General features: G+C 68.4%; 53 protein-coding genes (2 of these 53 running past the window's edge). 25 read left to right on the top strand and 28 right to left on the bottom strand.

Features of this window, described 5'->3' with window-relative positions; genetic code table 11:
• The 5 genes from ABD231_RS14800 to mraZ form a co-directional block, all read right to left on the bottom strand.
• Positions 1–1513, bottom strand: partial view of a UDP-N-acetylmuramoyl-L-alanyl-D-glutamate--2,6-diaminopimelate ligase gene (locus ABD231_RS14800; protein ID WP_486336021.1) — the 5' portion only. 11 nt of this gene lie to the left of the window's left edge; 1513 of the gene's 1524 nt are visible here — the first part of the coding sequence; it begins with the start codon at positions 1511–1513; its stop codon lies beyond the left edge, outside the window.
• A gap of 62 nt (positions 1514–1575) precedes the next feature.
• Positions 1576–3783, bottom strand: coding sequence for a peptidoglycan D,D-transpeptidase FtsI family protein (locus ABD231_RS14795; protein WP_344150825.1), 2208 nt, complete (start codon positions 3781–3783; stop codon positions 1576–1578).
• A 4-nt stretch (positions 3784–3787) separates the two neighbouring features.
• Positions 3788–4426, bottom strand: coding sequence for a cell division protein FtsL (gene ftsL, locus ABD231_RS14790; protein ID WP_344150822.1), 639 nt, complete (start codon positions 4424–4426; stop codon positions 3788–3790).
• Positions 4426–5391, bottom strand: a complete 966-nt coding sequence (rsmH, locus tag ABD231_RS14785; protein ID WP_344150819.1) for a 16S rRNA (cytosine(1402)-N(4))-methyltransferase RsmH — start codon at positions 5389–5391, stop codon at positions 4426–4428. Before rsmH ends, ftsL begins: the two co-directional genes overlap by 1 nt.
• A gap of 265 nt (positions 5392–5656) precedes the next feature.
• Positions 5657–6088, bottom strand: a complete 432-nt coding sequence (mraZ, locus tag ABD231_RS14780; RefSeq protein WP_132410748.1) for a division/cell wall cluster transcriptional repressor MraZ — start codon at positions 6086–6088, stop codon at positions 5657–5659.
• Between the two features lie 479 nt (positions 6089–6567).
• On the opposite strand from mraZ, the gene ABD231_RS14775 reads away from it, so the two are divergent.
• The 3 genes from ABD231_RS14775 to ABD231_RS14765 are packed head-to-tail and all read left to right on the top strand — an operon-like array spanning position 6568 to position 11153.
• On the top strand, positions 6568–7506 hold the full coding sequence (locus ABD231_RS14775; protein ID WP_380157345.1) for an AAA family ATPase: 939 nt from the start codon (positions 6568–6570) through the stop codon (positions 7504–7506).
• A 3-nt stretch (positions 7507–7509) separates the two neighbouring features.
• Positions 7510–8796 carry a DUF58 domain-containing protein gene (locus ABD231_RS14770; protein WP_344150815.1) on the top strand — a complete coding sequence of 429 codons (1287 nt, stop codon included), beginning with the start codon at positions 7510–7512 and terminating at the stop codon, positions 8794–8796.
• Entirely contained in the window at positions 8793–11153 is a 2361-nt protein-coding gene (locus ABD231_RS14765) for a transglutaminase TgpA family protein (RefSeq protein WP_344150812.1), read from the top strand. The genes ABD231_RS14770 and ABD231_RS14765 overlap by 4 nt, the downstream gene beginning before the upstream one ends.
• Before the next feature lie 81 nt (positions 11154–11234).
• Here ABD231_RS14765 and ABD231_RS14760 read toward each other — a convergent pair whose 3' ends face one another.
• The 4 genes from ABD231_RS14760 to ABD231_RS14745 form a co-directional block, all read right to left on the bottom strand.
• Positions 11235–11639 carry a DUF3040 domain-containing protein gene (locus ABD231_RS14760; protein WP_344150809.1) on the bottom strand — a complete coding sequence of 135 codons (405 nt, stop codon included), beginning with the start codon at positions 11637–11639 and terminating at the stop codon, positions 11235–11237.
• A gap of 261 nt (positions 11640–11900) precedes the next feature.
• Entirely contained in the window at positions 11901–12647 is a 747-nt protein-coding gene (locus ABD231_RS14755) for a methyltransferase domain-containing protein (RefSeq protein WP_344150806.1), read from the bottom strand.
• A gap of 697 nt (positions 12648–13344) precedes the next feature.
• Positions 13345–13818 carry an SAV_6107 family HEPN domain-containing protein gene (locus tag ABD231_RS14750; protein WP_344150803.1) on the bottom strand — a complete coding sequence of 158 codons (474 nt, stop codon included), beginning with the start codon at positions 13816–13818 and terminating at the stop codon, positions 13345–13347.
• Entirely contained in the window at positions 13815–14219 is a 405-nt protein-coding gene (locus tag ABD231_RS14745) for a DUF6504 family protein (RefSeq protein WP_344150800.1), read from the bottom strand. Before ABD231_RS14745 ends, ABD231_RS14750 begins: the two co-directional genes overlap by 4 nt.
• 346 nt (positions 14220–14565) lie before the next feature.
• On the opposite strand from ABD231_RS14745, the gene ABD231_RS14740 reads away from it, so the two are divergent.
• Together ABD231_RS14740 and ABD231_RS14735 are read left to right on the top strand one after the other, a co-directional pair.
• Positions 14566–15114, top strand: coding sequence for a DM13 domain-containing protein (locus ABD231_RS14740; protein ID WP_344150797.1), 549 nt, complete (start codon positions 14566–14568; stop codon positions 15112–15114).
• A 10-nt stretch (positions 15115–15124) separates the two neighbouring features.
• Complete coding sequence (locus ABD231_RS14735) at positions 15125–15595, top strand: YbaK/EbsC family protein (RefSeq protein ID WP_344150794.1); 471 nt, start codon at positions 15125–15127, stop codon at positions 15593–15595.
• A gap of 1 nt (position 15596) precedes the next feature.
• Here ABD231_RS14735 and ABD231_RS14730 read toward each other — a convergent pair whose 3' ends face one another.
• Complete coding sequence (locus ABD231_RS14730; RefSeq protein ID WP_344150791.1) at positions 15597–17519, bottom strand: N-acetylmuramoyl-L-alanine amidase; 1923 nt, start codon at positions 17517–17519, stop codon at positions 15597–15599.
• A gap of 158 nt (positions 17520–17677) precedes the next feature.
• Here ABD231_RS14730 and ABD231_RS14725 point away from each other — a divergent pair, with 158 nt between their 5' ends.
• The 4 genes from ABD231_RS14725 (at position 17678) to ABD231_RS14710 (ending at position 23368) form a co-directional block, all read left to right on the top strand.
• Complete coding sequence (locus ABD231_RS14725) at positions 17678–18274, top strand: DUF4126 domain-containing protein (protein WP_344150789.1); 597 nt, start codon at positions 17678–17680, stop codon at positions 18272–18274.
• On the top strand, positions 18274–19599 hold the full coding sequence (locus ABD231_RS14720) for a phytoene desaturase family protein (protein ID WP_344150786.1): 1326 nt from the start codon (positions 18274–18276) through the stop codon (positions 19597–19599). Before ABD231_RS14725 ends, ABD231_RS14720 begins: the two co-directional genes overlap by 1 nt.
• Positions 19600–19691: 92 nt before the next feature.
• On the top strand, positions 19692–21908 hold the full coding sequence (locus ABD231_RS14715; RefSeq protein ID WP_344150783.1) for a HelD family protein: 2217 nt from the start codon (positions 19692–19694) through the stop codon (positions 21906–21908).
• Between the two features lie 17 nt (positions 21909–21925).
• Entirely contained in the window at positions 21926–23368 is a 1443-nt protein-coding gene (locus tag ABD231_RS14710) for an alpha/beta hydrolase (RefSeq protein WP_344150781.1), read from the top strand.
• Here ABD231_RS14710 and ABD231_RS14705 read toward each other — a convergent pair.
• Positions 23365–23895 carry a SixA phosphatase family protein gene (locus tag ABD231_RS14705; RefSeq protein WP_344150778.1) on the bottom strand — a complete coding sequence of 177 codons (531 nt, stop codon included), beginning with the start codon at positions 23893–23895 and terminating at the stop codon, positions 23365–23367. The genes ABD231_RS14710 and ABD231_RS14705 overlap by 4 nt on opposite strands.
• Before the next feature lie 18 nt (positions 23896–23913).
• Complete coding sequence (gene metF / locus ABD231_RS14700) at positions 23914–24831, bottom strand: methylenetetrahydrofolate reductase [NAD(P)H] (protein WP_344150775.1); 918 nt, start codon at positions 24829–24831, stop codon at positions 23914–23916.
• A 57-nt stretch (positions 24832–24888) separates the two neighbouring features.
• Here metF and ABD231_RS14695 point away from each other — a divergent pair, with 57 nt between their 5' ends.
• Together ABD231_RS14695 and ABD231_RS14690 are read left to right on the top strand one after the other, a co-directional pair.
• Positions 24889–25959 (top strand): polyprenyl synthetase family protein, encoded by a 1071-nt coding sequence (locus tag ABD231_RS14695; protein WP_344150772.1) that lies wholly within the window; start codon positions 24889–24891, stop codon positions 25957–25959.
• Between the two features lie 23 nt (positions 25960–25982).
• Positions 25983–26807 carry an alpha/beta fold hydrolase gene (locus ABD231_RS14690; RefSeq protein ID WP_344150769.1) on the top strand — a complete coding sequence of 275 codons (825 nt, stop codon included), beginning with the start codon at positions 25983–25985 and terminating at the stop codon, positions 26805–26807.
• Here the strand turns inward: ABD231_RS14690 and ABD231_RS14685 are convergent.
• From ABD231_RS14685 to thiE, 3 genes are read right to left on the bottom strand one after another with little or no spacing between them, the layout of a single operon-like run.
• Positions 26793–27227, bottom strand: a complete 435-nt coding sequence (locus ABD231_RS14685; RefSeq protein WP_344150766.1) for a barstar family protein — start codon at positions 27225–27227, stop codon at positions 26793–26795. The genes ABD231_RS14690 and ABD231_RS14685 overlap by 15 nt on opposite strands.
• Complete coding sequence (locus ABD231_RS14680; RefSeq protein WP_344150763.1) at positions 27224–27640, bottom strand: guanyl-specific ribonuclease; 417 nt, start codon at positions 27638–27640, stop codon at positions 27224–27226. The genes ABD231_RS14685 and ABD231_RS14680 overlap by 4 nt, the downstream gene beginning before the upstream one ends.
• Complete coding sequence (gene thiE, locus ABD231_RS14675) at positions 27637–28284, bottom strand: thiamine phosphate synthase (protein ID WP_344150760.1); 648 nt, start codon at positions 28282–28284, stop codon at positions 27637–27639. Before thiE ends, ABD231_RS14680 begins: the two co-directional genes overlap by 4 nt.
• A gap of 42 nt (positions 28285–28326) precedes the next feature.
• On the opposite strand from thiE, the gene thiO reads away from it, so the two are divergent.
• The 5 genes from thiO to ABD231_RS14650 all read left to right on the top strand — a co-directional run bounded on the left by thiO (position 28327) and on the right by ABD231_RS14650 (position 34722).
• Positions 28327–29472, top strand: coding sequence for a glycine oxidase ThiO (thiO, locus tag ABD231_RS14670; RefSeq protein ID WP_344150757.1), 1146 nt, complete (start codon positions 28327–28329; stop codon positions 29470–29472).
• A gap of 97 nt (positions 29473–29569) precedes the next feature.
• Positions 29570–30547 (top strand): lytic transglycosylase, encoded by a 978-nt coding sequence (locus ABD231_RS14665; RefSeq protein WP_344150754.1) that lies wholly within the window; start codon positions 29570–29572, stop codon positions 30545–30547.
• A 101-nt stretch (positions 30548–30648) separates the two neighbouring features.
• Positions 30649–32601 (top strand): Stk1 family PASTA domain-containing Ser/Thr kinase, encoded by a 1953-nt coding sequence (gene pknB / locus ABD231_RS14660; protein WP_344150751.1) that lies wholly within the window; start codon positions 30649–30651, stop codon positions 32599–32601.
• Positions 32602–32647: 46 nt separating this feature from the next.
• Positions 32648–33529, top strand: a complete 882-nt coding sequence (locus tag ABD231_RS14655; protein ID WP_344150748.1) for a DMT family transporter — start codon at positions 32648–32650, stop codon at positions 33527–33529.
• Positions 33530–33537: 8 nt separating this feature from the next.
• Positions 33538–34722, top strand: a complete 1185-nt coding sequence (locus tag ABD231_RS14650; RefSeq protein WP_344150745.1) for a glycoside hydrolase family 15 protein — start codon at positions 33538–33540, stop codon at positions 34720–34722.
• On the opposite strand, the gene ABD231_RS14645 is transcribed toward ABD231_RS14650, so the two are convergent.
• Genes ABD231_RS14645 through ABD231_RS14635 form a run of 3 tightly spaced genes read right to left on the bottom strand, consistent with a single transcriptional unit; the run spans position 34719 to position 36995 of the window.
• On the bottom strand, positions 34719–35777 hold the full coding sequence (locus ABD231_RS14645) for a glycoside hydrolase family 172 protein (protein ID WP_344150742.1): 1059 nt from the start codon (positions 35775–35777) through the stop codon (positions 34719–34721). The two genes, ABD231_RS14650 and ABD231_RS14645, sit on opposite strands and share 4 nt — an antisense overlap.
• A gap of 51 nt (positions 35778–35828) precedes the next feature.
• On the bottom strand, positions 35829–36344 hold the full coding sequence (locus ABD231_RS14640) for a hypothetical protein (RefSeq protein ID WP_344150739.1): 516 nt from the start codon (positions 36342–36344) through the stop codon (positions 35829–35831).
• Between the two features lie 21 nt (positions 36345–36365).
• Positions 36366–36995, bottom strand: coding sequence for a TetR/AcrR family transcriptional regulator (locus ABD231_RS14635; RefSeq protein WP_344150736.1), 630 nt, complete (start codon positions 36993–36995; stop codon positions 36366–36368).
• A gap of 84 nt (positions 36996–37079) precedes the next feature.
• On the opposite strand from ABD231_RS14635, the gene ABD231_RS14630 reads away from it, so the two are divergent.
• The 3 genes from ABD231_RS14630 (at position 37080) to ABD231_RS14620 (ending at position 42669) form a co-directional block, all read left to right on the top strand.
• Complete coding sequence (locus ABD231_RS14630; protein WP_344150733.1) at positions 37080–38555, top strand: DHA2 family efflux MFS transporter permease subunit; 1476 nt, start codon at positions 37080–37082, stop codon at positions 38553–38555.
• A gap of 164 nt (positions 38556–38719) precedes the next feature.
• Complete coding sequence (locus ABD231_RS14625; RefSeq protein WP_344150730.1) at positions 38720–41839, top strand: amidohydrolase family protein; 3120 nt, start codon at positions 38720–38722, stop codon at positions 41837–41839.
• Positions 41840–41841: 2 nt separating this feature from the next.
• On the top strand, positions 41842–42669 hold the full coding sequence (locus ABD231_RS14620) for a GNAT family N-acetyltransferase (RefSeq protein ID WP_344150727.1): 828 nt from the start codon (positions 41842–41844) through the stop codon (positions 42667–42669).
• On the opposite strand, the gene ABD231_RS14615 is transcribed toward ABD231_RS14620, so the two are convergent.
• Complete coding sequence (locus ABD231_RS14615) at positions 42666–43643, bottom strand: ribose-phosphate diphosphokinase (protein ID WP_344150724.1); 978 nt, start codon at positions 43641–43643, stop codon at positions 42666–42668. The two genes, ABD231_RS14620 and ABD231_RS14615, sit on opposite strands and share 4 nt — an antisense overlap.
• Positions 43644–43683: 40 nt before the next feature.
• The gene (locus ABD231_RS14610; protein ID WP_344150721.1) at positions 43684–44247 is read right to left on the bottom strand and encodes an NADPH-dependent FMN reductase; all 564 of its coding nucleotides are present in this window, start codon (positions 44245–44247) and stop codon (positions 43684–43686) included.
• Between the two features lie 79 nt (positions 44248–44326).
• Here ABD231_RS14610 and ABD231_RS14605 point away from each other — a divergent pair, with 79 nt between their 5' ends.
• Positions 44327–44857 carry a hypothetical protein gene (locus tag ABD231_RS14605; protein WP_344150718.1) on the top strand — a complete coding sequence of 177 codons (531 nt, stop codon included), beginning with the start codon at positions 44327–44329 and terminating at the stop codon, positions 44855–44857.
• Positions 44858–44861: 4 nt separating this feature from the next.
• On the opposite strand, the gene ABD231_RS14600 is transcribed toward ABD231_RS14605, so the two are convergent.
• The 3 genes from ABD231_RS14600 to ABD231_RS14590 all read right to left on the bottom strand — a co-directional run bounded on the left by ABD231_RS14600 (position 44862) and on the right by ABD231_RS14590 (position 48091).
• Positions 44862–45887, bottom strand: a complete 1026-nt coding sequence (locus ABD231_RS14600) for a threonine aldolase family protein (RefSeq protein WP_344150715.1) — start codon at positions 45885–45887, stop codon at positions 44862–44864.
• Positions 45884–47257, bottom strand: coding sequence for a class II 3-deoxy-7-phosphoheptulonate synthase (locus ABD231_RS14595; RefSeq protein WP_344150712.1), 1374 nt, complete (start codon positions 47255–47257; stop codon positions 45884–45886). Before ABD231_RS14595 ends, ABD231_RS14600 begins: the two co-directional genes overlap by 4 nt.
• Positions 47258–47326: 69 nt before the next feature.
• Entirely contained in the window at positions 47327–48091 is a 765-nt protein-coding gene (locus ABD231_RS14590; RefSeq protein WP_344150709.1) for a lysophospholipid acyltransferase family protein, read from the bottom strand.
• Positions 48092–48345: 254 nt separating this feature from the next.
• Here ABD231_RS14590 and ABD231_RS14585 point away from each other — a divergent pair, with 254 nt between their 5' ends.
• From ABD231_RS14585 to ABD231_RS14565, 5 genes are read left to right on the top strand one after another with little or no spacing between them, the layout of a single operon-like run.
• Positions 48346–49116 (top strand): alpha/beta hydrolase, encoded by a 771-nt coding sequence (locus ABD231_RS14585; protein WP_344150706.1) that lies wholly within the window; start codon positions 48346–48348, stop codon positions 49114–49116.
• On the top strand, positions 49109–49765 hold the full coding sequence (locus ABD231_RS14580) for a hypothetical protein (RefSeq protein ID WP_344150702.1): 657 nt from the start codon (positions 49109–49111) through the stop codon (positions 49763–49765). Before ABD231_RS14585 ends, ABD231_RS14580 begins: the two co-directional genes overlap by 8 nt.
• A 56-nt stretch (positions 49766–49821) precedes the next feature.
• The gene (locus ABD231_RS14575; RefSeq protein ID WP_344150700.1) at positions 49822–51051 is read left to right on the top strand and encodes an ornithine cyclodeaminase, nickel-pincer nucleotide-dependent; all 1230 of its coding nucleotides are present in this window, start codon (positions 49822–49824) and stop codon (positions 51049–51051) included.
• A gap of 4 nt (positions 51052–51055) precedes the next feature.
• Complete coding sequence (locus ABD231_RS14570; protein ID WP_344150698.1) at positions 51056–51469, top strand: YybH family protein; 414 nt, start codon at positions 51056–51058, stop codon at positions 51467–51469.
• Positions 51470–51485: 16 nt separating this feature from the next.
• Complete coding sequence (locus ABD231_RS14565; protein WP_344150695.1) at positions 51486–52238, top strand: enoyl-CoA hydratase-related protein; 753 nt, start codon at positions 51486–51488, stop codon at positions 52236–52238.
• Here ABD231_RS14565 and ABD231_RS14560 read toward each other — a convergent pair.
• The 5 genes in view from ABD231_RS14560 to ABD231_RS14540 are tightly spaced (at most 55 nt apart) and all read right to left on the bottom strand, a layout consistent with a single transcriptional unit that may run on beyond the window.
• Positions 52235–53368 carry a hypothetical protein gene (locus tag ABD231_RS14560; protein WP_344150692.1) on the bottom strand — a complete coding sequence of 378 codons (1134 nt, stop codon included), beginning with the start codon at positions 53366–53368 and terminating at the stop codon, positions 52235–52237. The genes ABD231_RS14565 and ABD231_RS14560 overlap by 4 nt on opposite strands.
• Positions 53369–53376: 8 nt before the next feature.
• Positions 53377–55701, bottom strand: coding sequence for a glycoside hydrolase family 95 protein (locus tag ABD231_RS14555; RefSeq protein WP_344150689.1), 2325 nt, complete (start codon positions 55699–55701; stop codon positions 53377–53379).
• A 29-nt stretch (positions 55702–55730) separates the two neighbouring features.
• Positions 55731–56426: an endonuclease/exonuclease/phosphatase family protein gene (locus tag ABD231_RS14550; protein ID WP_344150686.1), complete on the bottom strand. Its 696-nt coding sequence runs from the start codon at positions 56424–56426 to the stop codon at positions 55731–55733.
• The gene (locus ABD231_RS14545) at positions 56423–57556 is read right to left on the bottom strand and encodes an ROK family glucokinase (protein ID WP_344150683.1); all 1134 of its coding nucleotides are present in this window, start codon (positions 57554–57556) and stop codon (positions 56423–56425) included. The genes ABD231_RS14550 and ABD231_RS14545 overlap by 4 nt, the downstream gene beginning before the upstream one ends.
• Before the next feature lie 55 nt (positions 57557–57611).
• Positions 57612–57671, bottom strand: partial view of an ROK family glucokinase gene (locus ABD231_RS14540; protein WP_344150680.1) — the final stretch only. The gene runs 900 nt beyond the window's last position; 60 of the gene's 960 nt are visible here — the last part of the coding sequence; its start codon lies off the right edge, out of view — the gene reads right to left on this strand; its stop codon occupies positions 57612–57614.

Raw genomic sequence — 57671 nt, 5'->3', positions numbered from 1 at the left:
CCTCCAACAGCTCACGCACGGTTTCGCGGTCGTCGAACGGGTGGATCACACCGCCGACATCCTGGCCTGTCTCATGGCCCTTGCCCAGTACGACGACTGTGTCGCCGGGACCGGCCAGCTCGATCGCAGTGGCGATCGCCTGCCGACGGTCGCCGATCTCGTGCAGGTCGACCGCCGGAACCGCCTCGCGGGCTCCGTCGATCGCAGCGGCCCGAATACTGGCCGGGTCCTCACTGCGCGGATTGTCGTCGGTGACGATCACGACATCCGCCGTACGGGCTGCTGCTGCGCCCATGGCGGGCCGCTTGCCGGGGTCACGGTCACCACCGCAGCCCACTACTGCGAACAGCCGGCCCTTGGTCGCACCGCGCGCCGCCTGCAGTGCCAGCGCGACCGCATCCGGGGTGTGCGCGTAGTCGACGATCACCTGCAGACCGTCGTCGCGAGTGAAGGTCTCCATCCGGCCTGGTACGGCGGCGTACCGCAGCCCGGCGGCGATCTCCTCAGCCGGGACACCCACCTGCCGCAGCATCACCGTGGCCAGCAGGGCGTTCGCCACGTTGAAGTCGCCCGGCAGGGTGATCTCCACGGTCAGCGTCTCGCCGGGACCCTGGATGTCGATGACAGTCGTGCCGTGCTCGGACAGGTGCGAGTCGGTGACCGTCCAGTCGGCCGGACGCGTCGTAGAGACAGTCACCAGCGGTACGACGGTCTGCGCGGCCAGGCGACGGCCGTACTCGTCGTCGATGTTCACCACGGCCAGATCACATCGCTCCGGGGTGAACAGCGATGCCTTGGCGGCGAAGTACTCCTCGAACGTCTTGTGGAAGTCGAGGTGGTCCTGGGTGAGGTTGGTGAAGCCGGCCACCGCGTACCGCGCGCCGTCCACCCGCCCCATCGCCAGGGCGTGACTGGAGACCTCCATCGAGCACCACTGCACGGACTGCTCACGCATCACCGCGAACAGCGCCTGCAGGTCGGTGGCCTCCGGAGTGGTCCGAGTGCTCTTCACCACCTCGTCGCCGATGCGCGTCTGGATCGTGCCGATCATCCCGGCCGGGCCGAGCCGCCGCAGTACCGCGTCGAGCAGGAAGCTGGTGGTGGTCTTGCCGTTGGTCCCGGTGATCCCGAGCAGCCGCATCTGGTTCGTCGGCTCCCCGTAGATGTGTGCGGCGAGCCCGCCGAGCACATCGCGAGGCTTGTCGACCACGAGCACCGGCAGGCCGGTCTCCCGGGCGCGCTCCGCACCAGCCGGATCAGTCAGTACGGCGGCTGCACCGGACTGCTGGGCTTTGGCGGCGAATGCGGCGCCGTGCGTGTTCGCACCGGGCAGCGCGGCGTACAGGTCGCCGGGGAGGACGGAACGGGAGTCGAGGGTGACTCCGGTGATCTCGGCCGGCCGATCAGGGGCCGCCGCTCCGACGAGGAACGCCAGGTCGGAGAGGGTCACCGGCACCACGTGCCGGGGTCTGATCGCTGCTACGGCACCGCCTGCGGCGGTAGGGGTGGACACGGGCCCAGAGGCTACCGCTCCGGACCCTGTCACACCTACCTGACCCTGCGTCACAACCTGGATCACCAGGTGATCGGGACGTTCTGCTGCTTCGCCCCCGTCGGCGGGACTGCATACTTCTGCAGCGCGAAACTCATCACGTCGCGGAACACCGGACCTCCCTGAAAGCCACCACCCCGAGCACCCGTCGGGTCGTGCAGTACGACGTACACAACGAACCGTGGGTTGTCGGCAGGAGCAAATCCGGCAAAAGAAGTCGCCCACTTGCGGTAGCAACCACACGCAGAGTCGACCTGCTGCGCCGTACCGGTCTTGCCGGCCACCAGGTAGCCGTCGATCGCCGCCTGCGGCGCAGTGCCCTTCTCCGCGGTCACCGCCTCCATCATGGTGGCCACCTCCTTGGCGGCCTTCTCACTGACCACGCGGCGCGGTGGGGCGCCTTCGTTCGGGGTCAGGGTGCCGTTGGGCTCGATCCAGTTGCGGACGAGCTTCGGCGGCACGTAGACCCCGCCGTTCGCGACCGCATTGACCGCCGAAGCCTCCTGGACCGCGTTCACCGACAGTCCCTGGCCGAACGCGACGTTCGAGCGGGTGATCTCCGGCCACTCGTCGCCCTGCATCAGCCGGCCCTTGCTCTCACCGGGGAAGTTCAGTCCGGTGGGCTCGCCGAAGCCGAAGTCGTGCAGGTACTTCACGAACTGCGGGATCCGCATCTGCTGCGCGGCCATGATCGTGCCGACGTTCGACGACTTCGCGATCACACCGGCGATGGTCAGGTTCAGGTCGCCGTGGTTCCAGTGGTCCTTGATCGTGCGGCGCTGAACATCGATCGTGCCCGGCACCTTGAGCTTCGTGTTCAGGTCGATCAGGCCGGCGTCGGCAAGTGCGGCCATCGTGACGACCTTCTGCACACTGCCCGGCTCGTAGGTGCGCTCCAGCGCCGGGTTGTTCAGGTCCTTCGACGTGTACTTCCCGTTCGGGTCGAAGGTCGGGTAGTTGGCCATCGCCAGGATCTCGCCCGACTTGACCTCCTGCACGATCACCGTGCCGCCGCTGGCCTTGTACTGCTTGACGGCCTCCTGGATCCGCTTCTCCGCGAACCACTGCAGGTCCCGGTCCAGGGTCAGCTGGACGCCGACGCCCGGGCGCGGCTCCTCGACGGTGTGGTTCGCGTTCGGGATCTTGTTGCCGTTCGCGTCGACCTCGTACATCGCCTTGCCGTCCTGACCGGACAGCTTGCTGTTCAGGCCGTACTCGAGCCCGGACTGACCCTTGCCGTCCTTACCGGTCACGCCGACCACGGTCGCGGCGATGCTGCCGTTCGGGTGGCTGCGGATCGGGTCCGCCTCGGTGTAGATGCCGACCAGGGCCGGCGCCTTCTGCTCCTTCGGCTTGCCCTTGTTCTGCTGGGCGATCACCTTGTTGGCGGCCTTCACCTCGGCCTGGATCTCGTTCCACGTCTGCGGGCTGACCTCCTCGGCCAGCTCGACGTACCGGCCCTTGCCGGTGAGCTTGGCCAGCAAGTCCGCCGGCGTCACCTTGCCGACGAGCTTCGGCGCCAGGATCGACACGAACTGCTGGGCGACCGGCTTGGTCTGGCTCGGGTCCGCCGTAATCGCGACGGTGTCCTCGGTGACCGAGAACTCCACGCCGTTGCGGTCGGTGATCGAGCCGCGCGGCGCGTGCAGGACGTACGTCTTGTTGTTCTCCTTGCTCGCCGCCAGCGCGTAGCTGTCCGGGTCCACGCCCTGCAGTAGGACGAGGCGACCGGCGAACAGCGACAGCACGAAGGCCATCACGCCGAACGTCAGCCGCAGCCGCAGCGTCGAGCGGCCGAGCTTCAGCGTCCGCGGCGGCTTCTTCACGCGTGGCTTCTTCGGCCGCGGCTGCGGGCGGTTCTGAGGCGGCCGCTTCCGCGCAGTGCTCTTCTTAGCCGGCGCCTTCTTGGCAGCCACCTTCCGCGGACCGCCTGCGCTGGCGGGGCGACGCGTCGGCGCACCCTGTTTGCGGGGGCCGGCTGCCTTTGGCGCAACGCGCTTGCGCGGCGCATCAGCAGCCGGACGCTTCTGGGCTCGGGCTGCGGCGCGGCGCTCGGCGTCGGCCTGTTCCTGGGCCTGGCGGAGGAGGCGCTCGCGGGTGGACTCGGGACGCTGCGGGGTGGCGCGAGTGCGGTCTGTAGCGGAGGACGGACGAGACGGGGTGGAACGCGGCGGAGTGCCGCGGCCGGATCCGCCCTTGCGTGGCGGCTCGTTTCCCCGTCGGTCCGTCATCCGATCATCCCCCGGTGGTCGTGTTGGCGGGTGGCTTCGTCGTACCGGGCTTGTTGGCGCCCGGTGTCACCGGCTTCTTGACCGGTGGCTTCTTGGACTGCGCGTTCGCCGGCGGCTTGGTGGTCGCCGGCTTGGTGGTCGCCGTTCGGGGCTTGGTGACCGGCGGCTTGGTCGTGGCTGGGGTGACCGGCGGCTTCACGCCCTCCGGTGTGCCCGGCCCGAACATCGCCTTGCCGGTGCCTGCCTTGCCTTCCTTCGGTACGCCGAGCACCTGGCCGTCGGACAGCCGCAGGAAGACCGGGTTCGGGTTCGGCACCATGCCCATCTTCAGTGCGCGGTCCGCCAGGTTCTGCGGCGACTCGAGCGTGCGGACCTGCTTCTCCAGCTGCTCCTGCTGATCGCGCAGCTGACCGGCCTGGTCGTTCAGCTTGGTGATGCCGAAGGTGCCGCGCTGCAACTCGGTGTTGAGCAGCAGCAGGCCGATCAGGCCGGCCGCGAGCAGCGACACCACGAAGATGACGAACGGCATCCGCGGCGGCCGGAACGGCGCGCCGTACACCACGCGGAGCTTCGGCTCCGGCCGCTTCGCGGGCGGCGTGGCCGGCTGGACCCGCGCCTTCTGCGGACTGAACACAGTGCTCATCAGGCCACCATTCCCTTCTCCCGGACCCGCTCGGCCGCCCGCACGCGAGCAGAGGCCGCCCGCGGGTTGACCGCGACCTCCTCTTCGGTCGGCCGCTCGGCGCCCCGGGTCAGGACCCGCAGATATGGCTCATGGCCTGCCGGAATCACCGGCAGGTCGTCCGGTACGTCGGTCTTGGTGCCGGCCGCCAGCGTCTGCTTGGTGATCCGGTCCTCGAGCGACTGGTAACTCATCACGACGATCCGCCCGTGCAGCGCCAGCGCCGCCAACGCCGCCGGCAGCGCCCGGCGCAGTACCTCGAGCTCGCCGTTCACCTCGATCCGCAGCGCCTGGAAGGTGCGCTTGGCCGGGTGACCGCCGGTACGCCGGGCTGCCTGCGGGATCGCGTTGCGCACCAGCTCGGACAGTCGCGCGCTGTTGGTGAAAGGCTCGGTCTCGCGCTCCCGCACGATCCGGTCCGCGATCCGGCGGGCGAACTTCTCCTCGCCGTACTGGAACAGGATGCGCGCCAGGTCGGCCGCGCTGTACGTGTTCAGGATGTCGGCCGCAGTGGTCGGACCGGTCGAGTCCATCCGCATGTCCAGCGGTGCGTCCTGCGAGTAGGCGAAGCCACGGTCCGCCTCGTCCAGCTGCATCGACGAGACACCGAGGTCGAACAGGATGCCGTCGATGGCCGGTACGCCGAGCTCCTCGAGCACCTGCGGCAGTTCGTCGTACACGGCGTGCACGAGCGAGATGCGGTCCTCGTACGGCGCCAGCCGCTCACCGGCCAACCGCAGCGCGGCCGGATCCCGGTCCAGGCCGATCAGCCGGATCTCGGGGAACTGCTGCAGGAACGCCTCGGAGTGACCACCGAGACCGAGAGTCGCGTCAACGAGAACAGCGCCGGGCTGCGCGAGTGCGGGAGCCAGCAGCGCGACCACGCGCTCCAGCATCACCGGCACATGCCGCTCCGACGCATCCATAGCCCTCGACCCTTCTCGTCGCTGCGGGAGCGACCCTGCCCCCGCAGGTTCGTTGCTTTGTACTGCTGTCCGAGTAGCGGTCCGGAGACGACTCCGTCCGGTCAGATCGCGGGTACGACGTCCGGGGAAGTACTTCGTCGTTTGCCGCCGGGGAAGTGGCGTCAACACTGAAGTCGGAGGTCGGACCCGTGATCTCACCGGACGGCCGGTGTGCTCGCGGTGCCGCTAGCCCACTGCTTCTTTTGCTCGAACAGATGCCGTTTGTTCAGAAGATGCCGGGAAGGACCTCTTCGGAGAGATCGGCGAACGCCTGCTCCTGCTCCTGCGAGTACCTGTTCCAGTTCTCCGTGTTCCAGATCTCCACCCGGTTCATCGCCCCGATGACGACACAGTCGCGATCCAGTCCCGCGTAATCGCGCAGCATCGGTGGGATGGTGACCCGGCCCTGCTTGTCCGGCACCTCGTTGGAAGCTCCGGCGAACAACATCCGCAGATAGTCCCGCGCACCCTTGTTGGTGATCGGCGCCTGCTTCAGCTGCTCGGTCAGCTGGACGAACTCGCGTTCGGGCCACACGGACAGCGACCGCTCCTGCCCACGGGTGATCACCAGGCCTTCGGCCAGTTCGTCCCGGAACTTCGCCGGCAGGAACAGCCGTCCTTTGTCGTCGAGCTTGGGGAAGTGAGTTCCGAGGAACACGCTCCACCTCCCCGTTGCGGACTCTCCGTCTCAGGCGAGCTGTTTCCACCACTTCGGTTCCACTGCGCTCCACCTTACTCCACTTTGCCCCACCGTCAACCAACTTCCGCCCCCCACACCCCACCCTGAGCGCAAATCGGCAGGGCGTGTCCCGCGTGTCGCTGAGCCTGCAGGGACCTGTTCGGGGGCTGTTCGGGGGCTTGGTGGAGCGAAGTGGAGGACTTGGTGGGGAGAAGTGGCGGAACGGGTAGAAGAAAGGTGCGAACCGAATGCCCCTTCCGGACGTCGAACGCCGCACCCGGGATTTCCCCCGCCCGTACGCTGGGAGGGGCACCGAAACGCCAGGTAACGAAACATCCGCTGCTCTAGGTCCGACCCTCACTCCGGGTGAGAATGTGTCGGCCGTCAATCAATGGGGAGGACTCAGGGTGAGCACCACCGCGACCAGCCCGCTGGCAGGAGGCGGGGACTTCGACGAACTGTCCGAAGTCGCCGGACGAGTCCGCCGCGCGATCGAGCAGGTGATCGAAGGCAAGCCCGACGTGGTCGAGGTCGCCATCACCGTCCTGCTGGCCGAAGGTCATCTACTGATCGAGGACGTACCGGGCGTCGGCAAGACGATGCTCGCCAAGGCGCTGGCGAAGTCGATCGACTGCAGCGTGCGCCGGATCCAGTTCACGCCGGACCTGCTGCCGTCCGACATCACCGGTGTCTCGGTCTTCAACCAGGAGATCCGCGACTTCGAGTTCAAGCCCGGCGCGGTGTTCGCGAACATCGTCGTCGGCGACGAGATCAACCGCGCCTCGCCGAAGACGCAGGCCGCGCTGCTGGAGTCGATGGAGGAGCGACAGGTCACCGTCGACACCACGACGTACCTGCTCGAGGCGCCGTTCATGGTGATCGCGACCCAGAACCCGATCGAGATGGAGGGCACGTACCCGCTGCCCGAGGCTCAGCGCGACCGGTTCATGGCTCGCGTCTCGATGGGGTACCCGGAGCCGGCCGCCGAGCTGCGGATGCTCGACGGGCACGCCGCCGACGACCCGCTGGCGAACATGCAGGCGGTCACCGACGGCCAGCAGATCCTCCGCCTGGTGAAGACCGTGCAGTCCGTGCACGTCTCGGAGTCGGTGAAGGAGTACGCCGTCGGCCTGGTCGGCGCGACCCGTCGTTCGCAGGAGCTGCGTCTCGGGGCATCGCCGCGGGCAACGTTGCACCTCATCCGGGCAGCCCGGGCCGCGGCAGCGCTGGACTCCCGTGAGTTCGTTCTGCCGGACGACATCCAGGAGCTGGCAGTGCCGGTGCTCTCGCACCGGGTCCTTCCCGCGGCTGAAGCGCATCTCGGTGGGCGCGGCGCAGCCGATATCGTCGCTGGGCTGGTCTCCTCGGTGCCGCTGCCCCGCACGCGTCGGGACTGAGCCATGCGGCAGGCACTCCGCGGGCTGACCACCAGAGGGCGGGCGTTCGTGGCGGCCGGGATCACCGCGTCGCTGTGTGCGCTGCTGCTCGGGCAGAAGGACCTGTTGCGCGTCGGCATCCTGCTCGTCGCGCTTCCGGTCGTCGCTGCCCTGGTCGTCGGCCGGACCCGGCTGCGGCTGCAGGTCCGCCGCAGCCTCACCCCGAACCAGATCCCGGTCGGGACGCAGGCCACTGTCGAGCTCGCACTGAGCAACGAAGGCCGGATGCCGGCCGGGCTGCTCTTGCTCGAGGACCGCATTCCTTATGTCCTCGGACACCGGCCCCGGTTCGTCGTCGACCGCGTCAGCCCGAACTGGCGACGTACCGTCTCGTATCCGGTGAAGTCCGACGTACGGGGCTTGTTCCAGGTCGGGCCGTTGATGCTGACGGTGGCCGACCCGTTCGGTCTGGTCGAGACGAGCCGGACGTTCACTCGCAGCCAGCACCTGCTGGTCACGCCGCGGGTCTACAAACTGCCTGAGATCCGGCTGGGTGCGGACCGGGCCGGCTCCGGCGAGAACCGGCCGCGCGCGATCGCCTCGGCCGGCGAGGAGGACGCAACCGTCCGCGAGTACCGCGATGGTGACGACCTGCGCCGGGTGCACTGGCGCTCGACCGCACGCCGCGGTGAGCTGATGGTGCGCCGCGAAGAGCAGCCCTGGCAGAGCCGGTGCGCACTCTTCATCGACGCCCGGACGATCTCGCACCACGGCCACGGCCCGTCGTCCAGCCTGGAGTGGGCGGTCAGCGCGGCCGCCTCGATCGGCGCCGACCGGATCCGCCGCGGGTACGCGACCACCATGCTCGGCGGTCCGACCACCCTCTCGGCGATCAACCATCGATCGTCGACCGCCGTCCACCAGCCGCTGACCTCGCAGCAGCTGCTCACCGAGTGCGCCACGGTCGAGGAGCATCGGTACGCCGAGATCGGCCCGCTGCTCACCGTCGATCGGCACGCCCAGGAGCCGAGTTTGGTGATCGCGATCCTCGGCGCCTGCGCCAGTGAAGACATCACCGCGCTCAATCGCTGGCGGACCAGCCAGGCCACCGGCGTCGCCCTCGTGCTCGACGCGGCCAGCTGGGCGGTCGGCGCCGAGGCGACCGAGAAGGCGGCCCGCCTGACCGCCGCCACGGACGCCACCGAGAACGAGTTGCGCCGCAACGGCTGGCGAGTCGCCAGAGTCCGTCGCGGCGACCAGCTACCCACCGTCTGGTCCGGGCTAGGACTGAGGACCGGGAGAATCGCATGACCGGACACGCAAGAATCTCGTTGGCTGCTTGGGGCGCCACGGTCCTCGGGTCGCTGGTGCTGACTCCGGTCTTCTCGGGGCCGTTCCTGTTCATCAGCGCGTTCCTGTGCGCCATCGTCACCGGCGTCGGCGTGCTGCTGCAGAACCTGCGCGCGCCACGGGTCGTCGTACCGGTGGTGCAGTTGATCGTGCTCGTCGAGCTGATCTCGCTCTTCTTCCTCAAGGAGACGATGAAGTTCGGGCTGGTGCCGACCGGCGCCACCGCGATCGAGTTCAACTCGCAGCTGGTCAGCGCGATGAGCTCGATCAACCAGTACAGCGCTCCCCTGCCTCCGGACGACAACCTGCTGCTGTTCGCCACCACGGTGATCTCGGCGACCGGCCTGCTGATCCACGTCATCGCCGTACAGATCCGGCAGGCGGCGTGGGCCGGGCTACTCCTGCTGATCATGTACACCGTGCCGGCCGCGACCGTGCACGGCGGACTGCCTGCCCTGCTGTTCATCCCGCCGGCCATCGGCTACATCGTGTTGCTGTCCGCCGAGGGGCGAAGCCGGCTCAGCCGGTGGGGCCGGCGGATCTCCGGTGTCTCCCATCTGGACGCCGCTGAGCCGGTGGAGGCGTCTGCCCTCGGCCAGGCCGGGCGGCGGATCGGCCTCAGTGTGGTCGCCCTGGCCGCGATCCTCCCCGCGCTCCTGCCGACTCTCCCCGAGGGTGTGATCGGCAATGGTCTGGGCGGTGGCGGTACCGGCGGCACCGGTCTCGGTGCGTCGATCTCCACGACCGACCCGATGCTCGACATGGGCAAGAACCTCAAGCGCCCCAAGAACGACGTCGCCCTGACCTACAAGGGCGGTCCGTCCGGTGGCACCTACCTGCGGCTGACTTCCCTCGACCAGTTCGACGGGAACACCTGGCGGATCTCCGACCGGAAGAACCGGGGCCGCAAGATCGAGGACGAGCTGGTCCCACCGCCCGGGTTCACCGGCGACCTCGCGCGGGTGCAGAAGGTCAAGATGGAGATCGACGTCAACAAGGTCTTCCGGTCCCAGTTCGCACCGATCCCCTACCCGGCCCAGTCGATCTCACTGCGCCGCAACTGGCAGTACGACGCCAGCTCGCTGGACGTCTCCTCGACCGACGGTGCGGTGGTCAGCGGCAAGAAGTACACCGTGACCGCCTACGACCTGCGGCCGACCGAAGAGCAGTTGCGCGACGCGATCTCGCGAGGCGCGCCCGACGAGATCAGCTCCCGGCTGCCGCGCAACGTGCCGCCGAGGATCACCGACCTGACCCGGCAGATCACGGCAGATGCCAACGGCAACAAGTATCTGATGGCCGTTGCCCTGCAGAAGTGGTTCCGCACCGAGGGCGGCTACACCTACAGCACGACGAACCAGCGCGGCAGCGGGATGAAGGCGATCGAGGACTTCCTGCTCGAGAACAAGACCGGGTACTGCGAGCAGTTCGCGACCGGGATGGCGCTGATGGCACGGATCGCCGGGATCCCGTCCCGGGTCGGCATCGGCTTCCTGCCCGGCCAGGCCGGGGCTAACGGTCAGTACACGGTTCGCATGCACGACATGCACGCCTGGCCGGAGCTGTACTTCGAGAGCGTCGGCTGGGTCCGGTTCGAGCCGACCCCGGCCTCCCGCGTCGCCAGTACGCCGGAGTGGACGATCCCGTCGTCGAACCCGACCAGCCCGACCACGGCGCCGACCACGGCGCCGACCACGCCGGGCCAGACCGAGGACCCGGGAATCGAGAAGCCGGAAAACGGCCGCAACCTGAACGACGACAACGGCGCCGCGGCCTTTGACAGCGGCAACTGGTTCACCAACGGTGGCGCTCGGACACTCGGGATCGCGGCAATCGTCGTACTGGTCCTGCTGATTCCGTGGATCCTGCGCAGCCTGAACCGCCGGCGTCGCTACAGCCGCGCACCGAGCCGGGTCGCGGCCGAAGGACTCTGGTCGGAGGTCCGCGACACCTCGCGGGACCTGGGCCTGGACTGGAATGACGTGTCGACGCCTCGGCAGACAGGCGAATGGCTCGTCACCAAGCTGCCCGATGAGGCACATCCGTCGGCCCTGCGGCTCGCCCGCAGCGTCGAAGCGATGCGGTACGCCGGTCAGGCAGATGTGGCCACGGATCTGCGGCCGGACGTGACGGTCATTCGGAAGGCACTGTGGAAGCAGGCACCGGCCCGTCGGCGCTGGCGCGCGCGGCTGCTGCCGGCGTCGTGGCGCTGGTACCTGAGCCGCGGGACCACCGAGGCGTCCGATCTCCTGGACGAGTTCGACCTGCTGCTCGCCCGGCTGCGGAGCACGATCCTCCGCCGCCGGCACGCCAACTGATCCCACTGGTCCTAGCAACGACAACACCCCGAGCCCACCAGGGACTCGGGGTGTTGTCGGTGAAACGACTGCTTGGGTGACTCAGAGATCTTCGTCGCGGCGGCGGCGCCAGCGATCTTCCATCCGCTCCATGAAGCTGCCGGAGGAGTCGTGTTTGGTCCGGTGCCGCTTCGACTGCGGCGGCGGAGGCGGGATGTCGTCGTCATCCCCGGCGTTGCTGATCCGCTTCATACTCAGCGCGGCCACATAGAGGCAGGCGACCATCATCACGAAGCCGATGACGCCGATGATCGTGTTGGGGATGATTGCACCGGTCATCAGCACCGCGATGCCCAGCACGAATCCGACGCCGGCGAGCACCGCCCGGCGCTTGTAGTAAGCGCGCACATTGGTCCCTCGCATGGCGGAGACAAACTTCGGGTCTTCCGCTGCCAGGGCGCGTTCGAGCTGCTCGAACTGGCGCTGCTCTTCTTCCGAGAGGGGCACCGTCGATCCCTCCATGGTGAGCGCGATCTCGATAGGCCACCTTCAGTCTAGGCCGCACCAGCGTCACACGAAACCCTGACCGCCTGTCCCGCGCGTCACGGTCCCGCAACTCCCCTCGTCACACTGCCCTCGATCGCGCCACTCCACGGGCGTGTCGGCTGCCCTTCCGGCCCCAGTTCCGGTCCGGAACCGCTCCCGGAACGGAAACCGCGTGACCAACCACACTCCGCAACATTTGCCCGGCAGAGCGCCGTACCGGCGTCAGCGAGTGGCGAGAATGTGGAGCTGCGTGGCGAGCGCCCGGAAGGCTGGATGCTGGCTGGCAGTCCGCTCCAACTCGGCCAGCGACTCGGCCGCGCCCGGCTCGGAGTCGACGAACGCCGACGGAACCAGATCCGCGAACGTCCGCACCCCGTGCACGGTATGCACCATGAAACCGGCATCCGCGAGCTGCGCACCGATCGCCGCCTCGTCGAACCGCCGCGGCATCGGGTCATTCGCACCCCACCGCCCGTCCGCATCCTGCAACGCGACCCGCGCCTCGGCCAGATGCCCGGCCAGCGCCCGCGCCAGCACCACCGCGTTGCGCTGGGCAACAAGCAGACTCAGTACGCCGCCCTCCCGCAACACCGACGCCATCGCCTGCAACGCCTGCACGGGATCATCGACGTACTCGAGCACGCCATGGCACAACACGGCATCAGCACTCGACTCCCCCGCCACCCCAGGAAGCTCCGCCGCATCACCCTGCACCCCACGCACCAGCTCGCTCACACCTTCATCACGAGCCCGCCGCTCCAGCGACGCCAACGCATCCGGACTCGGGTCGACCACCGTCACCCGATGCCCCTCCACCGCCAACGGCACCGCGAACCCACCGGTCCCACCACCCAGGTCCACGATGTCCAGCCCCGACCCCGGATCGACCCGAGCCCGCCCCGCCAACGCAACCCGCAGAGCCTCGCCCACCAGCGCCGTCCGCACGGCCCGCCGCCGCCGATCCACCATCACCCAAAACCCCTTCCACCACACCAACCCCCGACGCGCCACACCCTACTTCCCCGGCGCACTGCCTAGCTGGCGGCTGGGGTTTCGCTGGCCTGCGGCCGGTTTCGTCCGGCGGTGGTTGCTCGCCGCTGCGGCCGATTTACAGTGGAGGTGTGGCGGGCGCCGGTCTATGGCTGGGCCGGATGGCGAGGCAGGCGACCAGAGGTGCACCTCGCCTACGGCTGACGGGCTTCGGTTGCTGCCGAGGGACGAGCCAGTCGGTTAAGTGACCCATCGCGGTGGTTTCTGCTTGGTTCACGGATGCCTACTGCCACCCAGCGGCAGCAACCATCCGCAAACCCCCACCCACACCCCGCTCCGCCCCCGTGGCAGCAACCATCCGTGAACCGGCAAAAGCCACCACGACGGATCACCCGACAGCCCACCCCACCCCTCGGCCGCAACCCAAGCCCGTCAGCCCCAAGCAACCCGCACCTCTGGTCGCCCACCTCGCCACCCGGCCCAGCCACCCACCCAGCCCAACCACACCCCCTCTATAAACCGGCCGCAGCGGCCGGCAACCACCGCCGTACGAGACCGGCCGCATCCGAGCGCACCGTCACCAGGCGACGTAAACCCCCACATTGGCGGCGGGAGCGCGTCATGGGTCGGCCCACCTGCCCCGGGTGTGGGGTGGTGGGCCGGTGGGGGTGGTGGGTCAGCTGGCTTGCATCCAGGGTTGGGCTAGGACTGAGGCCGGGTCGGTGGTGGCGGTGAGGGCGGGGGTGGTGGAGAGGCGGAGGCTTGCTTCTACTTGGGTGTAGAAGGTTTCTACGGCTCGGATGAGGTCGTCTGCCTCGCGGGTGGTGACGGAGCGCTCGAGGCCCGCTTCGGCGGCGGCGCGTTGGGAGGCGCCGGCGGCGAAGAAGGTGGCCCACTCGGCGAACTCGGGGGCCACCTCGGCGAGGAGGACCCAGGCGTTGCGCTGGACGCGGCGGCGAGTGCCGGTGCGGACCGGGCGGGCGCGGACGGCGAGGACCGCGGCCGCGACCCGGAGGGCGGCGATGTGTGCGCTCGAGTAGCGGATGAGGTGGTCGCTCGTGTCGATCGCCTCGGCCAGGGCGGCGCGGGCGCGGGACAGTTCGCGGCCGGCGGCGCCGGCGGCGATCGGAGATACCGGAGAAACGGTCATCGGTCGGTCACCCTTTCCAGTTGCCAGCGGCCCGAGTCGGGGTCGTGGGCCAGGTCGAACAGCTCCCGCCGTCCGTGCCGGCCGCAGCCCGCCTCCACTCGGTACACCGCGCGTCGCGGACCCCAGTCCGCGTCCAAGACACCAACGGCTGCTGGGCTCGTCACCATTCCCGAGCCCGATTCGAACAGTCCGGCCGCCACCGCGCCCACCGTCGCCATCCCCGGCTCCGGGGACCCGGGCGCACCGATCACGCCGCGCTCCCACCAGGCCGCGGTCTCGGTCCAGTGCGCCTGCACGGAGCAGACCACCCACAACCGGCCGCGCCAGAGGAACTGCTCAGGAGACTCGAGGCCGTCCACGACACTCGAACGCACCTCGACGGCCTCGTCGAACTCCCACATGCTCCATCGCCTCCCGTGTGTGAACCGCGGCTGCTCGTGCCCGACGGCGGGGTCGGAGTCCCGATGGGCGGGGCCGGGGTGGGGGTCGAGGTCCACCACGGCACCCGGCCCACCGGGAGCACCGGATCCCGATGCGGCCGCAACTCCGCACCGGGGCCGTCCAGCTGCCCGGGTCACCTCCGGCCGGTCTCCCGACGAGGCCGGGCCGGAGGTAATCGAACATCTGTTCGAACACTGGAAGCGTAGCGTCGCCCGGCGGCAATCGTCAACGGGCCGTAATCCCGGCGCGTCGCCGTGCGACCGATCCGGGCCACAGACTGGAGCCACCGCACAGAAGGGATCGGCGATGAAGCGGATAGCACTGGCCGGAGCAGCGGCGGCCGTCGTGGCGGCAGCGATCGCGCTGCCGCTCTTCCAGCCGTGGCGGCTGGTCACCGACAAGGTCGTCGACGAGGCGCTGCCGACCGCCTCCTCGAGCACTGCTCCGATCTCCATAAAGCCATCGTCGACCACGCCACCGACAGTTTCGGCGACTCCTTCAGCCACCACGAAGGTCCTGGCCAAAGGCAGCCTGATCTCGCACGAACACGACACCTCGGGCAGCGTCGCCGTACTGCAGCTTCCCGACGGCTCCCGCGTCCTCCGGCTGGAGAACCTCGATACGTCGGACGGTCCGGACCTCAGAGTGTGGCTGAGTGATGCGGAGGTCCTGCCCGGACGGGCCGGCTGGCATGTGTTCGACGACGGCCGATATCAGACGCTGGGCCGCCTGAAAGGCAACCACGGCAACCAGAACTACCCCATCCCGGCGAGCGTCGACCTGGCCGACTTCCGCAGCGTGGCGATCTGGTGCGACCGTTTTAATGTGTCCTTTGGGGCAGCGACGCTCACATAGGCTTCGTGGGGTGAGTAACCATCCCAACGTGCAACGCGTCGCCGACGCACTCCAGGCAGCCGGTGCGACCGGTGAGATCAAGATTCTGGACGAGGCGGTCCCGACCGCAGCTGCTGCGGCTGCCGAGCTCGGCTGCGAGGTCGGTGCGATCGCGAACAGCCTGATCTTCGACGGTGACGGCGCACCGGTCCTGATCCTGACCTCGGGCGCGCACCGGGTCGACACCGCGAAGGTGGCGGCCGAGCTCGGCGTCAGCAAGCTGCGGCGCGCCACACCGGAATTCGTCAAGGAGCACACCGGCCAGTCGATCGGCGGAGTCGCTCCGGTCGGCCACCCCGGCCCCGTGCCGACCTACGTCGACACGGCACTGCAGCAGTACGACGTGATCTGGGCGGCGGCCGGTATTCCGCACTCGGTGTTCCCGACGAGCTACACCGAACTGCTGGAGCTCACCGGGGCCACCCAGATCACCGTCAACTGACTCAGAACGCGGGCTTGATGTCCACGTCGGCGGCGCGGACGTAGAACATCCGGTGCCCGAACCAGATCTGGTAGTACCGGTCCTTACCGAGCACCTGCACGTGGTCGGCCGGCGGGTCCGCGTCGAACGTCACCGCACGGTAGTAGTCGGTCTCGATGGACGCGTCACTCAGCGGGTAGGACTGACCCTCACCGATTGAGTACTGCAGCGGCGTGACGGCCTGGTACGGAATACCAGCCGGGTACGCCGACTGTTCCGGATAGGCACGCCCGTACACCGGCACCGATGTCTTGCCGGCCTTCGGCGTCACCACGACACCCGGCTTGGCAAACGCGTCCGGTGCGGACTTCGGGCTCTTGAACCAGCCCTTCGCACCCAGGTACCAGACGGCCAACCAATCGCCCTGGCGCTCAGCGACGACGTACTGCGCGCCTGCGGCGACCCGTGCACTGTGGTCCCAGGTCGCAGTGGTGCCGGGTGCGCCGTCCTTGTGCAGACCGAGGTCGGTGACCAGCGGGGCGTTGTCGTCCGGCGCCTGGCGCAGGTAGACGAAGTTCGTGCCCTGCGTCGGGCACGGCACGCCCGCACCGGCGCAGCCGGTGACGACCTGCGCGTTACCCGAGAAGCCCGGCTTGATTGTGACGATCGAGCCGGCCTTGGCCGGGAAGATCGAGTGCCCGTAGATCGGTGCACCGAGCAGGTCGAAGTAGTGCTCCCAGTCCCAGTACGGGCCCGGGTCCCAGTGCATGCCGCCGACAGTGGTGGGCAGTGTGCCGGGCACCTGGTCGTGGCCGACGATGTGGGCGCGGTCGAGCGGGATGTGGTTCTTGGCGGCCAGGTACTTCACCAGCTTGGCCGAGTTGCGGTAGAGCGCCTCGGTGTACCAGGTGGCGCCCTGAGCGGCGAAACCCTCGTGCTCGATACCGATGCTGTGCATGTTCACGTACCAGTTGCCCGCGTGCCAGGCGACGTCTTTCGCCTTCACGTGCTGCCAGGTGTGCCCGTCGGACGAGCGCATCGTGTACTGCCAGCTCACGTAGTTCGGGTCCTGCACCATGTTCAGGGTGCCCTGCCAGCCACCCTCGGTGTCGTGAATGATGATGTAGTCGATCTTGCCGGTCTTCGGCCGGTTCGCGAGGTCATGGTTGCCGTAGTCGCCGACACCGGCACCGGTCTTCTCGTACGGCGCGGGCAGCCACTCGCACCCCAGTGAGGCCGGGCACTCGACATCGGAGTTCGCCTGCTTCACACCGGCCGGCAGTGCCAGCTTGCTCGCCTGCGACTTGTCCGGGACCACATTGACCGCCGGCATCGCGATCTGCTGACCCGTGTTCGTCGTACGGGCCGCACCGCGCGCCATGATCGAGTAGACGTCGTCGGCGAAGCCGGTCGCACCAGCGCGATCCGAAGCCTCGGCGTACGACGCCACTGCGCCGTACCACTGGGCTGCGGACGTGTCCGCGCCCACCGGCAGGCCTAGCGAACGCTGGTACGACGCCAGCAGGGCCGCACCACCGGAGATGTTGGCAACCGTGTCCGTGCGCAGCGCAACCGGGTCCAGCCCAGTCAGCTGGGACGCCTTGTACAGCGTGCGCAGCGACTCCGCCTTGCCGACCTTCTGCTTACCGGACAGGTCCACGGACCTGCTCGGGTCGACAGCCGTCAGGTGCATCGGGCCATAGCCGCCCGACGAGCTCGATGCGCCCTGGTGGTCGTCCCAGCGGCTCTCCGCGTACGAGACGGCGAGCAGCACCGACTCCGGTACGCCGTACTTCGCAGCGGCCGCGCCGAACGCCGACGCCGCCGTACTGCTCGTATCCGGTGGCGCGGCTGCAGCCGGCGGACCACCGGACGACACGCCGGTCACCGTGATCGGCAACGCTACCGCCGCGAGTGCGGCGAGAATCTTCGAACGACGCAGCATGTTGGTTTCTCCTGACCCGAGGGCGGGGGCTGCCGGTCACACAGGCTGGCAGTCTGATCACTGTTAGTCGAGGCGACCCGCGCTGTCAACGGTTTACCAAGACTCGCCCTTCTGAGGTTCGATTCTGACGAAAAGGTAGGCCGGTGGAAGCATTACCGTTGGCGTTCACAGCGGGCTGGGCCAGTGGGGTCAACGCCTACGCCTGTGTGCTGATTCTCGGTCTGCTCGGCCGGTTCGCCGGGGCCGACGACGTGCCCACCGCGCTGACCAGCAACGGCGTACTGATCGCCGCAGCGGTGCTGTTCGCCTTCGAGTTCGTCGCGGACAAGATCCCGTACATCGACTCGGCCTGGGACGCGATCTCGACCGTGATCCGGCCGACCGTCGGCGCGATCATCGCGGCGCTGATGTCCGGGGAGGCCAGCACCCTGCAGCAGGCCGCGATCGTGGCGACCGGCGGCTTGACCGCACTGCTCTCGCACGCGGTGAAGTCCAGTCTGCGGCTGGCCATCAACACCTCCCCCGAGCCCGTTACCAACATCGCCGCCTCGTCCGGTGAGGACGTCGCCGTTGCCGGTGTGATGTCACTGGCCGCGTTCCACCCGGAGATCGCCCTCATCATCGCCGCCGTCCTGCTGCTGCTCGGGTTGATCGGTGTGTACGTCGCCTTCCGGTTCATCCGGCGTGGCTGGGTGCGGTTCAAGGCCTGGCGGGACAAACGCGGTGATCCGGCCACCGGGAGCAGTGCTGTCTGATGGCCGGAGTGATTGTCATCGGGGCCGGCCTTGCCGGTCTCGCCAGTGCGGTGCGGCTGGCCAAACTGGGCCATAGCGTCACCATCTGCGAGCGGGACGAGCGCCTGGGCGGAGTCCTCGGCCGCATCGAGGCCGACGGCTTCCAGTGGGACGCCGGAGCCGCCAGTACGACGCTCCCGGCCGCTCTGCGGGACTTGTTCCGCAAGAGTGGCCGCCCGATCGAGAGTCTCGTTCAGCTCGAGCCTGTGGTCGACTCACGTCGGCACATGTTCGCTGACGGCTCTGTACTCGACCTGCCGCTGAACGACCGTGGCACTCAGCACGAGGCGTGGACTGACTTGGCCGGTGCACAGCTGGCCCGGCAGTGGACAGAGCTGGTCGACAGCTACGCCGACACTTGGCAGCTCCTGCGCACTACGTCGCTCGAACCACCTCTCGAAGGCGAGCTGCCGTTCAACCACCGGCTGCCGCTCAGCACAGTGCGCGCGCTCAAGCCCTGGCAGTCGCTGGAGAAGGTCGCCCAGCGCAGCCTCTCCGATGAACGCGCCCGCGCCGTACTGCGGCACTTCGCCGCCCAGGGCGATTCGGATGCGACGCTCACCCCGGGCTATGTCGGCGTGTGGTCGTACCTGGAGCGCACATTCGGCAGGTGGACGATCCCGGGCGGATTCGGCGCTATCGCGGACGCACTGGTGCAGCGAGCCAGCGAACGCAAGATCACCGTCCGGACCAACGCCGAAGTGGTCGCAGTCGCCACCCAGAGCGGGGCTGTGACCGGTGTGCGGCTGGCTGACGGTGAAGAGCTGGCCGCGGACATCGTGGTCAGCGATATCGACCCCCGCGAGCTCTACGGGCGGTTGGTCAACGACTCCGCAGCCAAGAAGGTGCGCAAGCGCGCCCTGGCGACACACCAGGCCCAGGCCGCGTACGTCGTACACCTCGGTCTGCAGGAGCCCCTACCGGCGCTGCCGTTCGAAACCGTCTTGCACGGTACGCCGACCGTCGTGGTGCGCACGGGCGGTCAGGCGCCCGCTGGACACCAGGCGTGGTCGGTCCTGGTCCACGGCTACCCCACTGACGACGTACTGGACCTGCTGGTCGCCCGCGGCCTGCACATCCGGGACAAGGTGGTCTCCCGCCAGGTGTCCCCGTCCTGGTGGGCCGGAGTGGCCTGGGAGGGCTACCGCACCGCCCGCCGCCGGGCCGCCAACGTCTCCCCCGTCAAAGGCCTGTACTGCGTCGGCGCCGGCGCCCACCCCGGATCCGGCGTACCCGCCACCACTCTGGGTGCTGCCATCGTCGCCGACGCCATCGGGAAGGCCTGAGACCCGTCTGGGGTTGACCAACAGGAGCGCACTAAGATTGGACGTTCCTGTGTTTCGTGTCGGGGTGGTGCCCGGCAGTAGAGAGGATCTCGGTGGATCAAACCCCCCTGCCGGCCGATGACGACAACGTCGAGCGGGCTGAGCTGGCGGCTGAGCAACAGCACGTTGACCTGGTGTACGACCGGGTCGACGTGGCGGCTCGATCGGCATCCCGGATCGCGGTGGACGGTCACGCGCGGGCCCAGGCCCAGAACGTCGGCCGGGTCCGTGAGGAGGAGCAGACCGGCCTGTACGAGCGGGACGTGCTGGTGTTCGCGGCCGCCCGCCGGATCGCGGAGCTGGACGCGGAGCACGAGGGCCTGGTGTTCGGCCGGCTCGACTCCGACCAGGGCGACGACCAGCCGGTCGCTACGGCGGCCAGTGAGCTCGAGAGCCTGTACGTCGGCCGGATCGGGGTCCGCGACGCCGAGTACGAGCCACTGGTCATCGACTGGCGCGCACCGGCGGCCGAGCCGTTCTACCGGGCGACCGGAACCGATCGGCTGAAGGTCGTCCGCCGCCGCGTGCTGCGGAACAAGGGTCCGCGCATCATCGGGATCGAGGACGACCTGCTCGCGCCGGAGCGCGCACCGGAGGATCTGCCGGTGATGGGCGAGGGCGCACTGATGGCATCGCTGTCGCGAGCCCGTGGGCACACGATGCGCGACATCGTCGCCACCATCCAGGCCGAGCAGGACAAAGCCATCCGGGCACCTGCCCGCGGAGTCACCGTGATCGGCGGTGGGCCGGGCACCGGTAAGACGGTGGTCGCCCTGCATCGCGCAGCGTTCCTGCTCTACAGCGACCGCCGCCGCTTCGAGCGTGGCGGCGTTCTGGTGGTCGGCCCGTCAGCAGCGTTCATGGCCTACATCGAGCGCGTTCTGCCGAGCCTCGGTGAGAACACCGTGTCGCTGCGCGCAGTGGGCGAGCTGGTCGACGGTGTGAAGGCCACTGCGGTCGACGACGCCGCTGCCGCCGCAATCAAGGGCTCGCTGCGGATGCGCGGCGTACTGTCGCGTGCTGCGCGGGACCGGGTGCCGAATGCACCCACTACGCTGCGGGTCTTCATCGGTGGCGCCACTGTCGAGGTGGACACCAACCAGCTGGACAACGTCCGCCGGAACGCTCTGCGTCGCACACCGCGCAACCGTGCCGCATCCGAGGCCCGCAAGGGTCTGGTGGCCGCACTGTGGCAGCGATTCCCGGAGGACCTTCGCACTGGGGTGTACGGCGACCGCGAGGCGTTCGGTGACCGCGTCACCGACACCCCGGCGTTCCGGACGTTCTTCAGCCAGTGGTGGCCTGTGCTGACCCCAGAGGCCGTACTGCGCTGGCTCGGTGACCCACGCCGGTTGCAGCGCTGGGCTCGCAACGAGCTGACACCGGTCGAGATCGAGACGCTGGCCGCGGCCATCCGCGGTACGGACGAGTTCACCGTCGCCGACGTGGCGTTGCTGGACGAGCTCGGCACGTACCTCGGCCGCCCACCGATCCAGGAGTCCCGGGACGAAGAGTTCGACTGGATGGAAGGTCTGTCGGACGGTGTGAACGAGGTGCTGACCACCTCCGAGCGCCGAGCTCGCGCCGCGGCGGCCAGGGAGGCCGAGGAGCCGGAGGACTACGCGCACGTCCTGGTGGACGAGGCGCAGGACCTCTCCCCCATGCAGTGGCGGATGGTCACCCGGCGCGGTCCGCAGGCCAGCTGGACGATCGTCGGCGACCCGGCGCAGAGCTCCTGGCCGGACCCGGACGAGGCACGCGCGGCGATGGACTCGATGCTGTCGCACCTGCAGCGGCACAGCTTCCGGCTGTCCACCAACTACCGCAACTCGGCCGAGATCTACGCGTTCGCCGGTGAGGTGATCCGGCAGACCCTGCCGGACGCCGACCTGCCGAACGCGGTCCGCCAGACCGGGATCGACCCGGAGCACCGGACCTTCGACGCCGGCAAGATCGCGGAGGCCGCTGGTGACGCAGCTGCCGAGCTGCTGCAGCTCGTCGAGGGCACGGTCGGAGTCATCGTCACGCCGGCGCAGCGTCCGGCCGTGGAGCGGGTACTGGCCGAGCTCGGGAACCCGCGCGTGGTCGCACTCACCCCGCTGGAGTCCAAGGGCCTCGAGTACGACGCTGTCGTCGTGGTCGAGCCGGACCGGATCGTCAGCGACACGCTGGGCGGTGTCAGGGCGCTGTATGTCGTCCTGACCCGCGCCACCCAGCGCATGATTACTGTGAACAGCACCACCCATTGGCTGCCCGCCCGCGCCTCCTGACCCGGGAGAAGTGCGTCTTGACGAAGGTTCTGCGCGCGGCCGCGATCGGCGTTGTCGTCGTATCGCTGGCCGCGCAGCTCACTGCGCCCGCTGTTGCCGCCCCGACCAAGCTCAAGTGGAGCGAGTGCCCACCTGACGCCGGAGCACCCCGGGGCACGTATTGCGCGACGCTGAAGGTCCCACTGGACTACGCGAAGCCGAATGGCCGGCAGATCACGTTGATGGTGTCTGCCGTCGGCAGTCTGAGCGCCAAGCACTACATGCTGGTCAACCCGGGCGGACCGGGTGCCTCCGGGATCGGCGTCGAGCATCAGGTCAGCGGCGGGCTACCGGAGAAGGTCAACGACCAGTACGCCGTGTTCAGCTTCGACCCGCGCGGAGTTGGCAAGAGCACGCCGGTGGACTGCGGGGACTTCAGCAAGCTGGTCAAGCACCCGGCACTCCCCTACAAGCCGGCGAATGCGAAGCAAGAGCAGCAGCGCATCCAACAGGCGAAGCAGGTCGCGGACCAATGCGGTCGCAAGGCAAAGGACCTGCTGCCGTACATCACCACCGACAACACAGCCCGGGACATGGACCGGATCCGCATCGCCCTGGGGCGCGACAAGATCGACTACCTGGGCTATTCGTACGGCACCAAGCTCGGCGCGACGTACGCGACGATGTTCCCGCAGCACACCGGCCGGATGATCCTCAACAGCGTGGTCGACCCGCTGGTCTCGACGTACCGGTCGGGCTATGAGCAGGACACCGCGTTGCAGGCCCGTGTGCAGGCGCTGTTCGCCTGGATCGCTGCGCGGGACAAGACCTACCACCTGGGCAAGGCCGCGAAGACGGTGCAGGCGGCTTGGGAGAAGCTGCGCAGCGATGTGGCCAAGAAGCCGGCCGGTGGTCGAGCCGGGATCTCGGAGGTCGACGACCTGCTGGCCGGCAGCCTGTACACGGATGACCAGTGGCCCGATGTCGCCGACGCGATCGTCCAGTACCGGCACGGTGACCCGTCCGCACTGCTGTCCGTCACCGACCAGCTCGCCTTGCAGGCAGTGGATCCGGCCATGCTGGCCTACAACTGCACCGACCCCGGCTGGCCCCGGAGCTGGAGCACCTGGCACTGGGAGACCAGGATCGCGGACCACCGGGCGCCGTACATCGCCTGGCTGAACACCTGGTACTCCGCCCCGTGCGCCTTCTGGCCGGTGGGTCCGGTGCAGCAGACCAAGATCGGCTCGAGCAAGGTCCCGCCGATCCTGCTCATCCAGCCCCGGTACGACGGTCCGACGCCGCTGATCGGCGCGCGCCGGATGCACGCCGTGTTGCCGGGCTCACGGCTCCTGGTGGAGAACGGCGGCAACCACGCGTCGTACCTGGGCAGGCCGAACCCGTGTATCGACACGAAGGCGACGCAGTATTGGCTCACCGGGCAACTACCGGCCGACGGTAACTGTCCGGCCAGCGTCTAGCCGCGCGGTACGACGTACGACACCAGGTCGGCGTCGTCAGCGGACAGGTCCGCCCAGCGACAGGTCAGGTGCAGGACGGTCAGTCCGGAGGTCGGGTACTTCTGGGTGAGCTGCACGCGCTCCGGGCTGGTGCCGTCCAAGGCCAGCTCGTCGGCCAGCCACGGGATGCCCGGCGCGTGCCCGACCATGATCACTGTGCGCGCCTCGGCCGGCGCCTCGCGGATGACGTCCAGGAGCTCGACCGTGTCGGCGTTGTAGATCTGCCGGTCGTACCAGACGTCTGCAGCGGTCGCACCGGCCTCGGCGGCGTACTGCCAGGTCTCGCGGGTGCGCTGCGACGGTGAGCACAGGACCAGGTCCGATTCGATGCCCTGAGCAACGAGGTAGCGTCCGGCCGCGGCGGCGTCCGCGCGGCCGCGGTCCGCGAGCGGCCGCTCCAGGTCCGGCATCGACTCCGGCGGCACTGCCTTGGAGTGCCGGAGCAGGACGAGGGTGCGATCGACCAGCAGGTCGGACGGGTCAGCCATCCGACCAGAATAGGGGTGTTAGGAGCTGACGTGGCTGCGCAGGTTCTGGAAGACCTGCCGGGTCGCCGTCGAGCGGTTCAGCGTGATGAAGTGGATGCCCGGGGCGCCACCGGCCAGCAGCTGCTCGCACAGCTCGGTCGCGATCTCCACACCGACTGCCCGCACCGCGGCCGGATCCTCCTCGACCGCCAGCAGCCGGTCCGTGACGGGCTTGGGCAGCGCCATGCCGGTCAGGTCGGCCATCCGCTGGATCTGCTTGATGTTGGTCACCGGCATGATGCCCGGCAGCACCGGGATCTCACAGCCGAGTGCAGCCGCCCGGTCGACCAGCCGGAAGTAGTCATCCGCTCCGAAGAACATCTGGGTGATGGCGTAGTCCGCACCGGCCTGTGCTTTGGCCGCCAGCACCTGTGCGTCTGCCTCCAGTGAGGCTGCCTCCGGGTGCTTGTCCGGGAACGCGGCCACACCGACGCAGAAGTCGCCCAGCTCACGAATCAGCTCGACCAACTCGACAGCGTGGTTCAGCCCCTCGGGATGTGCGACCCACGGCTGGTTCGGACCGCCGGGCGGGTCTCCCCGCAGTGCCAGCATGTTCCGCACGCCGGAGCCGGCGTACGCACCGATCACCGAGCGCAGCTCGTCGCGGGAGTGCGAGACGCAGGTGAGGTGACCGATCGGCGTCAGCGACGTGTCCTGCGCGACCCGCTCGGTGACGCGGATGGTGCCGTCCCGGGTGGTCCCGCCGGCGCCGTACGTGATCGAGACGAAGGTGGGGCGTAGCTGCTCGATCTCGCGCAGCGAGCGCCACAGCACCTCCTCGGCCTCCGGAGTCTTCGGTGGGAAGAACTCGAAGGAGAAGGACCGGCTTCCACTGGCCAGCAGCTCACGGACAGTCGGAGTGCTGCCGGGGAGCGTGGAGGGAAGTCCGTTTGCCATGCGCCAAGGTTACCCGCGCCGTCGGCGTCGGCGCAGCGACCGACTACGCTCCGAGACGTGTATGGCGAAGTGGACATCCCGGCCGAGGTCCAGCGTGCGCTGACCGGCTTCCTGGACCTGCAGCAGCAGCGACTGACGGCCATCGGCCCGGAGCTGGCCGAGGTGGTACAGGCTGCCCGGGACGCGACCAGCGGCGGCAAGCGACTGCGCCCGGCGTTCTGCTACTGGGGCTTTCGTGCTGCCGGCGGTGACTCGGCCCAGCCGATCCTGACCGCGGCAGCCAGTCTGGAGATGCTGCACGTCAGCGCTCTGGTCCATGACGACGTCATGGACTCCTCCGACGTACGACGTGGTGCCCCGGCGGCGCACCGGCGTTTCGAGGCGCTGCAGCGGGCCAGGTCGGAGGCATCCGGCCGTGGTGGCGATCCGGTGAACTTCGGAGTCGGTGCGGCCATTCTGCTCGGCGACCTGTGCCTGATCTGGGCAGACGAGCTCCTGCACACGTCCGGCTTCGACGCGGCCGCCCTGGCTCGCGCATCACGTTTCTTCGACTCAGTGCGCGTCGAGGTGACTGCAGGACAGTTCCTGGACCTCGTGGCCCAGGCGAGTGGCGAGTCCAACATGGATCTGGCGCAACGCGTCCTGCGCTACAAGTCCGCGTCGTACACGGTCGAGCGACCGCTCCACGTCGGCGCCGCACTCGCCGGCTGCGACCAACGCCTCATCGACGCACTGTCGGCGTACGGACGCCCGATCGGCGAGGCGTTCCAGCTGCGCGACGACCTACTCGGCGTCTTCGGCGACCCGGCCCTGACCGGTAAGCCCGCCGGCGACGACCTCCGCGAAGGCAAGCGGACCGTCCTGGTCGCCTACGCGGTCGACCACGCGTCCGAGGTGCAGCTGACCGAGTTCGACCGACTGTTCGGCCGCCCTGACCTGGACGACGACGAGATCCAGCTACTCCGCGAGATCCTGCAGGACTCCCGCGCCGTACAGGCCTGCGAAGACCTGATCACCGAGCACACCGAGGACGCGCTCGATGCCCTCGACCGCGCTCCCCTAGCCGACGACACTGCCCGAAAGGGCCTGACCGACCTCGCGATCGCCGCAACATCCCGGGTGCTCTGACTTTCCGCATCTAGTCTGCTGGCATGTACTTCAAGTCCGCAGCAGGTCGTGACGCTGTCCACGAGCAGTACCGTGCGTTGCTGGCCGAATGGCCAGTGCCGAACGAGCAGCGTCTGGTGCCGACTGGTGCAGGCGACACGTTCGTAGTCAGCTGCGGCCCCGCCGACGCACCGCCGCTCGTGCTGCTGCACGGGTCGGCCAGTACGTCGCTCGACTGGATAGACGACGTCTCAGCCTGGTCAGTGCACTATCGCGTGCATGCGGTCGATCTGCTCGGCGATCCCGGTCTGAGCGCCGAGGTGCGTCCGGAGCTCGATTCCGACGACCACGCGGCCTGGCTGGACGACGTTCTCGAAGGACTGGGCATCCAGGGCTCGGTTCTGATGGTCGGGAGCTCGCTGGGTGGCTGGATCGGGACTGACTATGCGATCCGGCGACCGGGCAAGGTCCGCAAGCTCGCACTGTTGAGCCCGTCGGGCATCGGCCGGCAGAAGTCCCTCATCTACCTGCCGGCGATCTTCCTGCTGCCGTGGGGGCGGTGGGGCGTTCTGCAAACGATGCGGTTGGTCGCCGGACCGCTACCGTCCGAGCGGCGCAGAGACACCGGCGAGTTCGCACTGCTGGTGCACAAGCATTTCCAGCCGCGGCGGGTGCAGCTACCGATCTTCACCGACGACCAGCTGAGCAAGCTCGACCTGATGGTGATCGTCGGTGGGCGCGACCGGATGCTCGATTCACAAGAGACCGCACGGCGACTGCCGAACGCGACAGTCGTCCTTCCGAACGCAGGGCACGTGCTGCCGAGCCAGACCGAGCACGTGCTCAACTGGCTGCTAGAGGACAGGTAGTGCGCTGAGCAGGCCCGGAGTGTCCGCGTCCGGCTGTGAGTGGATGAGGAAGCGGAGCTGGCCGGAGTTGGCGCTGTCTTCGCTGAAGATCTGCAGTGCCACGTCGACGGTCTCGTGGTCGTGCTCGAGCAGGTGCTCGACACCGGTCCACAGGACGATCTCGGGCTCACCGGTCGAGCGGTCGCTCAGGGAGTCCGCCAGGGCGTCCCAGTTGCGGCCGAACCAGCGGGGGAAGTCGAAGGCCGTCGCACAGAGGTCGAGGAAGCCTGTCTTGTCGTGGACGTCCGAGGTGTCCAGCAGAACGAAGTCCCAGCCGGCTGCGGCCACCTCACGCCGTACATCGTCGGTGCTGCGGCTGGACTGCCAGCGGTAGACGCCGGGGCGCAGGCCCTCGGTCAGCAAGGCACGCAGGTCGGTCATCCGTTGTCCTCCGCGATCCGGCGGAACGACGCATAGTGGTCGTCGGTGTAGTAGCGCTCGTCGCTCTTGCCGGTCACGATCCGGCGGGCGCCACGGTCCCGCTCCCCCGGCGTCTTCACGGTGTACTCGTGGTAGTAGCCGTTGTTCTGCTTGGGCAGGATCTTCTCGCGGTTGCCGAAGACCACACCGTCGCGGTTGTACGGGTACGGGCCGCCCTTGTCGATCAGCTTCAGGGTGTCCTGCGCTTCCTTGGGCAGGTCGGCCACTGCGACATAGCGCAGGCCACTGACCGGATCGACACTCGGCGTCGACGTCTTCGCGGGCGCACATCCGAACAGCGATGCGGCCAGCGTGATCACCAGCATGGCGATCAGCACGACCGCGACAATGCGGACGGTCTTCGGGTTCGTCACCCGGCACCCCGCAGTCGGCGGCTGAACTCCGCAGCTGCCGCACCTGGGTCGTCAGCTGCAGTGATCGCCCGTACGACGACCACTCGGGTCGCACCTGCCGCGACAACCTCGTCCAGCCGCTCGAGATCGATACCGCCGATCGCGAACCAGGGCTTTGATTGCTGACGGCTTGCAGCGTACGAAACGAGCTCCAGCCCAGCGGCCTGGCGACCAGGCTTGGTCGGGGTCTCCCACGTCGGTCCGACACAGAAGTAATCCGACCCGTGCTCGGCCACGGCCGCGTTCACCTGGCTGAAGGTGTGACAGGACCGGCCGATGATCGGCTCCGATCCGATGACACCCCGAGCCGCGTGCACCGGCAGATCGCGCTGCCCCAGATGCAGTACGTCGGCCCCGGACGCGAACGCGATGTCGGCCCGGTCGTTCACTGCCAGCAGCTTGCCGTGCCGCTTACAGGCGTCCGCGAACACCTCCAGCGCCGCAAGCTCGTCAGCAGCCTCCATCTCCTTCTGACGGAGCTGCACGATGTCGACGCCGCCGGCCAGCGCGGCGTCCAGGAACTGTTCGAGGTCGCCCTGCTTCTCGCGCGCGTCGGTACACAGGTACAGGCGTGCGTCCTGCAGGCGGTCCGTGGACTCAGTCACACGACACAGCCTGCCATGCCGCCCCGGACGTAGGGTGACGGCATGCCTGAGCACACGTCCGATGTGGTGGTGATTGGCGGCGGGCTGATCGGTCTGGCGACCGCCTGGCAGTTGGCGGTGGACGGTCTGCAGGTGACGGTCTGCGACCCGACTCCGGGCGAACAGACCTCCATAGTCGCCGCCGGCATGCTCGCCCCGGTCACAGAGGTCGAGTACGGCGAGGACGACCTGCTAGCGCTCAATCTGGCCGGTGTCGACGCCTGGCCCGATTTCGCCGCACGGCTCGAGGAAGCGACCGGCTTGTCCGCCGGACTGCACCAGACCGGCACACTGTCGGTCGCGTACGACGTCGACGACGCAGCCGAGCTCCGCCGACTGGCGGAGTACCAGCGCAACCTCGGTCTGGCTGTAGAGGTGCTGTCCGGTCGCGAGGCTCGTAAACGCGAGCCCCTGCTGGCAAACGGCGTCTCCGGCGGCGTCTGGGTCCCGGGCGACCACTCCGTCGACAACCGGCAAGCAGTCACCGCCCTCCTCCGCGCAGTCGAGATCTCCGGTGTCACGGTGATCCGCCAGGGCGTCGAGCACGTCATCACCTCCGGTACGACGGCAATCGGCGTTCAGCTCGCGGATGGGAGCGCCGTACACGCTGGCCAGGTGATTGCTGCGACCGGACCGTGGTCGGCACAACTGAAAGGCGTGCCGACTGAATTGCGTGCTCCGGTGCGACCGGTCAAAGGCGAAGTACTGCGGCTCCGCGTACCCGAGGCATATCGCCCGGCGCTCAATCACACCGTCCGTGCCACCGCGCGTGGATTCTCGGTCTATTTGGTCCCGCGGCCCGGTGGTGAGTTGGTGGTCGGTGCCACGAGCAACGAGCTCGGCTACGACACCAGAGTGCTCGCCGGCGGCGTGTTCGCTTTGTTGCGCGATGCAAGGACCGTGCTGCCGGTCACCGACGAACTCGAGCTGGTGGAGACGATCGCCGGACTCCGGCCCGCCACCCCCGACAACGCACCGATTCTCGGGCCGTCCGGCCTCGATGGGTTGCTCTGGGCAACTGGTCACTACCGGAACGGCGTGCTGCTGACCCCGATCACCGCGGCGATCCTGACCGAGACCGTCCGCACCGGCAAGCTCCCGGATCTCGGTAAACCTTTTTTGCGGAGCCGTTTCGGTCAAACAATATAAACATTGAGTTACAGGCGTAACAATCACCCCATGAGCCCCTGTTGTCACATCCGTACCAGCACTTACGGTCAAGTGACGTGACACGGGGAGATGGACCATGCGAAATGTCGTACGTGTACTGACCGGAATCGCAGTACCGGTGCTGGCCGCCGGGGTGATCACCGCCGGGTCGCCAGGCTTCGGCGCCTACACGGTGAAGAGCGGTGACACGCTCAGCCACATCGCCACCCGCTACGGGACCAGCGTGCGAACCCTGGTCGCCCTGAACAAGCTCCCCGGCAACGGCAACGCCATCTACGCCGGCGAGGTCCTCAAACTGCCCGGAGCACCCAAGGCCGCACCCAAGCGCCGGACCGCCGCCAAGACGCCGGCCAAGCGCTCCCAGCTCCGCATGAGCACGTACGTCGTCAAACCGGGCGACACGATCTCCAAGATCGCCAAGCGGTTCCGGTGCTCGCAGGCCAACCTGCTGGCGGCCAACCGGATGCGGGCCAGCGACCGCATCTTCGCGGGCAAGACCCTGCGGGTGCCGGTGAAGCTCAAGGCGACAGCACCCAAGAAGAGCACCAAGAAGAAGAACAACACCTTCGCCGGCCGCACCTACGCCGACCACATCGTCGCCCAGGCCGACCGCAACCGGGCCACCCTGAAGAAGCGCAACCTCCCGACCCGTGCGCAGATGCGCACGCTGATCGTCGCCACAGCCAAGCGGTACGGCGTCGATCCGGAGCTGGCGCTCGCGGTGAGCTGGCAGGAGTCCGGCTGGAAGCAGCGCGTGGTCTCCCCAGCCAACGCGATCGGTGTGATGCAGGTGATCCCGTCCACGGGACGGTTCTCCTCCAGCATCGTCGGCCGCGACCTGGACCTGCTGAAGGCCCAGGACAACGTCACAGCCGGTGTGGTGCTGCTGGACCACCTGACCGGTGCAGCGAAGCTGGACATCGCCGTAGCGGGCTACTACCAAGGCCTGGGCGGAGTGCGGCGTAACGGGATGTACCCCGACACCAAGCTCTATGTGAAGAACGTGCTGCGCTTGAAGGGCCAGTTCGAGAGGGGCTGGAACCCCCTCAAGTGACCGTTTGACCAAGCCGGACAGCGGTGCGCCTGGCACGGTCGACCTGGAGCCTTATCTACACTCTGTGGAGCAGAGGTAGCTTGAGAGGCGGCTCACCAGTAGTGACGGACGACGTGGACACGCAGGTAGGCGACCGCCTCGTCGGGCGTGTGCTCGACGGCCGCTACCGCGTGGGCGCCCGGGTTGCGAAGGGCGGTATGGCCACCGTCTACCAGGCGCTCGACATGCGGCTGGACCGGATCGTCGCGCTCAAGATCATGCACGACGGTCTCGGTGACGACGCCCAGTTCGCCCGCCGCTTCGTCGCCGAGGCACGCGCCGCCGCCAAGCTCTCGCACCCGAACGTGGTCGCCGTGTTCGACCAGGGTGACGACAACGGCACCCTGTTCCTGGCCATGGAGTACATCCCCGGCCGCACGCTGCGTGACCTGATCCGCGAGCACGCACCGCTCTCCCCTGCCCGCGCGCTCGACCTGCTGGCACCGATCCTGTCCGCGCTGTCCGCTGCTCACGACGCCGGCATCGTCCACCGCGACATCAAGCCGGAGAACGTCTTGCTCTCCGACAGCGGCACAGTAAAGGTCGCCGACTTCGGTCTGGCTCGTGCGGTGAGTGCCACCGGCAACACTGCGACTCAGGGCCTACTGATGGGCACGGTCTCCTACCTGGCCCCAGAGCTGGTCACCGACGGCAGTGCGGACGCCCGCTCGGACGTGTACTCGTCCGGCATCCTCCTCTACGAACTGCTGACCGGTCAGAAGCCTCACAGCGGTGACACCCCGATCCAGGTCGCATACGCGCATGTGCACGCGGACGTGCCTGCTCCGTCCCTGGTGCAGCCGCAAATCCCGCCGTACGTCGATGCGCTCGTGCAGCGCGCCACAGCTCGGGACCGCGATCTGCGGCCGGCCGATGCGCGCGTGCTGAGCCGTCAGGTCCGACGCGTGCGCAGTGCGCTCGAAGAAGGCCTGCCGGACGATCCTGAGCTCACTGGCGACCTGACCGTGCCGATCCAGCAGATCCGGCAGGACAGCGACTACGACGACGGCTACACCCGCGAGGTCACCCCGGTGACTCCGGTGAGCGTGCTCAAGCACGAGACCATCGTCGTACCGGTGGAGCACGGCCGTCCGACCGGTCAGCCGGTCCCGCGAAAGCCAGTACGGCGGGGGCCGAGCCGCGGCCTGATCGCGCTCATCCTCATCCTGCTGGCGGCCGTCGCTATCGGCACCTCGGCCTGGTACTACGGCATCCACCGCTATACAACGGCTCCTGACCTCGTGAAGCTGACTCCGGCGTCGGCGTCCGTCGAAGCGCAGAAGGTGGAGTTGCGGACCACCCTGTCCAACCAGGACTTCTCCGAGGACGTCCCCAAGGGACAGGTCATGTCCACCGACCCCAAGCCGGGTGAGCGGATCCGCAAGAACGGTGAGATCCACCTCACCGTCTCCAAGGGCCCGGAGCGGTACCGCGTGCCGCAACTGGCCGGTCTGGACCTGGACGCCGCCAACCGGGCGATCGCGGCGATCAAGCTCGTGCAGGGCCAGATCAACGAGCAGTACAACGAGACCGTGCCGGCCGGGCGAGTGATTGCCTTCTACCCCCGTTTCGACATGGTCGTCGCGCCGAACACTGCGGTGAACTTCGTGGTGAGCAAGGGCAAGCGGCCGATCGCGGTCCCCGACTTCACCGGCAAGACCTATCGCGAGGCGAACAAGGCACTGCGCAAGCTCGGGTTCATCGTCAACCGCACCGAGCAGTACGACGCCAAGGTCCCCGAGGGCACCGTGATCAGCCAGACCCCGCGGGGCGGCACGCTGCACGCCAAGGACAGGGTGCAGCTGGTCGTCTCCAAGGGCCCGCCACTGGTCGACGTACCGAATGTGAAGCGGAAGTCGACCAGCGAGGCCCAGCAGATCCTCAAGGCGGCCGGGTTCGAGGTGAAGGTCGAGAAGGCGGCGCTGAACATCGGCCTGAACATCGTTGCCGCGCAGAGCCCCGGAGCCGGCCAGAAGGTCCGCCCCGGCAGCACCATCACCATCACAGTCCTTTAGGTACGGCGTTTTGGTCGCCACCAGGGCGGGGTGATTAGCTGTCCGCGTGAATCGCTCGCGCCTTGCCGTCGTGGCGCTGCTCGCCGTGGCGGCGGCGTGGGGATCGACGTTCTTCCTCACCAAGGACCTGCTCACCAGGATGGACGTCGCCGACTACCTGGCGTTGCGATTCCTGATCGCCTCGGTCGCGCTACTGCTGATCTACCCGACGGCCATCGCCCGGCTGGACCGCATGGACCGCGGCCGGGCCGTTGCCCTGGGCATCACCTACGGCATCGCCCAGCTGGTGCAGACCGAAGGCCTGCGGCACACCGACGCGAGCGTTTCCGGTTTCGTCACCGGCATGTACGTCGTCTTCACGCCACTGCTGGCCGCGGTCATCCTGCGGCACAAGATCGGCCGCTGGGCCTGGATAGCTGTGGTTCTGGCCACAGTCGGCCTCGGTGTGCTGGCGCTGCGCGGCTTCAGCCTGGGAACCGGTGAGCTGCTCACTCTGGCGTCCGCAGGCCTGTATGCCTTGCACATCATCGGTCTGGGCGCTTGGTCCACACCACAGAACGCCTTCGGGCTGTCTGCCCTCCAGATGGTCGTGATCACCTGCGTCTGCGCGGTCGGCGCCATCCCTGGTGGGTTCTCGGTCCCCAGCAACACACGGGACTGGATCAGCGTGATCTACATGGCCCTGATCGCCGGTGCGCTCGCACTGATCGTGCAGACCTGGGCACAAGCCCATCTGACACCCACCCGGGCTGCGATCGCGATGACCATGGAGCCGGTGTTCGCGTCGTCGTTCGCGGTGTTGTTCGGCACCGAGAGTGTCACCTGGCGAATGCTGACCGGTGGCGCACTGGTGCTGGCAGCGATGTTCCTCGTCGAGCTGGCGCCACGGCGGAAGTTCGAAGCCGAAGTGCAGCACCTCGCCCAATAGGGGGTTCGATGCGGGACAACAGCGCGCGGCGGGTCCGGTGGTTCCCCACCGCGGCGATCGCCGTTGTGCTGGCTGTCATCGGCGGCGGTGGCGCACTGAATCTCGACCTCTACCCACAGCCCGGTCTGGTCGCTGACGGCGTGCCACACCGCTCCGGCAGCGAGCAACCCCTGGATCTCCGAGAACAAGCCCTCGCCGATCTGGATGCCCTCACCCTGCCCAGTGGTGCCACCCTGGCGGGCTGGGACGGCCCCTGGCGTTACGTCTGGCCACGGGACGCGTCCTTCGTCGCAGCGGCCCGCTGCGCAGTCGGCCAGAACGCCGAAGCCGCGCGTGTGCTCGACTTTCTGGACCGGATCAAGCCGACCGAGGGACGCTGGGAGGCCCGGTACCTCGAGACGGGCCAGCCGGTCGCGGACGGTCGCGAGGCACAGCTCGACGGCTCCGGCTGGGTGCCGTGGGCCACCTGGTTCTGCCGAAGTGGTGACCGGCACTGGGAGATGGTCCGGGAGTCCGCCGACCAGATCACCCGTGAGCTCAAGTCGAACGGCCTCCCCGGTCCGTCACCCGACTACTGGGAGCGGCCAGAGTCCGAGGTCACACTGGGCACTGTCGCACCTCTGCTGACCGGACTGCGTGCTGCGATCCGGATCGCCACCGAGCTCGACCACACCGCTGAGGCGGACCGCTGGCAGGCCGCGCTCAACACGTTGTCCACGGCAACCGAGCGCCGATTCGCACCGGACTATCCACGCACCCCGCCGTACGCGGAGAGCTTTGTGGAACCCGGACTGCCGCCGACCCGGCTAGGTGGCGGCGCCGACGCGATCGTCACCGTCCTCGGCCCGCCGTTCGCTCCGGAGCGCGGGGTGGTCACCCAGGCGATCGTCAAGGCTCGCGCTGCCCTGACTCAACCGAACGGCGGCCAGGACCCCGGCGAGGAGTGGCGGGCGGACGGTGTCTCTTGGACGCCGCAGACTGCCATGTTCGCTCTCAGCGCGGCAGCTCGTGGCGACCGCACCACAGCTGCGGAGATCCTGAGCTGGCTCGATCACTACCGCACACCGAGCGGAAGCCTGCCGGAGAAGGTCAACCGCGACTATCAGCCCGCCGGCGAGGCTCCCCTAGGCTGGACCGCCGCCCTGGTAGTCCTCGCCGACCAGGCCCTCGACAGCCCGCTGCCGATCCCCTAACAAATCTCCATCACGTCGTGCACCGGTGCGTCCGGCCGCCGCGTGCTGGTTTGCGCCGAGTAGAAGAACGCAGTCGACGCAATGTCGTCCTGCAACGGCAGGTAGCGCCCACCCGACCGCCAGCCCAATGCCTGTACGTCGACGCGCAGTTTCGAGCGAAAGCGGATCGGATCCGGCAGGTGGAAGCGGTACATGCCGAACCGCTGTTGACTCGCGTACTGCCCGTCCGGCCGGATCACCTGCGGCATCCCGAGGTACGGCGTACTGAACTCGGTGTACCCACCCAGATGCGGTACGTCGAAGTTCCACGCGCCACCGAAGTAGTCCTCGGTCCCGGTACCGCAGATGGTCGGAAACTCCTCGTCGTCCAGATAGAACTTCACCTCGCCCTCACCCCACCAGCCGCTGCTGTTGACGCCCCACGCGATATACGTGCCCACGTAGTGCCCCGGACCCTCCACACCGTCGAGCAGCGTGTGCACTGTCGCAGCCGCCAGCGGGTTGCTCCGCCGCCACTGCGCATGCAGGTACGCCGACTTGTCCGGTACGGCGCCCAGCCAGTAGTCCACCTGGAAGTAGACGACCACCGTCTCGTCGTGGGTGTTCTCCAGCGTCAGAGTCGCCTGGGACTGGAACGGCATCTCCCAGTAGCAGTTGAAGCCGCCATTGGGGTTCACAGCGACCGGGAGCGAGTTCACTTGAGCGAACTTGCCCCAACCAGAGCAGAAGAAGTCACCGACCGGAGTCTCGATCGCCGGGGCCTCATCGCCGTCCCAGTGCGCCCGCAGTACCAGCCGCCGCCAGTGGTCCACATGAGTGGTCAGCCAGATGTGGGTGATCGCACCGGAGCCAGTGATGTCAGCCAGGGTGGCGGTCTCCCCCGGCCCGATCTCGATCGACGGAGACACCTTCCAGCCCTGACCGAGGTCGCGGGCCGCGTGGGCACCGGTCCCCTCGGTACGCCGGCCGCCCTGCCCCGGCTCACCGGTCGGGTTCTCCGCACTGATGGAACGCGTCTCGACATCCGCGAGCGCGCTGATTCCGGAAAGAGTCATACGGGCGACCCTAGGCGATGAGAAATCGATTGCCCAGCCCCCTGGACCGAATCAGCAGGGGCGAACCTTGGCTGACAGCCCCACGAAGCTCAGGCAGGCCCACGGCCGGCCCTGGGCCGGATCCGCGCGCAGGATGAGCGGATAGGCGTCCGCGCCACGCACCTCCGGCGTCTTATCGGTCAACGGAGACCCGACCGCGCCACCACGAGCCGCAGCAGCCGCCTTCACATCGTCAACAGAGACGACCGAGCTCGCCGCCTTCTCCGCGGCCACCCTGGCATCCGTCGCAACCTGCAGTGCGAAGTCGATCTCCGGCGGACTCGCCCAGGTAGTGGTCGTCACCGGGAACACCACCCCGAACATCGCCAGCCCCACCGCGACGATGATGCGCCGCAACCGCCGCTTCTGGTCGCCGAGCAGCAGCGCCGCGCAGCACAGCGCGAGCCCCAGCGTCAGGCCCCGCAGGATCCAGTGCCGGTCGAGCCGGCTGTCGACCAGCACTGCGGCGACCACTGCCACCAGAACACAGAAAGCAGCCACACCGATGGCCTGCACACGCGAAGACATGCGCAGACGATATCCAGGAGCTCAGGTCCGCCAGCGGTCGGTCAGCTCGTCAACAGTGGGCGGCGGGCCGGGGAGCTCGCCGCCGGGTTGTTCGCCGGAGCGGTGCATCGCCTCCAGCATGAGCGTCAGATAGCGATGCCGGAGCTGATGGGTCCGCGCGTCGTCACCGAGCTTGATCGAGGTGATCTGCTCGAGGATCACCGCGAAGTCCTCGACCACGATCCCCGGCCGGAGGTGCTCCTTCGTCCGCGCGTAGATGGCCCGATCCAGCTCACCAGCCCGTACGGCGGCCTCGAACAGCTCGGGTGTCGGAGTGAAGGTGCCCGCGAGCCGCTGGGTGAGCGAGTTCGTGTCGGCGTCGACGAGCGCCCGCAGGTACGCCGTGAAGGCGACCCACGGCTCGCGGTCGTCGGCGAGCGCCTTCTCGGACTCGGCGATGTAGCGGTTCAGGCCGTCGCCGCACAGCTTCCGCAGCAACTCCTCCTTGCTCGCATACCGGCGGTACAGCGCACTGATCCCGACGCCGGCCTGCTCGGCGACCGCGGCGATCGGCGCACCGGGATCGGCGATGAAGACCGCCCGGGCCGCCGCCAGGATCACTTCGTCGTTCCGGGCCGCCTGCGCCTGGCGGCCACTCAGAGCTTTCGTCATGTCACCCAGCTTAGCACTTGAACGGAATGCTCCGTTCCGCTAGAGTCTGGAACAGAACAGTTCGTTCCGTTTGAGGAGCCGAAGATGACCGCAGTCGCAGCACTCCCCCAGACCGAGCCCGCCACCGCCGCCGTACCCCGGCGGCTCCGCAAGCGCTGGCTCGCCTTCACCGCCGTCATGACCGCGTCCGTCATGGATCTGCTCGACTCCACCGTGATGAACGTCGCGGCACCGGCCATCCGGGGCGACCTCGGCGGCTCCTACGCCAGCCTGCAGTGGATGGCGGCCGGCTACACGATGGCGCTGGCCGTCCTGCTCCTGGTCGGCGGCCGGCTCGGCGACCTGGTCGGCCGCAAGCGGGCGCTGCTGATCGGAGTCGCCGGATTCACGGTGACGTCGTTCCTCTGCGGCCTCGCGGTGTCACCGGAGATGCTGATCGCCTCCCGGGTCGCCCAGGGAGCGTTTGCCGCGGTGATGCTCCCGCAAGGCTTCGGACTGGTCCGGGACCTGTTCGAACCCGATGAGCGGACCAAGGCATTCGGCTTCTTCGGCCCGATCATGGGGCTGGCCGCCGTACTCGGCCCGATCATCGGCGGCACCGTGCTCGACCTGAACCTGTTCGGTACCGGCTGGCGCGCGATCTTCCTGATCAACATCCCGATCGGCCTGTTCAGCTTCATCGTCTCCGCCAAGCACCTGCCGGACACCAAGCCCACCACGCGCAAGGTCTCCCTGGACATCCCCGGTCTGCTGATCGCGAGCGCCGGCCTGGTCGCCCTGGTCTACCCGCTGGTCCAGGGTCACGAGCTCGGCTGGCCGCTGTGGTCGAAGCTGCTGCTGGCCGCATCGCTGCCCATCTTGGCCGGCTTCGGCATCCACCAGTCCCGCCGCAGCCGCAACGGCGCCACTGCGCTGATCGAGCCCCGTCTGCTGAAGAGCCGCCCGTACCTGTCCGGTGTCTTCTTCGCGGTCGTCTTCTTCGGCGCGCTGGCCGGCACGTTCGTGCTCGGCATGTTCCTCCAGGTCGGCCTCGGCTACACCCCGATCCACGCCAGCCTGGCGATGGCTCCCTGGGCCCTCGGCGCGTTCATCGGCTCGGCGATCTCCGGGATGACGATGCAGAAGTTCGGCCGCAAGCTGCTGCACATCGGCCTCGCCCTGATGGCGGCCGGCCTGGCCGGGACATACGCCGTCCTCGCGCTGACCGATCTGAGCGTCGGCAGCTGGGACATCGCCGTACCGACGCTGATCGGCGGGATCGGGATGGGCATGGTCTTCGTGCCGATGTTCGACATCATCCTGAGCGGGGTCCGCGACGACGAGGTCGGTTCCGCGACCGGCATGCTGGGCTCGTTCGAGCAGGTCGGGATCGCACTGGGGATCGCGGTGATCGGGACGATCTTCATGGGCAAGGTGTCGGCGGCCGACGCGGCGACCCGGGCGGTGGCCGCCCTCGACGGCACCCAGACCGCGCTGCTGGCCACGATCGGCGGCCTGGCGCTGGCCTTCGCGGCGGCGTTCCTGCTGCCGAAGACCTCGCGGGCCGGTATCGAGCACTGATCGAACGCAGGACCCGAGCCGCCGTTCCGGATTCCGGAGCGGCGGCGCTGCGTTGGGGCGCGACGCGCCGATCAGGGTCGTTGGTGACCTTTGCGGCTGGCAGTGTCGGGAGAGTCCCGTTCGGCCGGTGACGGCCGGACCGCCCCCGAGGGATTGGAACGACCGTGGTTCACGAGGACCCCACCGACCCCGGCACCTGGAGCATCTCGCGCCGCCGGGCACTCCAACTCAGCGGCGGCGTCGCCGCTGCCGGCGCTGTGCAGGCCGCGCCCACTGCGACCGCCGGTACGACGCTCAGCCAGGCGGCTGGTGAGTCACCACATCAGGCCGTGCTGAGCGAGGGCACGAACCTGATGACCGCGGTCTCGCCGGACGGCCGGTGGCTGGCGTTCGACCTGGTCACCGCGATCTGGGTGACCCCGGCCGCCGGTGGCGTCTCCCGGCGACTCACCGACGACCTGCAGGATGCGACCCGACCCCGCTGGTCACCGGACAGCCGGCGAATCGTCTTCCAGTCCTACCGCGACGGCAACTTCCACCTCTGGCTAATCGATGCTGACGGCAACAACCTGCGGCAGCTCACGACCGGCCGCCACGATCACCGCGAACCGTACTTCACCCCGGACGGCGGATCGGTCGTCTTCTCCTCCGACCGCGGCAGCACCGGCAGCTACGGCATTCACCGGCTAGACCTGGCGAGCAGCGCAATCACGACCCTCACCGACGAGCCGGCCGAAGAGGCGGAGCCGATCGTCTCCCCCGACGGCACGAAGATCGCGTTCACCGTCGACGCGTCCTCGATCGCGGAAGTCGACCTCGCCACGGGCACCCGTCGTACCGTCGTCGCGGCGCAGACCGGTAGCAGTGTCTACGGTCCCGCCTACTCGCCCGCGGGTCAGCTCGCGTACGTCCGGCTCGCCGGGCCCGTGTGCGACCTGATGGTCGGCGATCAGAAGGTGACCAGCGGCAAGGACGTGTTCGCGGTACCGCCGTCGTGGGTGTCGGCGGACGAGCTCGTGTACACGGCGGACGGCCACGTGGTCCGGCATCGCCTCGGCGGCGCGCACACCGTCGTACCGTTCGCTGCCACCGTGCCGATCACCGCGCGCCGGCCGCGACCGAAGTCGCCGGATATAGAGTCGACCGGAGCCCGGCCGGTCCTCGGGATCGCCGGTCCGACGGCGTCGCCGGACGGTCGTTGGATCGCCTTCCGGGCGCTCAACGCTTTGTGGCTCGCGGCAACGAGTGGCCGTGGGCAACCACGCAAGATCGTTGCCGACGGCTACTTCAACAGCGATCCCGACTTCTCGCCGGACGGGAAGTCGTTGCTGTACGCAAGCGACCGCGACGGTACCGCCGACCTTTGGCTGCACGACCTCGCCGCGGGCACGAATCACAAGCTCTCGACGCTGCCCGGCGCGCAGACCGCACCGCGCTTCTCGCCCGACGGGAAGCATGTCGCGTACCAGGACCAGGACGGGATCGCGTGGGTCCTCGACCTCGCGACCAACGCCGTCCGGCAAGTGACCCCGCCGCTCTTCCAACCCGGCCGCGTCAGCTGGTCGCGCGACGGCAAGACGCTGGTCCTCGCCGCGGTAAAGCCGTTCTCCAAGCGCTTCCGCGAAGGCACCAGCCAACTCCTGTACGTCGACGTCGCCACCGCCGCCCTCGAGTACGTCGAACCGATGCCGTTCCGCTCGCTCGCCACCCGCGGCGACGACGGCCCGGTCTTCTCCCCCGACGGCCGCCACCTCGCATTCGTCGTAGAGAGCCTCCTGTACGTCGTCCCTGTCGACCAACGCGGCCGCTTCACCGGGGAACCGCGGGCGATCACCGCGGAGGTGACCGACTCACCCGTCTGGCAGGACAGCGACACGTTGCTGTACCTCAACAACGGTCGTCTCCGTCGGGTCGACCTGCACGGGTCGCGCCCACGCACGGTCGCCGTCGACCTGAAGTGGCGGCGGGCAACGATCAAGCAGCACGTCACGATCCATGCGGGTGCGCTCTGGGACGGCCGAGAGACCGCTCTCCGGCGGGACGTGGACATCGTCCTCGACGGTTCGCGGATCGCCGCCGTACGGCCGCATCAGGGGCGGGCGGATATCGATGCGTCCACGCTGACTGTGATGCCTGGGCTGATCGACGCGCACAACCACTGGCATCTGCGCGGGCGCGCGTGGGGCGCACGACAGGGGAATCTGTGGCTGGCCTACGGGATCACGAGTACGCGCTCTCCCGGCGATCCGGCGTACCAGATGCAGGAAACGCGGGAAGCGCTCTCTCACGGTTCTCTGACCGGTCCCCGGTACTTCGCGACCGGCGAGGCGATCGACGGATCGCGGGTCTACTACAACTTCATGCGGCCGACATTGTCCGTGCGGCAACTGGGTCTCGAGCTCGATCGGGTCGAGGGGCTCGCGTACGACCTGGTGAAGACCTATGTCCGGTTGCCGATCGACTACCAGCGGCGCGCGATCGCCGCCGTACACCGGCTTGGTCTGCAGTTGTCCTCGCACTACCTCTACCCGGCCGAGCACCTCGGCATGGACGGGATGGAGCACACCGGGGCAACCAACCGGTTGGGCTACTCGCACACGGTCAGCCGGCTCGGCCGGGCGTACGCCGATGTCGTCACGCTGTTCACCAAGGCCGGGCTGTCCGTCACACCGACGCTGTTCAACTCGACGATGGCGCATGTCGACGATCCGTCCCTGCTGACAGATCGGCGTACGACGACGTTGTTCCCGGCGTGGGAGTACACCTACCTGCGCGGTGAGGTGGACACGGCATCCGGGCCGGCCGGGGTGACGACGCGTGAGCTCCTGCGCGGGAACGTCGACATGGTGCTGCGGATCCACCGCGGCGGTGGACTGGTGATCTCCGGGACCGACACCCCGCTGGACAACATCGCGATCTCGCTGCACGCCAATCTGCGCTCGATGGTGGCCGGCGGATTCACGCCGTACGAGGCCCTCACGACCGCGACCCGGAACCCAGCGCGCTGGCTCAATCTCGAGGACAAACTCGGGGTGATCAAACCCGGTGCCCAGGCCGACCTCTCGTTCGTGACCGGCGATCCGCTGGCCGACATTCGGGCAGCGGCTGCCGTCGATCGGGTCATGATCGCGGGCAAGTTGCACACGATCGATCAACTCCTGGCACCGTATGCCGGGAAGGCGAACACCAGTGCGGGTCTCAGCAAGGCCAAGGCCCACGCGCACGACGCGGAGTACTGGTGGCACGAACCCGAGTGGCTGCATCGAGTGTGTTGCGAAGGGTAGGTATGGCGTTCGAGATCGCGACGGCCGGCGCGGCCGACATCCAGCGGTTCACCGAATGGGCGGCCGAGGAGCAATGGAATCCGGGCGCGTCGGACGCGCTCGCCTTCGCCGCCGCGGACCCGAACGGCTTCTTCGTCGGCCGGCTGGACGGTGAGCCGATCGCGTCGGTCTCGGGCGTGCGGTACGGCCCGGACTTCGGCTTCCTCGGGCTGTACATCGTGCGGCCGTCCGAACGCGGCAAGGGCTACGGGATCCGCATCTGGCAGCACGTGATGCAGCACTTCGGCGACCGCAACGTCGCGCTCGACGGAGTGGTCGACCAGCAGGCGAACTACCAGAAGTCCGGCTTCCGCCATGCCTGGAACCACATCCGCCACGAAGGCATCCCTGCAGTCACCACAGCGGATATCGGGTTGGTCGACGGGCGGTCGGTCCCGTTCGACCAGTTGGTCGCCTACGATCGGCGATTCTTCCCGGCCGCCCGGGACGCCTTCCTGGCCCAGTGGATCAGCATGCCCGGCTACCGTTCACTCGCCGCGATTCACGACGGTCGGCTGGCAGGGTTCGCCGTACTGCGGCCTGCGCGAAGCGGCTCGCGGATCGGACCGCTCTATGCGGCGGGGGACGAGATCGCCGCCGCACTGATCTCAGAACTAGCAGCTGGGCAGTCGGTCGGACTGGACGTGCCCGACCGGAATCTCCCCGCGATGAAGCTGGTGGAGCGACTAGGGCTGGTGCCGACGTTCGAATGCGCGCGGATGTACACAGGCGCCGTACCGGATCTCGACCACGACGGCATCTTCGCCAGTACGACCCTGGAGCTCGGCTAGAACGGGAGCTTGGGCTGCGGCGGCGCGTGCGTCGGGTCGACGCCGTCGAACAGGCTGCTGACGGACTCACCGCCGTGGATCCGCTTGATCGCCTCGGCGAACAGACCGGCCACCGAGCTGACCTGCAGCTCCGGGAAGCCGTCCGGACGCGGGACCGTATCGGTGCTGATCACCTCGGTGATCGACGGGTGCGACCGGAGCCGCTCGACGGCCTTCCCGGCGAACAGACCGTGCGTGCAGGCGACGGCCGCCTCGGTGCAGCCCAGCTCCTTCAGCCGGTCCAGCAGCTCGATGATCGAGCCGCCGGTGGCGATCTCGTCGTCGAGCACGATCGCCCGCTTGCCGGTCACGTCACCGACGATCGCGTCGATCACGACCCGGTCGTCGGCCAGCCGCTGCTTGCTGCCCGCCGCGACCGGCAGACCGAGCAGCCGGGCGAACTGGGTGGCCGTCTTCGCGTTACCGAGGTCCGGGCTGACCACGACCGTGTCGCTCAGGTCGCGGCCGCGGAAGTGGTCCGCCAGTACGCCGATCGCAGTCAGGTGGTCGACCGGTACCGAGAAGAATCCGTGCACCTGCGGTGCGTGCAGCGCCATCGTCAGCACTCGGTCGACCCCGGCCGACACCAGCAGGTCGGCCACCAGCCGGCCGCCGATCGAGATCCGGGACGCGTCCTTCTTGTCCGACCGCGCGTACGCGTAGTGCGGCATCACCGCGGTGATCTGCTGCGCCGAAGCACCCCGAGCCGCGTCGATCATCAGCAGCAGCTCCATCAGATGCTCCTGCGTCGGCGGTACCAGCGGCTGCACGATGTAGACATCCCGCTGCCGGCAGTTCGCCTGCAGTTGTGCCTGCAGGCAGTCGTTGCTGAAACGATGGATCTCGACCGGTGAGAGCTGAACGCCGAGATCGGCGCAGATCCGCTCCGCTAGGTCGGTGTGGGCACTTCCGCTGAACACGACGATCTCTCGCACGGCTCTCCCCGAACACGCTGCCGATTCGACAGCTCGCAGCTTACTCGGCGGCGCCGCGGATCTTGGCGGCGAGGGCGTCGACGAGCGAGGTGACCAACGTGATGGTGTCCTCGTCGATCAGGTTCCCGGCCTCGTCGAACCGCTCGTGTGCCCGGAACACCATCACCTCCGGCTTCACGACGACATCGGAGTGCGTCCAGACGAACACCTGACGCAACGCCAGCTGCGCCCGGACTGTGCCGAAGTTCGTCGGCGCCGCACCCATGATCGCCACCGGCTTGTGCAGCAGCGACGACGTCGCCGCCGGCCGCGAGGCCCAGTCGATCGCGTTCTTCAGCGCACCCGGGATCGAGTAGTTGTACTCCGGGGTCGCGATCAGTACGCCGTCCGCCGCCCGGATCAGGTCCCGCAGCTCGCGCGCCTGTGCCGGTAGGTTCTCCTCGGTGTCCAGGTCGCCGTTGTAATGCGGCAGCTCCGCGAGCCCGTCGTACAGGTCGATCGTCACCCCGGCCGGCGCGTACTTCTGCGCCGCCCGCAGCAACGCGGTGTTCAGCGAGCCGGCCCGCAGGCTTCCCGAGATCCCCAGAATCCGAATGTCAGTCATTCAACTATTTAAACATAAACTACCTAGTCGTGGCATCCACCGGGTGTTCAGTGGCCTCGCGCCGCGTTAGATTCCTGTCATGACAGGTGCAAAGGCAGCTTTGGTACTGGCAGGGTTGATGGTCTCCGACGCTCCCCGGCCGGAGTTCGAGCAGGCGCTCCAGCCGTTCGCCCCGCTGATCGGCAGCTGGGACCTCGACGTCACTTGGTACGACGACGACGGCGGGGTGACCCGGGAGACCAAGGGCGAGTGGCATTTCGGCTGGGCGCTCGACGGCCGCGCGGTCGCCGACATCTGGATCACGCCGAGCCGCGCAACCCGGCCCACCGACGGCGACGGCGAGTGGGGTCTCACCATTCGCCTGCACGATCCCGAACTGGGCGCCTTCCGGTCGACCTGGCTGGGTCCGAAGCACGGCGTGGTGATGACGTTCATCGGTCATCCCGGCCCCGACAGCATCACGCTCGAGGCCCGCGAGCCCAAGGCGGCGAAGACCCGCTGGATCTTCACCGAGATCACCGAGGACAGTTTCCAGTGGCGCAACGAGGACGAGGACGCCGACGGCACCATCACCGTCCGCCAACGCTTCGCCGCCCGCCGATCAGCGTGAGTCGCTAGCCCTTCAGCAGACGGGCGAGGGTTTCAGCGGCCGCGCGGCAGTCGGCGGCGGAGGCGTCCAGGTGGGTGACTACGCGGAGCTGGGTGGCGCCGATGCCGCCGAGCAGCAGGCCCTCGGTGCGGGCGGCCGCTACGACCTCGGCGACGGTCTTGCCGGTGACTGACAGGTCGGCGACGACGATGTTCGTGTCGACCTGATCCGGCTTGACTGAGCCGGGTGCGGCGTCGGCGAGGACCTCGGCGATCAGGCGGGCGTTGGCGTGATCCTCGGCCAGGCGGTCGATGTTGTGCTCGAGCGCATACAGACCAGCAGCAGCCAGTACGCCGGCCTGCCGCCACCCGGCGCCGAGGCGCTTGCGCCACACACGGGCCTCGCGAACCAACTCGGTCGAACCAACGAGGACCGAGCCGACCGGCGCGCCCAGCCCCTTGGACAGACACACACTCACGGCGCTCGCACGAACGGCGTACGAGGCTAGCGTGCGCCCGGTGGCGACGGCCGCGTTCCACAGTCGAGCGCCGTCCAGGTGCAGCGGGATGCCGCGGGACTCGAGCTCGTCGGCCAGAGCGTCGTACCCGTGCTGGATCGCGCCGCCGCCGAAGTTGTGCGTGTTCTCGACCGAGACGGCTGACGTGGTGACGAAGTACGGGCCGAGGTCGGGCGCGATCAACGCCCGGATCTGCTCGAGGTCGATCTGCCCGGCCGGTGCGCTCCACGTGCGCGTGGTGACGCCGCTGACGACCGCGTGCCCACCGAGCTCGGCGCGCACCACATGCGCACTCGCCTCACACAGCAACTCCCCGCCGCGCGGAATCAACGCCTGTACGCCGAGAAGGTTCGCCAGCGACCCGGTTGTCGTGAACAGCGCGGCCTCGTGCCCGAGCAGTCCCGCGACGGTCTCCTCGAGCCGGTTGACCGTCGGATCCTCACCGTACACGTCGTCGCCGACCGGCGCGCTCGTCATCGCCGCCAGCATCCCCGCCGACGGCCGGGTGACGGTGTCCGACCGGAGGTCGATCATGCCCGTGCTGCTCGCAGCCGCTCGGCGACCAGGAACGCGAGCTCGAGCGACTGGTGCCGGTTCAGGCGCGGGTCGCAGGCGGTCTCGTACCGGTTCGCGAGGTCCTCGGCAACCAGCGCCTCACCGCCACCGACACACTCGGTGACGTCGTCACCGGTCAGCTCGATGTGCATGCCACCCGGCCAGGTGCCGACCTGCTGATGCGCGTCGAAGAAGCCCTGGACCTCGTCCATCACCGCGTCGAAGCTGCGCGTCTTGTACCCGTTCGGCGTCTCGAACGTGTTGCCGTGCATCGGGTCGCACACCCACGCGATCGGGGAACCGTGATCACGCACCGCCTCCAGCAACGGCGGCAGCCCGTCGCGGATCTTGCCCGCGCCCATCCGGGTGATGAAGGTCAGCCGGCCCTCGATGCCCTTCGGGTTCAGCTTGTCGATCAGCGCCCGGATGTACTCCGGCGTCGTGGTCGGGCCGATCTTCACACCCAGCGGATTGCTCAGCGACGCCAGGAACTCGACATGCGCACCGTCCAGCTGCCGCGTCCGCTCCCCCACCCACAGCAGGTGACCACCGACGTCGTACGGCTGCTCGGTGCGCGAGTCGATCCGGGTCAGCGCGTGTTCGTACTCAAGAATCAGCGCCTCGTGCGAGGCGTAGAAGTCGACCGTCTTGAACTCGTCCGCCGTCGCGCCACAAGCCCGCATGAACGCCAGCGCCCGCTCGATCTCGGTTGCCAACTGCTCATACCGCTGACCCACCGGCGACGACCGCACGAAGTCCGTGTTCCAGGCGTGCACCTGGTGCAGGTCGGCGTACCCACCCGTGGTGAACGCACGCGTCAGGTTCAGCGTCGCGGCCGCCGCGTTGTACACCCCACGCAACCGCCGCGGATCCGGAATCCGCGCCTCCGGCGTGAACTCCAGCCCGTTGACCGCATCCCCCCGGTACGACGGCAATGTCACGCCGTCCCGAGTCTCCGCACCGGAACTCCGCGGCTTCGCATACTGCCCCGCGATCCGCCCGACCTTCACCACCGGCACACTCGCCGCGTACTGAAGCACCACCGACATCTGCAGCAACACCCGCAACTTCGCCCGGATGTTCTCCGCGGTCACCCCGTCGAACGTCTCCGCGCAATCCCCACCCTGCAGCAGAAACGCCTCACCCCGCGCCACCGCCCCGATCTTGGTCGTCAGGTCGTCACACTCACCCGCGAACACCAGCGGCGGCAACGTCCGCAGCTCCCCGATCACCTGCTCCAGCACCACCGGATCAGGCCACTCAGGCTGCTGCAGCGGCTTCAGCCCCCGCAACTCGTCCAAACTGGGAACCCCAGGCACTTCCCCGGCACTCAACGTCGCGAATTGCATGTCCTTACCCTAAGCGACCCCCACCAGCCCCGCACCGCCGTCTCAGTCACACCGGGGTAGGACGCCGGGTCAGGAGGCTTTGGTGTCGCCTAGGCGGAGGTGGTCGTCTACGGACTCGCCGGCCTTGATGAGTTCTTTGGCCTTGTCGGCGTACATGTCGACGTACTCCTGGCCGGAGAGGTCCATCAGGGCGTACATGATCTCGTCGGTGACCGAGCGGAGGACGAAGCGGTCGCGCTCCATGCCTTCGTAGCGGGAGAAGTCCAGGGGCTCGCCGATGGCGACGCCGGGGCGGTTCATCCGGGGGAAGAGTTTGCCGGGCTCGCGGCGCCAGACCTTCGGCAGGACCGAGCCTGGGGGCTGGAGTTTGTGGGTGTCGATCATCGCGACCGGGATCACCGGGACGCCGGCGACGATGGCCATCCGGGCGACGCCGGTCTTGCCCTTGTAGAGGCGGCCGTCGGGTGAGCGGGTGCCTTCGGGGTAGATGCCGAAGAGTTCACCCTTCTTCAGGATGTCCAGGCCGGTGTTCAGCGCGGCCAGCGAGGCGCGGCCGCCGGAGCGGTCGATCGGGATCTGGCCGATCGACCGGAAGAAGGTCGCCGTCAGCTTGCCCTTGAGGCCGGGACCGGTGAAGTACTCCGATTTGGCCGGGAAGACGATCTGCCGCGGTACGGCGACCGGCAGGAAGATCGAGTCGGCGAACGCGAGGTGGTTGCTGACCAGGAGCGCCGGGCCGCTGGTCGGGATGTGCTCCAGGCCGGTCACTTTCGGCCGGAAGAACAGCTTCACGAATGGTGCAACGATGAACTGTCTGATGAGCAGGTACAGCATCCGCCTCGACCTCCGTCACTCGCCCGACATACGTCATCACCGACTCGGTACCCGTCCATGGTCGGTCTCTACCGCCTCCGGCACCAGTGCCCGCCGGTGCGGAGACTACGTTCCAGCTTCCCCCTCAGGCAATGTCACCGCCAGGAATGTTGGTGTTGCTCACCGTGTTGTCACCTGGATGCAGACTGGATGAAGTCCAGATGCGACCATTTGACGAACGCTGTGAGGAACCACGACCGGGCGAGGAGTCGACCGTGCCAGTGCAAGTCCACGCGGAGGAGTTCCGCAGCTCCGGGACCGGCGAGAACGCCGCTGTCGGCGTCCTGCTGAGCCACGGATTCACCGGCTCACCGCGCGCCATGCGCCCGTTCGGCGAGCACCTGGCCGGCCTCGGGTACGGCGTGGCCGTGCCGCGGCTGCCCGGTCACGGCACCACCTGGCAGGAGATGAACCGCACCAGCTGGCCGGAGTGGTACGGCGTACTGGACAGCGAGCTGACGCGGCTTCGGCAGGAGCACGACCAGGTGGTCGTCATCGGACTGTCGATGGGCGGAGCGCTCGTCCTGCGGCTGGCCGAGGAGCACGGGGCCGACATCTCCGGGGTCGTCGTGATCAACCCGTCGGTGAGCACCGAGGACAAGCGGCTCGGGCTGCTGCCACTGCTGTCGAAGGTGATCCCCTCGTTCCCGGGCATCGCGAACGACATCAAGAAGCCGGGTGTGGACGAGGGCGCCTACTCCCGGATGCCGCTGCGGGCGGCGCACTCGCTGTCGCAGCTGTGGAAGGTCGTCCAGGCGGATCTGCCGAAAGTAACCCAGCCGGTGCTGCTTTTCCGCAGTACTGTCGATCACGTGGTCGAAGCCAGCTCTGCCCGCCGGGTCCTCACGTCGATCTCGTCGCGCGACGTGACCGAGACCCTGCTCGAGGACAGCTATCACGTCGCGACGCTCGACAACGACGCGCCACGAATCTTCGCGGACTCGGCAGCCTTTATTGCTCGAGTGACCGGCCCCGCCGATGCGTGACAACGGCCTGACCGCCGCCGAGTACACCTCACTCGGCAGCATCGACCCACTGGTCGCCGAGGCGGTTCTGGCCGCGCTGGCCAAGGCGGGCATCGCGGCGTACTGCGAGAGTTCCGACAACGTGCCGGACGAGTTGTTCGTCGACGCGGACCAGATCGAGCAGGCCCGCCCGGTGATCGTGCGCAGCACCGAGGACGCGGAGTGGAAGTCGCTGGTCGAGCAGTTCAACGCACCCTCCGCCCCGGGACACGACGGCGGTGAGACGCCGGTACCGCGCTGGCCGGCGAGCGAGGATGTCGACGAGAAGTATGAGCCGCTGATCGACGTACCGGCTGGTTTGATCGTCGGCGACGACCCGGAGGACGAGCCCGAGGCCCGGCCGAAGCGGCCTGCCGACGATCCGCACGACCACTACATCCCACCGGAGCCGACCCGTGGCCCGAAGCTCGACTGGATCAGCCGGCTCGCCTGGCTCGGCCTGCTCGGCGGACCGATCCTGCTGATCCTGGCCGCGATCCTCGACTTCGGCGACAGCCGCATCACCGCACTCGCGGTGGCCGGCTTCATCGGCGGCTTCCTCACCCTGGTGATCCGGATGAAGGACCGGCTGCCCCAGGACGACACCCCCGACGACGGCGCGGTGGTGTGAGTTAGCATCAGCAGATCGTCGGACAATCTGACGTTCTTGGTGAGGGAGGTATCCCCGTGCAGGTCAGCGAGACGGTCGAGATCACCGGCCACCTGATGGATTCGGGGTTGCTCTCCCGGGTGCTCGACGACATCCGCGGGTACGGCGGTGAGTACACGCTGGACAAGTTCGACCTCGGCTACGACAAGGACGACCCGTCGACGGTCCGGATGACGGTCGGCGCGGACGACGAGGAGTCGCTGCAGCGACTGCTGATGCGGATCCAGACCAAGGGCGCGAACCTGGTCGACCCCGGCACCCCGGAGATCACCGAGGTGACCCAGGACGGCGTCTTCCCGGACGGCTTCTACTCGACCACCAACCTGCCGACGAGCGTCCGGCTGGACGGCCACTGGGTGCTGGTACAGAACCCTGAGATGGACTGCGGGCTGCTGGTGGAGGGCTCCACCGTCCGGACGATCCCGATGTCCGAGGTCAAGGCCGGGATGCGGATCATCTCCAGCGCGCAGGGCGTCAAGGTGACCCCGCCGATCGTCGCGAGCACCGAAGGGGACTTCGGCTTCATGGAGTCCGACGTGTCCAGCGAGAAGCCGCAGCGGGTGCTGGTCCAGCAGGTCGCCGACGGCATGCGCGAGGCGAAGGCGAACGGCCTGAAGGTGCTCTGGGTCGGCGGCCCCGGCATCGTGCACACCGGTGCCGCGCCGGCCATGGTCGCCCTGGTCGAGGCCGGTTTCGTCGACATCCTGTTCGCCGGGAACGCACTGGCCACCCACGACATCGAGTCCTCCCTCTACGGTACGTCGCTCGGTGTCGACCTGGCCCGCGGTCGCGGCGTCGAGCACGGCCACGAGCACCACATCCGGGCCATCAACACGATCCGCAAGGCCGGTTCGATCGCGGCCGCCGTCGAGCAGGGCGTGCTGACCTCCGGTGTGATGCACGCGCTGGTCAAGAAGGGCAACAAGTTCGTCCTGGTCGGTTCGGTCCGCGACGACGGCCCGCTGCCCGACGTCTACACCGACGTCCTCGAGGGCCAGCGCGCGATGCGCAACGAGTTGGCCGGTGTCGGCTACTGCCTGATGGCCGCCACCATGCTGCACTCCGTTGCCACCGGCAACATCCTGCCGGCCTCGATCCCGCTGACCTGCGTCGACATCAACCCGGCCACCGTGACCAAGCTCGCGGACCGCGGCTCCACCCAGGCACGCGGCATCGTGACGGATGTCGGCCTGTTCGTCGAGCACCTGGCCCGCGAACTGTCGCCGTCGTACGCCGAGGCAAAATAGCCGGGTGACCCCAGACTTCGCGTCGTTCCTGCGCCGGTTCGAAGAGGCCAACTCCGCGTTCGTGAACGGTGATGTCTCAGCGTGGATGCCACTCGTGTCGCGCAGCGAGGTGAGCTCGATCTTCGGCGGCTTCGGCGGCCGCGAGACCGGGTGGTCCCAGGTCGGGCCACGGTACGAGTGGGCGGCCGCCCAGTTCGCGCCGAGTGGGGCGAAGGTCCAGTTCGAGTACCTCGACCAGCACGTCGGCCCGGACTCGGCGTACACGGTCGCGATCGAGCGTTGCTCGGTCCGGTACGTCGATCGCCCGGGTGAGCATCATCACGAACTGCGGGTCACGATGGTGTTCAGGGTCGAGGATGGCGACTGGAGGCTGGTCCACCGGCACGCGGACCCGCTCAACCTCAAGTCCACCCCCTGACTGCTTGGATGAACCCATGACCGAGCTTGTGCACCTGAGCACCGCCGACGGCGTGGCGACCATCACCCTGGACTCGCCGCACAACAAGAACGCGCTCTCCCAGCAACTCACGGGTGAACTCCTGGAACACCTGGAGAGCGCGGCCGCGGACGACGCCGTACGGGTGATCGTGATCCGCTCGGCGCTCGACGTGTTCTGCTCGGGTGCCGACATGTCCGAGGCGACGAGTGTCGGCATGGGCGTCGGCGCTCAGCGGATGGTCGACGTACAGCGCGCCATCGTGGCGAACCCGAAGCCGGTCGTGGCGCGCGTCGCCGGGCCGGTGCGCGCCGGCGGCATCGGCATCGTGGCGGCCGCCGACATCAGCGTCGCCGGAGCCAGTACGACGTTCGCCCTGACCGAGGTCCGCCTCGGACTCGCGGCCGCGACGATCTCGCTGACCGTGCTCGCCCGCCTGAACGACCGCGCGGCGGCGTACACCTTCCTGACCGGCAACGCCTTCGACGGCCTGGAGGCCGCGCGCCTCGGTCTCGTCACACTCACCGTGAAGGACGACGAGCTGGACACCGCCCTCGACTCCCTGCTCGAGTCCGTCCTCAAGGGCGTGCCGCAGGGCCTCCGCGAGACCAAGAAGCTGCTCAACCGCGAACTCCTCGCCGACATCGACGCCCGCGGCACCGAACTCGCCGAACTGTCCGCCGGCCTCTTCGGCTCCCCCGCCGCCCAGGAAGCGATGCTCGCCTTCCTCAACCGGAAGAAGCAGAGCTAGGAGACGAAGCGCCACCACCTGTCGCGCTTGGGGCCTCGAAGCTTGCGGCGGCCGGGCCAGCGCCGGCCGCGTCCGGACACCCAGCGCTCGAGTTCTTCGAGCTCGAGTTCTTCGGGCGACAAGTGGTCAGGTGACCAGCGGTCGGGCGACCAGCGCCGGACGCGTTCGGACGCCCCGGCCCCTCGGGACAGCTCGGACAGCACCAGAGGTTGCCCCACCGCAGTGACCTGCAGATAGGTGGCTTCGATCCGCTGGTAGTGGCCCACGCACAGTCCCGTCGGAGCCACCCGGTACTGGCGGCGGGTCTCGGCGTGCGGGCCGATGCACAGGCGGACATCGGAGCGCGGCACCGGGAACTCGATGAAGCGCTGCAGAAGGTTCGCGAGCCGGTAGAGGTCGACCTCGGACAACGCCTCGACGCACGCGGGCTCAAGCGGTTCCAGCAGGCGAAGCAGTTCGTCGCGGCGGAGCGGTCCGCTAGGCAGGTCGCGGAGCTCACTCCCCAGGTAGTGCAGCCGGGAGAGCGAAACCATCCACACCGAGCCGGCCCACCAGTTCACGGCGAGGAGGACGACCGCCAGCACCACCTGGGTCCAGCTGCCCAGGACGATCCGGCCCGCCTCCACGCGCCAGGCCACGACCGCGAGCAGCAGGATCACAGCCGCGCCGTACGCGACCCAGGCCGACGGATCGCGCAGGCTCATCGGGTGATACCTGCCGCCGGGCCGCCTGGGCAGCGCCCGGGAGCGCATACCGAAGACGAACGGATTGCCGCTGCTCGTGACCTCGCGGAACACCTGCAGGGCCTGCTCAGGCAGGTGCAGGTACGGCAGGTAGGCCGTGATGCGATGGGCCAGGAACGCTCCGGTGAACGCGTGCGCCGCCGTCAGCGCCAACAGCCCCACCCAGGCGAAGTCGAGCGGAAGAGTGACGCTCCCGAGGGACAGGTCCGCGCTGCCGGTGAACAGCCGAGCAGCGATCGTGGCGAGACACAGTACGGCGCCGATCGCGAGCAGGCGCGAACAAACCTTGGCACCGGTGAGGATCCGGGCGCTTTCGGATGCCTGGTCGGGCCGACTGAGGTAGTCGGCCCGATACTCACGCCAGGCGCGGCTGGAACGTTTCGCCATTCAGGCGATTATGGCAGTGCGAGGAGGTCCAGCCGGTACGTCGATCCGGCGACCAACTCGAGTGGGACGCGGCTGTCGCCGTACCGGATGGTGCGGGTCTGGTCGTGGTCGGCGGTGAGGGTGGCTTCGCGACTGTCCGGGGACCAGGTGAGGTCGATGGTGACGCCGCCGCGGGCGCGGAGGCCGGTGATGGTTCCGGTGGGCCAGTCGGTGGGGAGGGCCGGGAAGAGTTCGAGCTCGCCGGTGTGGCTTTGGAGGAGCATTTCGGCGATGCCTGCGGTCGCACCAAAGTTGCCGTCGATTTGGAACGGCGGGTGCGCGCACAGCAGGTTCGGGTAGACGCCTGCGCCGCTGCCGACGTAGTCGGTCTCGGTGTCGTCGGCCAGGGTCAGGAACGCGCGGACCAGTCGGTGCGCGGCCACGCCGTCGCGGAGACGGGCACGGAGGTTGATCTTCCAGGCGAGTGACCAGCCGGTGGCCTGGTCGCCGCGCAGGTCCATCGTCCGCGTGGCTGCAGCCGCGAGCTCGGGCGTGCTGTCCGGGGTGATCAGGTCACCCGGGTGCAGTCCGATCAGGTGCGACATGTGCCGGTGGTGCGGATCCTGCTCGGGCAGATCAGCCGCCCACTCCTGCAGCTGGCCCTGGCTGCCGATCGACGGTTCCGGGATCCGCTTCCGGGCGGCCGCGAACTCATCCACCAGTACGTCGGTCAGTCCGAGCACCGAGGCGGTCTCGACACAGCGATCGAACAGGTCGGCGATCAGCGCGAGATCCATCGTCGACGAGACGGTGACGGACGCCGGTTCGCCGTCGGCAGCGACGTACTCGTTCTCCGGGGAGGTCGAGGGCGACGTACCGAGCGTGCCGTCGGGGAGCTCGGTCAGCCAGTCGAGACAGAACTCCGCAGCGCCCCGCAGCACCGGCCACGCGCGCTCGAGGAACTCACGGTCGCCGGTGAACGCGTAGTGGTCCCACAGATGCCGGACCAGCCAGGTGCCGGCCATCGGCCAGTTCGACCACTTCGGGTTGCCGTCGACCGGGACGGTCCAGCACCACGCGTCGGCGTTGTGGTGCGCGGTCCAGCCCGGTGCGCCGTAGCGCTCTTCGGCCGTACGGCGGCCCGCCGTGGCGAGGTGGGCGAGATAGCTGAGCAGCGGTTCGTGGCACTCGGAGAGGTTGGTGGTCTCGGCCGGCCAGTAGTTCATCTCGGTGTTGATGTTGACCGTGTAGTTGGAGCTCCACGGCGGCTGCAGGATGTCGTTCCAGATCCCCTGCAGGTTGGTCGGCAGACCACCCGGCCGCGAGCTCGCGATCATCAGGTACCGGCCGTAGTTGAAGATCAGCGCGGCGAGCGCGGGGTCGTCGGAGTGCGCGAGCCGCTGGTCGGTGGGCAACTCGGCGGCGTCCGTCGCGGGGAGGTCCAGCGTCGACCGGCGGTAGAGCGCGCGATGGTCGGCAACATGCTCGGCCAGCAGTTCGTCGTACCCACGAGCGAGCGCCGCCTGCACCCGTTCGTCCGCCTCATCGAAACACTCCTCGCCAGTCCGGGTCGGCACGGTCGCGGGATCCACATAGCCGGTCGCGGTCGACAAGATGATGGTGATCTCGGTAGCGGCCGCCGCGGACATCCCGTCGCTCGAGCCGCTGCCGCCCGAGCCATCGCTGGCCGAGCCGTTGCTGGCGATGCGGAGTGCGATTGCGGCGGCCATCCCTCTGTCCGGCCCATCCGAGTAGCGGACCGGCTCCACGCCCGGGCGGTGCGGCGGGGCTACGTCAGCGGGAGCCTGGATCAGCAGACCGCCTTCAATCGGCGAGGACTGCAGTTGCGTGATCAGCCGGGCGGTGACCCCGATTGGCGCCGACGCCGTCACCCGGACGACGAAAACACCCGCCGGATGACTCACGAACGCCACCTGGCGAACAGCGAGACCTCCGATCTCGTACTCAACGGTGACCGTCGCGGAATCGAGGTCGAGAGCCCGCTGGTACGACGTGGGTTCGCCGTCGACGGTGTAGTCGAGCAGGAGGTCGCCCAGCGGCAGGTAGGCCTGCGAGTGACCGGCCTGGAATCCACCGGCGAGCTCCTCGGCCCGCCGTACGTCACTGGCCTCGACAGCATCCCGAACCGCCTGCACAGCCTGTGATCCGACCGCACCTTTCGGTACCGAGAGCAGCCGCTGGGTCTCCGGGCTGCCGGACCACAGCGTCTCGTCGTTCAGCGCGAGCCGCTCGGTCCCGGGCCGGCCGAAGCACATCACCCCGATCCGGCCGTTGCCCAGCGGCAACGCCTCAACCCACTCCCCTGCTGGACGGTCGTAGCGCAAGCTGCTCACCGGATTCACCATGGGAGAGATCCTATGTCTCAGAGGTGGAGTTCAATCAAGAGGGGAAGGTGGTCGGATGCTTTCGGAAGGTCGCCAGCGACCTCCGGCGGGATCGGCAGAATCCGCCCGGAAAGCTCCGGCGAGACATGCGCCCCGTCGATCCGCTTGTGCGGATCACTCGAACTGAACGTCGGCCCGGCGTCCACCCCGAGGTCGACCAGCCCTTCGTCGGCCAACCGCTTCCAGACCGGACCGTCCGGCGTCTCGTTGAGATCACCGACCAGGAGGTACGGCGTACCGAACGAGCGGCACCCACGCAGTACCTGCTCCAACTCGTGCTGCCGCCCAAGAATGTGCAGCCCCAGATGGCACACCACCAACGCCAACTCCGCCGACCCCAACGTCACCCGCCCACCGACCGCACCGCCAGGCAGTTGCGTCGCAATCAGCCGCAGCCGCCGACGGACGAACGGCCGCCAGATCCGCCAGTGCAACGCCTGAACCAGATCGATGCTCTCGGCAACCAAAACCGCGTTCCGCGCCGAAGCAGCGACGTACCGCAGCCCAAAACTGGCCGCCATAGCCCGCCGCTTCCGCCGGGTCCCCCACCAAGTAGGAGCCTCCTGCACCAACATCACATCAGGAGCACAAGCCTTAACAACCCGAGCCAACGCATCCCGGTCGTCGCCCCACCGATGCACGTTGTAGGACAACACCCGCAGGCTTGAGGTCATGCCTCCGTGTCGTCCAGCTCGATGGTCTTCGAGTCGGCCGAGGCGGCGCGGAGGCCGGTACGGCGGGCGGCCGACTTGCGGGCGGCTCGTTCGACTCGCGTGGAACGGCCGCGCGCAGCAGCTGTCTTCGCCGTGACTGCGGTTGTCTTGACGCGGACCCGGCGCAACCAGGTCGCCTCTTCACGTGCGAGGTCCGCAGCACCGACCATGCCGGCTTCGGGGCCGAGCACCGCACGCACGATCCGCGCCTCGGGCCGGAAACCACGGCCGGTCAGCGTCCGCTTGAACGCCTCCCGCGCCGGCGCCAGCAGCAGCTCGCCCGCGTCCGACACCCCGCCACCGATCACGAACGTGCCCGGGTCCAAAGCAGCCGCCAGGTTGGCCAGCCCAATCCCCAACCAGCGACCGACGTCCTCGAGCAGCTCGACCGCGACCGGATCGCCGTCCTTCGCCAGCTCAGTCACCATCGGCCCGTTGATCTTCCGCGGGTCCCCACCGGCAGCCCGCAGCAGGTTGTGCGCGACCGGCGAACCGGACAGCGCGAGCTCCCGCGCCTCCCGGGTCAGCGCGTTACCGGAGGCGTACTGCTCCCAGCAACCACGGTTGCCGCACTCGCAGCGATGCCCGCCCGGCACGACCTGCATGTGCCCGAACTCCCCCGCGATACCGAACTTCCCGCGCTGCAACGCACCGTCGTTCAGAATCGCCCCGCCAATGCCAGTGCCCAGCGTGACGCACACCAGGTGGCTCTCGCCCTGCCCACCACCGAAGCGCCACTCCGACCACGCGGCCGCGTTCGCGTCGTTCTCAACCACGACCGGTACGCCGAGGCGTCGTTCGACCGCGTCCCGCAGCGGCTCGTGCCGCCAGGCCAGGTGCGGTGCGAACAGCACCGACGACCGGGTCCCGTCGACGAATCCGGCGGCTCCGATGCCGACCGCGATCACGTCATGCCGCGACTCGAGGTCGCGGACGATCTCGGCGATCGCGTCCTCGGTCTCGCGCGGATCCTTGGTCGGCGTGTCCCGGCGGAGCCGGTCCAGGATGTTGCCTTCGGGGTCGACCACACCGGCGGCGACCTTGGTGCCACCGATGTCGATGCCGATCGTCAAAGCCTGCGTCAGAGCCACACGAGCCTCCTCGTCGTGTCCCCCTCAGTAGATCCAGTATCCCGCAGCACTCGAATCACTTGACCGGGACGGGCCGACGGGCCAGATCTGCGGCGCCGATCATGCCTGCGTCGTT

The sequence above is a fragment of the Kribbella yunnanensis genome (genome assembly GCF_039529655.1).
Classification (GTDB): domain Bacteria; phylum Actinomycetota; class Actinomycetes; order Propionibacteriales; family Kribbellaceae; genus Kribbella; species Kribbella yunnanensis.
Note: the sequence above shows the minus strand (reverse complement) of the source record. Positions and strands in the feature narration are given on the sequence as shown.

Excerpts from the sequence above, each read along its gene's own strand:
- ABD231_RS14795 (WP_344150825.1), bottom strand. The coding sequence starts at position 3,783 with ATGACGGACCGACGGGGAAACGAGCCGCCACGCAAGGGCGGATCCGGC.
- ftsL (WP_344150822.1), bottom strand. The coding sequence starts at position 4,426 with ATGAGCACTGTGTTCAGTCCGCAGAAGGCGCGGGTCCAGCCGGCCACG.
- rsmH (WP_344150819.1), bottom strand. The coding sequence starts at position 5,391 with ATGGATGCGTCGGAGCGGCATGTGCCGGTGATGCTGGAGCGCGTGGTC.
- ABD231_RS14770 (WP_344150815.1), top strand. The coding sequence starts at position 7,510 with ATGCGGCAGGCACTCCGCGGGCTGACCACCAGAGGGCGGGCGTTCGTG.
- ABD231_RS14765 (WP_344150812.1), top strand. The coding sequence starts at position 8,793 with ATGACCGGACACGCAAGAATCTCGTTGGCTGCTTGGGGCGCCACGGTC.
- ABD231_RS14755 (WP_344150806.1), bottom strand. The coding sequence starts at position 12,647 with ATGGTGGATCGGCGGCGGCGGGCCGTGCGGACGGCGCTGGTGGGCGAG.
- ABD231_RS14750 (WP_344150803.1), bottom strand. The coding sequence starts at position 13,818 with ATGACCGTTTCTCCGGTATCTCCGATCGCCGCCGGCGCCGCCGGCCGC.
- ABD231_RS14745 (WP_344150800.1), bottom strand. The coding sequence starts at position 14,219 with ATGTGGGAGTTCGACGAGGCCGTCGAGGTGCGTTCGAGTGTCGTGGAC.
- ABD231_RS14740 (WP_344150797.1), top strand. The coding sequence starts at position 14,566 with ATGAAGCGGATAGCACTGGCCGGAGCAGCGGCGGCCGTCGTGGCGGCA.
- ABD231_RS14730 (WP_344150791.1), bottom strand. The coding sequence starts at position 17,519 with ATGCTGCGTCGTTCGAAGATTCTCGCCGCACTCGCGGCGGTAGCGTTG.
- ABD231_RS14720 (WP_344150786.1), top strand. The coding sequence starts at position 18,274 with ATGGCCGGAGTGATTGTCATCGGGGCCGGCCTTGCCGGTCTCGCCAGT.
- ABD231_RS14705 (WP_344150778.1), bottom strand. The coding sequence starts at position 23,895 with ATGGCTGACCCGTCCGACCTGCTGGTCGATCGCACCCTCGTCCTGCTC.
- metF (WP_344150775.1), bottom strand. The coding sequence starts at position 24,831 with ATGGCAAACGGACTTCCCTCCACGCTCCCCGGCAGCACTCCGACTGTC.
- ABD231_RS14690 (WP_344150769.1), top strand. The coding sequence starts at position 25,983 with ATGTACTTCAAGTCCGCAGCAGGTCGTGACGCTGTCCACGAGCAGTAC.
- ABD231_RS14685 (WP_344150766.1), bottom strand. The coding sequence starts at position 27,227 with ATGACCGACCTGCGTGCCTTGCTGACCGAGGGCCTGCGCCCCGGCGTC.
- thiO (WP_344150757.1), top strand. The coding sequence starts at position 28,327 with ATGCCTGAGCACACGTCCGATGTGGTGGTGATTGGCGGCGGGCTGATC.
- ABD231_RS14665 (WP_344150754.1), top strand. The coding sequence starts at position 29,570 with ATGCGAAATGTCGTACGTGTACTGACCGGAATCGCAGTACCGGTGCTG.
- ABD231_RS14650 (WP_344150745.1), top strand. The coding sequence starts at position 33,538 with ATGCGGGACAACAGCGCGCGGCGGGTCCGGTGGTTCCCCACCGCGGCG.
- ABD231_RS14645 (WP_344150742.1), bottom strand. The coding sequence starts at position 35,777 with ATGACTCTTTCCGGAATCAGCGCGCTCGCGGATGTCGAGACGCGTTCC.
- ABD231_RS14640 (WP_344150739.1), bottom strand. The coding sequence starts at position 36,344 with ATGTCTTCGCGTGTGCAGGCCATCGGTGTGGCTGCTTTCTGTGTTCTG.
- ABD231_RS14635 (WP_344150736.1), bottom strand. The coding sequence starts at position 36,995 with ATGACGAAAGCTCTGAGTGGCCGCCAGGCGCAGGCGGCCCGGAACGAC.
- ABD231_RS14630 (WP_344150733.1), top strand. The coding sequence starts at position 37,080 with ATGACCGCAGTCGCAGCACTCCCCCAGACCGAGCCCGCCACCGCCGCC.
- ABD231_RS14620 (WP_344150727.1), top strand. The coding sequence starts at position 41,842 with ATGGCGTTCGAGATCGCGACGGCCGGCGCGGCCGACATCCAGCGGTTC.
- ABD231_RS14610 (WP_344150721.1), bottom strand. The coding sequence starts at position 44,247 with ATGACTGACATTCGGATTCTGGGGATCTCGGGAAGCCTGCGGGCCGGC.
- ABD231_RS14605 (WP_344150718.1), top strand. The coding sequence starts at position 44,327 with ATGACAGGTGCAAAGGCAGCTTTGGTACTGGCAGGGTTGATGGTCTCC.
- ABD231_RS14600 (WP_344150715.1), bottom strand. The coding sequence starts at position 45,887 with ATGATCGACCTCCGGTCGGACACCGTCACCCGGCCGTCGGCGGGGATG.
- ABD231_RS14595 (WP_344150712.1), bottom strand. The coding sequence starts at position 47,257 with ATGCAATTCGCGACGTTGAGTGCCGGGGAAGTGCCTGGGGTTCCCAGT.
- ABD231_RS14590 (WP_344150709.1), bottom strand. The coding sequence starts at position 48,091 with ATGCTGTACCTGCTCATCAGACAGTTCATCGTTGCACCATTCGTGAAG.
- ABD231_RS14580 (WP_344150702.1), top strand. The coding sequence starts at position 49,109 with ATGCGTGACAACGGCCTGACCGCCGCCGAGTACACCTCACTCGGCAGC.
- ABD231_RS14565 (WP_344150695.1), top strand. The coding sequence starts at position 51,486 with ATGACCGAGCTTGTGCACCTGAGCACCGCCGACGGCGTGGCGACCATC.
- ABD231_RS14560 (WP_344150692.1), bottom strand. The coding sequence starts at position 53,368 with ATGGCGAAACGTTCCAGCCGCGCCTGGCGTGAGTATCGGGCCGACTAC.
- ABD231_RS14550 (WP_344150686.1), bottom strand. The coding sequence starts at position 56,426 with ATGACCTCAAGCCTGCGGGTGTTGTCCTACAACGTGCATCGGTGGGGC.